The sequence below is a fragment of the Enterobacter sichuanensis genome (assembly GCF_002939185.1).
Classification (GTDB): domain Bacteria; phylum Pseudomonadota; class Gammaproteobacteria; order Enterobacterales; family Enterobacteriaceae; genus Enterobacter; species Enterobacter sichuanensis.
Window position 1 is genome coordinate 1 of sequence record NZ_POVL01000012.1, and the last position, 56,632, is coordinate 56,632.

The 56,632-nt window shown below is 54.1% G+C and carries 59 protein-coding genes, 2 tRNA genes and 1 pseudogene (1 of these 62 cut by a window edge); 44 read left to right on the plus strand and 18 right to left on the minus strand.

Annotation, left to right across the window (positions count from 1 at the left end; all coding sequences use genetic code 11):
• Positions 1-41 precede the first annotated feature (41 nt).
• Positions 42-116, plus strand: a tRNA-Gln gene (locus C5687_RS07540).
• Positions 117-152: 36 nt separating this feature from the next.
• Positions 153-227 (plus strand) — tRNA-Gln (locus C5687_RS07545).
• Positions 228-323: 96 nt separating this feature from the next.
• On the opposite strand, the gene ubiF is transcribed toward C5687_RS07545, so the two are convergent.
• Entirely contained in the window at positions 324-1,499 is a 1,176-nt protein-coding gene (gene ubiF / locus C5687_RS07550) for a 3-demethoxyubiquinol 3-hydroxylase (RefSeq protein WP_104556676.1), read from the minus strand.
• 135 nt (positions 1,500-1,634) lie between these two features.
• Here ubiF and miaB point away from each other — a divergent pair, with 135 nt between their 5' ends.
• The 10 genes from miaB to rihA all read left to right on the plus strand — a co-directional run bounded on the left by miaB (position 1,635) and on the right by rihA (position 11,908).
• Complete coding sequence (gene miaB / locus C5687_RS07555; protein ID WP_025756346.1) at positions 1,635-3,059, plus strand: tRNA (N6-isopentenyl adenosine(37)-C2)-methylthiotransferase MiaB; 1,425 nt, start codon at positions 1,635-1,637, stop codon at positions 3,057-3,059.
• A gap of 163 nt (positions 3,060-3,222) precedes the next feature.
• A complete protein-coding gene (locus C5687_RS07560; protein WP_025756345.1) occupies positions 3,223-4,269 on the plus strand; it encodes a PhoH family protein in 1,047 nt (348 codons plus the stop codon).
• Complete coding sequence (gene ybeY, locus C5687_RS07565) at positions 4,266-4,733, plus strand: rRNA maturation RNase YbeY (protein ID WP_008501052.1); 468 nt, start codon at positions 4,266-4,268, stop codon at positions 4,731-4,733. Before C5687_RS07560 ends, ybeY begins: the two co-directional genes overlap by 4 nt.
• 89 nt (positions 4,734-4,822) lie before the next feature.
• Positions 4,823-5,701, plus strand: coding sequence for a CNNM family magnesium/cobalt transport protein CorC (corC, locus tag C5687_RS07570; protein WP_025756344.1), 879 nt, complete (start codon positions 4,823-4,825; stop codon positions 5,699-5,701).
• A 5-nt stretch (positions 5,702-5,706) separates the two neighbouring features.
• Positions 5,707-7,245: an apolipoprotein N-acyltransferase gene (gene lnt / locus C5687_RS07575; protein WP_104556678.1), complete on the plus strand. Its 1,539-nt coding sequence runs from the start codon at positions 5,707-5,709 to the stop codon at positions 7,243-7,245.
• A gap of 399 nt (positions 7,246-7,644) precedes the next feature.
• On the plus strand, positions 7,645-8,550 hold the full coding sequence (locus C5687_RS07585) for an amino acid ABC transporter substrate-binding protein (RefSeq protein WP_008501049.1): 906 nt from the start codon (positions 7,645-7,647) through the stop codon (positions 8,548-8,550).
• Between the two features lie 155 nt (positions 8,551-8,705).
• Complete coding sequence (locus C5687_RS07590) at positions 8,706-9,446, plus strand: amino acid ABC transporter permease (RefSeq protein WP_104556680.1); 741 nt, start codon at positions 8,706-8,708, stop codon at positions 9,444-9,446.
• On the plus strand, positions 9,446-10,123 hold the full coding sequence (gene gltK / locus C5687_RS07595; RefSeq protein ID WP_025756342.1) for a glutamate/aspartate ABC transporter permease GltK: 678 nt from the start codon (positions 9,446-9,448) through the stop codon (positions 10,121-10,123). Before C5687_RS07590 ends, gltK begins: the two co-directional genes overlap by 1 nt.
• Positions 10,120-10,845, plus strand: coding sequence for an amino acid ABC transporter ATP-binding protein (locus tag C5687_RS07600; RefSeq protein ID WP_008501046.1), 726 nt, complete (start codon positions 10,120-10,122; stop codon positions 10,843-10,845). Before gltK ends, C5687_RS07600 begins: the two co-directional genes overlap by 4 nt.
• Positions 10,846-10,966: 121 nt before the next feature.
• Entirely contained in the window at positions 10,967-11,908 is a 942-nt protein-coding gene (gene rihA, locus C5687_RS07605) for a pyrimidine-specific ribonucleoside hydrolase RihA (RefSeq protein WP_104556681.1), read from the plus strand.
• A 172-nt stretch (positions 11,909-12,080) separates the two neighbouring features.
• On the opposite strand, the gene C5687_RS07610 is transcribed toward rihA, so the two are convergent.
• Entirely contained in the window at positions 12,081-12,563 is a 483-nt protein-coding gene (locus C5687_RS07610; protein ID WP_104556715.1) for a zinc ribbon-containing protein, read from the minus strand.
• Between the two features lie 214 nt (positions 12,564-12,777).
• Here C5687_RS07610 and leuS point away from each other — a divergent pair, with 214 nt between their 5' ends.
• The 14 genes from leuS (at position 12,778) to lipA (ending at position 27,771) form a co-directional block, all read left to right on the plus strand.
• A complete protein-coding gene (leuS, locus tag C5687_RS07615; RefSeq protein ID WP_148110461.1) occupies positions 12,778-15,360 on the plus strand; it encodes a leucine--tRNA ligase in 2,583 nt (860 codons plus the stop codon).
• A gap of 14 nt (positions 15,361-15,374) precedes the next feature.
• Complete coding sequence (lptE, locus tag C5687_RS07620; protein ID WP_025756339.1) at positions 15,375-15,944, plus strand: LPS assembly lipoprotein LptE; 570 nt, start codon at positions 15,375-15,377, stop codon at positions 15,942-15,944.
• Entirely contained in the window at positions 15,944-16,975 is a 1,032-nt protein-coding gene (gene holA / locus C5687_RS07625) for a DNA polymerase III subunit delta (RefSeq protein ID WP_104556682.1), read from the plus strand. The genes lptE and holA overlap by 1 nt, the downstream gene beginning before the upstream one ends.
• The gene (gene nadD, locus C5687_RS07630) at positions 16,968-17,633 is read left to right on the plus strand and encodes a nicotinate-nucleotide adenylyltransferase (RefSeq protein ID WP_025756337.1); all 666 of its coding nucleotides are present in this window, start codon (positions 16,968-16,970) and stop codon (positions 17,631-17,633) included. The genes holA and nadD overlap by 8 nt, the downstream gene beginning before the upstream one ends.
• A gap of 270 nt (positions 17,634-17,903) precedes the next feature.
• Positions 17,904-18,221, plus strand: a complete 318-nt coding sequence (rsfS, locus tag C5687_RS07635; RefSeq protein WP_003858696.1) for a ribosome silencing factor — start codon at positions 17,904-17,906, stop codon at positions 18,219-18,221.
• A 3-nt stretch (positions 18,222-18,224) separates the two neighbouring features.
• Positions 18,225-18,692 carry a 23S rRNA (pseudouridine(1915)-N(3))-methyltransferase RlmH gene (gene rlmH, locus C5687_RS07640; RefSeq protein ID WP_003858701.1) on the plus strand — a complete coding sequence of 156 codons (468 nt, stop codon included), beginning with the start codon at positions 18,225-18,227 and terminating at the stop codon, positions 18,690-18,692.
• A gap of 28 nt (positions 18,693-18,720) precedes the next feature.
• Complete coding sequence (gene mrdA / locus C5687_RS07645; protein ID WP_025756336.1) at positions 18,721-20,622, plus strand: peptidoglycan DD-transpeptidase MrdA; 1,902 nt, start codon at positions 18,721-18,723, stop codon at positions 20,620-20,622.
• Positions 20,623-20,624: 2 nt separating this feature from the next.
• A complete protein-coding gene (gene mrdB, locus C5687_RS07650; RefSeq protein WP_013097590.1) occupies positions 20,625-21,737 on the plus strand; it encodes a peptidoglycan glycosyltransferase MrdB in 1,113 nt (370 codons plus the stop codon).
• Positions 21,738-21,753: 16 nt separating this feature from the next.
• Complete coding sequence (gene rlpA / locus C5687_RS07655) at positions 21,754-22,896, plus strand: endolytic peptidoglycan transglycosylase RlpA (RefSeq protein ID WP_104556684.1); 1,143 nt, start codon at positions 21,754-21,756, stop codon at positions 22,894-22,896.
• Positions 22,897-23,035: 139 nt separating this feature from the next.
• Complete coding sequence (gene dacA / locus C5687_RS07660) at positions 23,036-24,247, plus strand: D-alanyl-D-alanine carboxypeptidase DacA (RefSeq protein WP_025756334.1); 1,212 nt, start codon at positions 23,036-23,038, stop codon at positions 24,245-24,247.
• Positions 24,248-24,352: 105 nt separating this feature from the next.
• Complete coding sequence (gene ybeD, locus C5687_RS07665; RefSeq protein WP_003858718.1) at positions 24,353-24,616, plus strand: DUF493 family protein YbeD; 264 nt, start codon at positions 24,353-24,355, stop codon at positions 24,614-24,616.
• A gap of 94 nt (positions 24,617-24,710) precedes the next feature.
• Complete coding sequence (gene lipB / locus C5687_RS07670) at positions 24,711-25,352, plus strand: lipoyl(octanoyl) transferase LipB (RefSeq protein WP_045286196.1); 642 nt, start codon at positions 24,711-24,713, stop codon at positions 25,350-25,352.
• A gap of 292 nt (positions 25,353-25,644) precedes the next feature.
• A complete protein-coding gene (locus C5687_RS07675) occupies positions 25,645-26,598 on the plus strand; it encodes a YbeF family transcriptional regulator (protein WP_104556685.1) in 954 nt (317 codons plus the stop codon).
• 207 nt (positions 26,599-26,805) lie between these two features.
• Positions 26,806-27,771 carry a lipoyl synthase gene (gene lipA / locus C5687_RS07680; protein ID WP_024907012.1) on the plus strand — a complete coding sequence of 322 codons (966 nt, stop codon included), beginning with the start codon at positions 26,806-26,808 and terminating at the stop codon, positions 27,769-27,771.
• An 81-nt stretch (positions 27,772-27,852) separates the two neighbouring features.
• Here the strand turns inward: lipA and tatE are convergent, their stop codons facing one another.
• Together tatE and C5687_RS07690 are read right to left on the minus strand one after the other, a co-directional pair.
• Entirely contained in the window at positions 27,853-28,056 is a 204-nt protein-coding gene (gene tatE, locus C5687_RS07685) for a twin-arginine translocase subunit TatE (RefSeq protein ID WP_059386037.1), read from the minus strand.
• A 125-nt stretch (positions 28,057-28,181) separates the two neighbouring features.
• Positions 28,182-28,972: pseudogene (locus C5687_RS07690) on the minus strand (deaminated glutathione amidase).
• 67 nt (positions 28,973-29,039) lie between these two features.
• Here C5687_RS07690 and crcB point away from each other — a divergent pair.
• Entirely contained in the window at positions 29,040-29,423 is a 384-nt protein-coding gene (gene crcB / locus C5687_RS07695) for a fluoride efflux transporter CrcB (protein WP_025756329.1), read from the plus strand.
• A gap of 219 nt (positions 29,424-29,642) precedes the next feature.
• Here crcB and cspE read toward each other — a convergent pair whose 3' ends face one another.
• Both cspE and pagP read right to left on the minus strand, forming a co-directional pair.
• On the minus strand, positions 29,643-29,852 hold the full coding sequence (gene cspE / locus C5687_RS07700; protein ID WP_002439184.1) for a transcription antiterminator/RNA stability regulator CspE: 210 nt from the start codon (positions 29,850-29,852) through the stop codon (positions 29,643-29,645).
• 190 nt (positions 29,853-30,042) lie between these two features.
• Positions 30,043-30,660, minus strand: coding sequence for a lipid IV(A) palmitoyltransferase PagP (gene pagP, locus C5687_RS07705; protein WP_047958016.1), 618 nt, complete (start codon positions 30,658-30,660; stop codon positions 30,043-30,045).
• Positions 30,661-31,053: 393 nt separating this feature from the next.
• Here pagP and dcuC point away from each other — a divergent pair, with 393 nt between their 5' ends.
• Positions 31,054-32,421 (plus strand): anaerobic C4-dicarboxylate transporter DcuC, encoded by a 1,368-nt coding sequence (gene dcuC, locus C5687_RS07710; protein ID WP_045286223.1) that lies wholly within the window; start codon positions 31,054-31,056, stop codon positions 32,419-32,421.
• Between the two features lie 94 nt (positions 32,422-32,515).
• A complete protein-coding gene (rna, locus tag C5687_RS07715; RefSeq protein ID WP_059386035.1) occupies positions 32,516-33,325 on the plus strand; it encodes a ribonuclease I in 810 nt (269 codons plus the stop codon).
• On the opposite strand, the gene C5687_RS07720 is transcribed toward rna, so the two are convergent.
• The gene (locus tag C5687_RS07720; RefSeq protein ID WP_025756325.1) at positions 33,319-33,936 is read right to left on the minus strand and encodes a flavin reductase family protein; all 618 of its coding nucleotides are present in this window, start codon (positions 33,934-33,936) and stop codon (positions 33,319-33,321) included. The two genes, rna and C5687_RS07720, sit on opposite strands and share 7 nt — an antisense overlap.
• A 259-nt stretch (positions 33,937-34,195) precedes the next feature.
• Here C5687_RS07720 and rnk point away from each other — a divergent pair, with 259 nt between their 5' ends.
• Both rnk and yldA read left to right on the plus strand, forming a co-directional pair.
• Entirely contained in the window at positions 34,196-34,606 is a 411-nt protein-coding gene (rnk, locus tag C5687_RS07725; RefSeq protein ID WP_059386034.1) for a nucleoside diphosphate kinase regulator, read from the plus strand.
• Positions 34,607-34,744: 138 nt separating this feature from the next.
• Positions 34,745-34,834: a small membrane protein YldA gene (yldA, locus tag C5687_RS25220; protein WP_274378541.1), complete on the plus strand. Its 90-nt coding sequence runs from the start codon at positions 34,745-34,747 to the stop codon at positions 34,832-34,834.
• 10 nt (positions 34,835-34,844) lie between these two features.
• Here yldA and C5687_RS07730 read toward each other — a convergent pair whose 3' ends face one another.
• Positions 34,845-36,083, minus strand: coding sequence for a zinc-dependent alcohol dehydrogenase (locus C5687_RS07730; RefSeq protein ID WP_104556686.1), 1,239 nt, complete (start codon positions 36,081-36,083; stop codon positions 34,845-34,847).
• A gap of 180 nt (positions 36,084-36,263) precedes the next feature.
• On the opposite strand from C5687_RS07730, the gene uspG reads away from it, so the two are divergent.
• Complete coding sequence (uspG, locus tag C5687_RS07735) at positions 36,264-36,692, plus strand: universal stress protein UspG (protein ID WP_025756322.1); 429 nt, start codon at positions 36,264-36,266, stop codon at positions 36,690-36,692.
• Between the two features lie 56 nt (positions 36,693-36,748).
• On the opposite strand, the gene ahpF is transcribed toward uspG, so the two are convergent.
• Positions 36,749-38,314, minus strand: a complete 1,566-nt coding sequence (ahpF, locus tag C5687_RS07740) for an alkyl hydroperoxide reductase subunit F (protein WP_104556687.1) — start codon at positions 38,312-38,314, stop codon at positions 36,749-36,751.
• Positions 38,315-38,502: 188 nt separating this feature from the next.
• Positions 38,503-39,066, minus strand: a complete 564-nt coding sequence (gene ahpC, locus C5687_RS07745; protein WP_008501015.1) for an alkyl hydroperoxide reductase subunit C — start codon at positions 39,064-39,066, stop codon at positions 38,503-38,505.
• A gap of 637 nt (positions 39,067-39,703) precedes the next feature.
• Between ahpC and citR the strand changes: the two genes are divergently transcribed.
• The 3 genes from citR (at position 39,704) to C5687_RS07760 (ending at position 42,612) form a co-directional block, all read left to right on the plus strand.
• Positions 39,704-40,603, plus strand: a complete 900-nt coding sequence (citR, locus tag C5687_RS07750; protein ID WP_095452212.1) for a DNA-binding transcriptional repressor CitR — start codon at positions 39,704-39,706, stop codon at positions 40,601-40,603.
• A 174-nt stretch (positions 40,604-40,777) separates the two neighbouring features.
• On the plus strand, positions 40,778-42,001 hold the full coding sequence (locus C5687_RS07755; RefSeq protein WP_104556688.1) for a phosphoadenosine phosphosulfate reductase: 1,224 nt from the start codon (positions 40,778-40,780) through the stop codon (positions 41,999-42,001).
• Entirely contained in the window at positions 41,986-42,612 is a 627-nt protein-coding gene (locus C5687_RS07760; protein ID WP_104556689.1) for an IbrB-like domain-containing protein, read from the plus strand. The genes C5687_RS07755 and C5687_RS07760 overlap by 16 nt, the downstream gene beginning before the upstream one ends.
• On the opposite strand, the gene C5687_RS07765 is transcribed toward C5687_RS07760, so the two are convergent.
• Positions 42,613-43,773, minus strand: a complete 1,161-nt coding sequence (locus C5687_RS07765) for a pyridoxal phosphate-dependent aminotransferase (RefSeq protein ID WP_104556690.1) — start codon at positions 43,771-43,773, stop codon at positions 42,613-42,615. It lies immediately after the preceding gene.
• Positions 43,774-43,895: 122 nt separating this feature from the next.
• On the opposite strand from C5687_RS07765, the gene C5687_RS07770 reads away from it, so the two are divergent.
• From C5687_RS07770 to C5687_RS25030, 6 genes are all read left to right on the plus strand, one after another.
• Positions 43,896-44,510, plus strand: coding sequence for a methylthioribulose 1-phosphate dehydratase (locus C5687_RS07770; protein WP_025756316.1), 615 nt, complete (start codon positions 43,896-43,898; stop codon positions 44,508-44,510).
• A complete protein-coding gene (gene mtnC / locus C5687_RS07775) occupies positions 44,507-45,196 on the plus strand; it encodes an acireductone synthase (RefSeq protein WP_047958008.1) in 690 nt (229 codons plus the stop codon). The genes C5687_RS07770 and mtnC overlap by 4 nt, the downstream gene beginning before the upstream one ends.
• Positions 45,193-45,735, plus strand: a complete 543-nt coding sequence (locus C5687_RS07780; RefSeq protein WP_047958007.1) for a 1,2-dihydroxy-3-keto-5-methylthiopentene dioxygenase — start codon at positions 45,193-45,195, stop codon at positions 45,733-45,735. The genes mtnC and C5687_RS07780 overlap by 4 nt, the downstream gene beginning before the upstream one ends.
• 175 nt (positions 45,736-45,910) lie before the next feature.
• The gene (locus tag C5687_RS25020) at positions 45,911-46,279 is read left to right on the plus strand and encodes a hypothetical protein (RefSeq protein ID WP_238380455.1); all 369 of its coding nucleotides are present in this window, start codon (positions 45,911-45,913) and stop codon (positions 46,277-46,279) included.
• Positions 46,231-47,073: a hypothetical protein gene (locus C5687_RS25025; RefSeq protein ID WP_238380456.1), complete on the plus strand. Its 843-nt coding sequence runs from the start codon at positions 46,231-46,233 to the stop codon at positions 47,071-47,073. Before C5687_RS25020 ends, C5687_RS25025 begins: the two co-directional genes overlap by 49 nt.
• Complete coding sequence (locus C5687_RS25030) at positions 46,983-47,579, plus strand: P-loop ATPase, Sll1717 family (RefSeq protein ID WP_238380457.1); 597 nt, start codon at positions 46,983-46,985, stop codon at positions 47,577-47,579. Before C5687_RS25025 ends, C5687_RS25030 begins: the two co-directional genes overlap by 91 nt.
• 55 nt (positions 47,580-47,634) lie before the next feature.
• On the opposite strand, the gene C5687_RS07790 is transcribed toward C5687_RS25030, so the two are convergent.
• Positions 47,635-47,868 carry a helix-turn-helix domain-containing protein gene (locus C5687_RS07790; RefSeq protein ID WP_104556691.1) on the minus strand — a complete coding sequence of 78 codons (234 nt, stop codon included), beginning with the start codon at positions 47,866-47,868 and terminating at the stop codon, positions 47,635-47,637.
• A 106-nt stretch (positions 47,869-47,974) separates the two neighbouring features.
• On the opposite strand from C5687_RS07790, the gene C5687_RS07795 reads away from it, so the two are divergent.
• On the plus strand, positions 47,975-48,247 hold the full coding sequence (locus tag C5687_RS07795; protein WP_104556692.1) for a helix-turn-helix domain-containing protein: 273 nt from the start codon (positions 47,975-47,977) through the stop codon (positions 48,245-48,247).
• Between the two features lie 61 nt (positions 48,248-48,308).
• Here the strand turns inward: C5687_RS07795 and C5687_RS07800 are convergent, their stop codons facing one another.
• A complete protein-coding gene (locus C5687_RS07800) occupies positions 48,309-48,779 on the minus strand; it encodes an SRPBCC family protein (protein ID WP_045286208.1) in 471 nt (156 codons plus the stop codon).
• 42 nt (positions 48,780-48,821) lie between these two features.
• The gene (mtnA, locus tag C5687_RS07805) at positions 48,822-49,838 is read right to left on the minus strand and encodes an S-methyl-5-thioribose-1-phosphate isomerase (protein WP_095452209.1); all 1,017 of its coding nucleotides are present in this window, start codon (positions 49,836-49,838) and stop codon (positions 48,822-48,824) included.
• 105 nt (positions 49,839-49,943) lie between these two features.
• Here mtnA and mtnK point away from each other — a divergent pair, with 105 nt between their 5' ends.
• Positions 49,944-51,143 (plus strand): S-methyl-5-thioribose kinase, encoded by a 1,200-nt coding sequence (gene mtnK, locus C5687_RS07810; protein ID WP_104556693.1) that lies wholly within the window; start codon positions 49,944-49,946, stop codon positions 51,141-51,143.
• An 87-nt stretch (positions 51,144-51,230) separates the two neighbouring features.
• Here mtnK and C5687_RS07815 read toward each other — a convergent pair whose 3' ends face one another.
• From C5687_RS07815 to C5687_RS07830, 4 genes are all read right to left on the minus strand, one after another.
• The gene (locus tag C5687_RS07815) at positions 51,231-52,472 is read right to left on the minus strand and encodes an LVIVD repeat-containing protein (protein ID WP_104556694.1); all 1,242 of its coding nucleotides are present in this window, start codon (positions 52,470-52,472) and stop codon (positions 51,231-51,233) included.
• Positions 52,473-52,564: 92 nt separating this feature from the next.
• A complete protein-coding gene (locus C5687_RS07820) occupies positions 52,565-53,629 on the minus strand; it encodes a sugar ABC transporter substrate-binding protein (RefSeq protein WP_104556695.1) in 1,065 nt (354 codons plus the stop codon).
• A 19-nt stretch (positions 53,630-53,648) separates the two neighbouring features.
• Positions 53,649-54,644 carry an ABC transporter permease gene (locus tag C5687_RS07825; protein ID WP_045286213.1) on the minus strand — a complete coding sequence of 332 codons (996 nt, stop codon included), beginning with the start codon at positions 54,642-54,644 and terminating at the stop codon, positions 53,649-53,651.
• Entirely contained in the window at positions 54,641-56,143 is a 1,503-nt protein-coding gene (locus C5687_RS07830) for a sugar ABC transporter ATP-binding protein (RefSeq protein WP_104556696.1), read from the minus strand. The genes C5687_RS07825 and C5687_RS07830 overlap by 4 nt, the downstream gene beginning before the upstream one ends.
• 159 nt (positions 56,144-56,302) lie before the next feature.
• Here C5687_RS07830 and C5687_RS07835 point away from each other — a divergent pair, with 159 nt between their 5' ends.
• A protein-coding gene (locus C5687_RS07835) for an oxidoreductase (RefSeq protein ID WP_104556697.1) crosses the window boundary here: on the plus strand, positions 56,303-56,632 show its beginning. 759 nt of this gene lie beyond the right edge of the window; 330 of the gene's 1,089 nt are visible here — the first part of the coding sequence; its start codon is at positions 56,303-56,305; its stop codon lies beyond the right edge, outside the window.

Below are 56,632 nucleotides of genomic sequence, written 5' to 3' on the forward strand. Positions count from 1 at the left end.
AATTTAGATTATCGATTGATTTCGGTAATGAAAAAAATTGTTGGGGTATCGCCAAGCGGTAAGGCACCGGATTCTGATTCCGGCATTCCGAGGTTCGAATCCTCGTACCCCAGCCAATTTAAAAAGTCGTTAAGCAGTCTGTTTAACGCAATTGGGGTGTCGCCAAGCGGTAAGGCTCTGGTTTCTGATACCAGCATTCCGGGGTTCGAATCCCTGCACCCCAGCCACTTAGTCACAAAAAAGCCCGCTCTGCGGGCTTTTTTGTTTTTGTTGCTCAGAATAGTGCGGTCTGATGCCCTCTCCCACGGGAGAGGGAAAAAAGATTAGAGTCCCAGGGCGTATTTGAGCGCCTGACGCTTCAAGCCGCCGGCGCGTTCCGCCGCCATCAAACCAATGTTACGCAAGATACGCACCGGCGCTATGTTATTGCTGAACCCGGCATAGAACAGATCCATTCCCGACTGCATGATAAAGTTATCCGCCATACGGCGCGTCTGATAACGCTTCAGGACCTGATGACTGGACCAGTTCTCCGCATGCCCGCGGGCGCTGCCCAGCACATCCAGTAACGCATCGACGTCGCGATACCCCAGATTTACCCCCTGCCCGGCCAGCGGATGAATGGTATGTGCCGCATCGCCCACCAGCGCCAGCCCTTCTCTGGCATACTGCAATGCGTGACGCCGCGTGAGCGGGAACGCCCCTGCGGCAACCGGCATAACATTGCCCAGACGGCTCGGGAAGTTCAGATGAATTTCCCGCTGCAATTGCTCCATTGAAAGCCCCTGCAGCTGGCGAATGCGCGCCGGTTTGTCGTACCACACCAGCGACGCCCAGTTATCGAACAGCGGTAAGAAGGCGTGCGGACCATTCGGGGTAAAGTGCTGCCAGGTGCTCTCTCCCGGCGCATTCTCACACTGAACGGTGATCAACATACAGGACTGCTCGTACTGCCAGGCGTGCCCCCCGATACCCGCCATCTGCCTGACCTGCGAGTTAGCACCATCGGCCCCGACGACCAGCTTCACGGCCAGTTCATCGCCGCTGTCGAGCGTCAGCACATAGCCACTCTCGTGAGGATGCAGCGCCTTCAGCGACGCAGGCACACGCAACGTCACCTTCGGGTGCGCCTCCAGCGCCTGCCAGAGTGCCCGCTGGAGCACGTTATTTTCCACCATATAACCCAGGCGCGGTAACTTCAGCTCAGCGGCATCAAACGCGACGTGGGCATTTTCCCACTCCCAGGTTTCAAGACGGCTGTAAGGATGGGCGCGCATCGCCAGCACCGACTCCCAGACGCCCAGCCCGCGCAGCAGATCAACGGACGCTGCGCTGATCGCGGAGATGCGTACATCCGGTTTGGCCGCCGGATCGTATTGCCCAGGCGCTGCCTGTTCAATTACCGTTACCTCAAATCCCTGCTGCGCCAGCCCCAGCGCCAGCGCGCCGCCGACCATACCGCCGCCGACAACGGCAACTTCGGTGTGTAGGAGTGTCATGGTCAATTTTCCTTATTGCAGAATCCCTTAAGTTTACCGGATTTTTTCGGTCATGAGACACATAACCTTCATACTGGTCACAACCCCACCAAAGCATTACAATACGCGGCTTGCAATCCTGAGCTGAGCAAGTCGATGACTAAAAAACTCCATATAAAAACCTGGGGCTGTCAGATGAACGAATACGATTCATCCAAGATGGCCGATCTGCTGGACACCACCCACGGATACCAGCTGACTGAAAATGCGAAAGAAGCCGATGTGCTGCTGCTAAATACCTGTTCAATTCGCGAAAAAGCGCAGGAAAAAGTCTTTCACGTGTTAGGCCGCTGGAAACTTCTTAAACGAAAAAATCCGGACCTGATCATCGGCGTGGGTGGCTGCGTTGCGTCGCAGGAAGGTAAGCTGATCCGCCAGAGAGCCCCGTATGTGGATATTGTCTTTGGCCCTCAGACCCTGCACCGCCTGCCTGAAATGATCAACAAGGTGCGCGGCGATCGTAGCCCGGTCGTTGACGTCAGCTTCCCGGAGATCGAAAAATTTGACCGTCTGCCAGAGCCGCGCGCCGATGGCCCGACCGCGTTCGTCTCTATCATGGAAGGCTGCAACAAATACTGTACTTACTGCGTGGTGCCGTATACCCGTGGTGAAGAGGTCAGCCGCCCGGCAGATGACATCCTGTTTGAAATTGCACAGCTTGCCGCCCAGGGCGTTCGCGAAGTCAACCTGCTGGGTCAGAACGTTAACGCCTGGCGTGGTGAGAACTACGACGGAACCACCGGCAGCTTTGCCGAACTGCTGCGTCTGGTGGCCGCGATTGACGGCATCGACCGTATTCGCTTTACCACCAGCCATCCGATGGAATTTACCGACGACATCATTGACGTTTACCGCGATACGCCGGAACTGGTGAGTTTCCTGCACCTGCCGATTCAGTGCGGTTCCGATCGCGTGCTGAACCTGATGGGCCGTCCGCATACGGTGCTGGAGTACAAATCCATCATCCGTAAGCTGCGTGAAGCCCGCCCGGATATCCAGATAAGCTCTGACTTTATTGTCGGCTTCCCTGGCGAAACCGCTGATGACTTCGAACGCACCATGAAGCTCATCGGCGAAGTGAATTTTGACGTCAGCTACAGCTTCATCTTCTCACCGCGTCCTGGCACCCCTGCGGCCGATATGGTTGACGATGTACCGGAAGAAGAGAAAAAACAGCGTCTGTACATTCTGCAGGAGCGCATTAACCAGCAGGCCAACGCCTGGAGCCGCCGCATGCTCGGCACCGTCCAGCGTATTCTGGTGGAAGGCACCTCGCGCAAGAGCATCATGGAACTCTCCGGACGTACCGAGAACAACCGCGTGGTCAACTTTGAAGGTACCCCGGACATGATCGGTAAATTTGTGGATGTCGAGATTGTTGAAGTGTTGACCAACTCGCTGCGTGCGAAAGTAGTACGTACCGAAGATGAGATGGGCCTGCGTATTGCAGAGTCACCAGAATCTGTGATTTCCCGTACCCGCAAAGAAAATGATTCTGGCGTGGGAATTTACCAGCCTTAATCCTTCAGGCCTGCCTCTTCGGCAGGCCTTGTATTTCCTCTCATCGTCCCCAATATCATCCGCAACGCTTGCGCCTTTATTCTGTGGCGTGAATAATTTCGGTAATGACCGTTTTATTACGTCCTGTCGCAACGGATCAGTTAACCAATCAATGAGGAACAGTTTGAACATAGATACGCGTGAAATTAGCCTGACGCCCGCAGACAACGCTCGCCTGCTGAGCCTGTGCGGGCCGTTTGATGACAACATCAAACAACTGGAGCGACGTCTGGGTATCGAAATCAATCGTCGCGATAATCATTTCAAACTTACCGGACGCCCTATCTGCGTCAACGCCGCCGCGGACATTCTGCGTAGCCTGTATGTCGATACCGCCCCGATGCGCGGCGAAATTCAGGATATCGAACCGGAACAGATCCACCTCGCCATTAAAGAGGCGCGCGTGCTTGAGCAGAGCGCGGAAAGCGTGCCGGACTACGGCAAGGCCATTAACATTAAGACCAAACGTGGCGTCATCAAGCCGCGGACACCAAACCAGGCGCAGTACATCGCCAACATTCTTGACCATGACATCACCTTCGGCGTTGGTCCGGCGGGTACGGGGAAAACCTATCTGGCCGTTGCCGCCGCGGTTGATGCGCTGGAGCGCCAGGAGATTCGCCGTATTCTGCTGACCCGTCCGGCTGTGGAAGCGGGCGAGAAACTGGGCTTCCTGCCCGGCGATCTAAGCCAGAAGGTTGATCCTTACCTGCGCCCGCTGTACGACGCGCTGTTCGAGATGCTGGGCTTTGAGAAAGTCGAGAAGCTCATTGAGCGTAACGTAATAGAAGTGGCCCCGCTCGCCTACATGCGCGGCCGTACGCTCAACGACGCGTTCATCATTCTTGATGAGAGCCAGAACACCACCATCGAACAGATGAAGATGTTCCTGACGCGTATCGGCTTCAACTCGAAGGCAGTCATTACCGGTGACGTGACGCAGATCGACCTGCCGCGCAGCACCAAATCGGGTCTGCGCCACGCCATCGAAGTGCTGGCCGAAGTCGACGAAATTAGCTTTAACTTCTTCCACAGTGAAGACGTGGTACGCCACCCGGTGGTCGCGCGTATCGTTAACGCCTATGAAGCCTGGGAAGAGGCAGATCAGAAGCGTAAGGCCGAACTGGCCGCAGAACGTAAGCGCGAAGCGCAGGAGCAAGAACAGAAATGAGTCAGGTGATCCTCGATTTACAGCTGGCCTGTGAAGATAATTCCGGCATGCCAGATGAGGCACAGTTTCAGAAATGGCTGGATGCCGTTATCCCCCAGTTTCAGGAAGAATCAGAAGTCACGATTCGTCTGGTGGATGAAGCAGAAAGCCACGAGCTTAACCTGACCTACCGCGGGAAAGATAAGCCAACCAACGTGCTCTCTTTCCCGTTCGAAGCTCCGCCGGGTATCGAGATGCCGCTGTTGGGCGATCTGATCATCTGCCGTCAGGTGGTTGAACAGGAAGCCAAAGAGCAACAAAAGCCGCTGGAAGCCCACTGGGCGCATATGGTGGTCCATGGCAGCCTGCATCTGCTCGGCTACGATCATATTGAAGACGACGAAGCGGAAGAGATGGAGTCCCTTGAGACAGAGATAATGCTTGCTCTGGGCTATGAGGATCCGTACATTGCCGAGAAAGAATAGTCCGTCATCTGACTGACTAACATGCCGCCACGAAAGGAGATTGCGTGGCGGTAAACGTTGAACTAACAAGAGAACCCTTAACAAACGCCATGAGCGACGACAATTCACACAGTAGCGACACGACAACCAGTAAAAAGGGATTTTTCTCCCTCATTCTGAACCAGCTTTTCCACGGCGAACCGAAAAACCGTGATGAACTGCTGGAGCTGATTCGTGATTCCGGGCAGAACGACCTTATCGACGAAGATACGCGCGAAATGCTCGAAGGGGTTATGGACATCGCCGACCAGCGCGTTCGCGATATCATGATCCCCCGGTCACAGATGATTACCCTGAAACGCAACCAGACGCTGGACGAGTGCCTCGATGTGATCATCGAATCCGCCCACTCGCGTTTCCCGGTCATCAGCGAAGACAAAGATCACATCGAAGGGATTTTGATGGCGAAAGATCTGCTGCCGTTTATGCGCAGCGATGCCGAAGCTTTCAGCATGGAAAAAGTGTTACGCCAGGCCGTGGTTGTGCCGGAAAGTAAACGTGTGGATCGGATGCTGAAAGAGTTCCGCTCTCAGCGTTACCACATGGCGATTGTTATTGATGAATTTGGTGGCGTTTCCGGTCTGGTCACGATCGAAGATATTCTTGAGCTGATTGTCGGCGAAATCGAAGATGAGTATGACGAAGAGGAAGATATCGACTTCCGTCAGCTCAGCCGCCACACCTGGACCGTGCGTGCGCTGGCCTCCATCGAAGACTTCAATGACGCCTTCGGGACCCACTTCAGCGATGAAGAGGTGGATACCATTGGCGGGCTGGTAATGCAGGCCTTTGGTCATCTTCCGGCGCGCGGTGAGACCGTTGACATCGACGGTTACCAGTTCAAAGTGGCCATGGCCGACAGCCGACGTATTATACAGGTTCACGTCAGAACGCCGGACGATTCACCGGTGCCAAAACTGGAAGAGTAATGTAAATGGCATTTGCCCCACTGTTTGAACGCCAGCGCGTCCTTTTGCTGCTGGCGCTGTTACTCGGAGCCAGCGGTACGCTGGCTTTTTCTCCTTACGATATCTGGCCTGCGGCCATCCTCTCCCTGATGGGACTACAGGGTTTAACCCTGAATCGTCGTCCCGTCCAGGCTGCCGCCATCGGCTACTTCTGGGGGCTGGGGCTGTTTGGCTCAGGCATCAACTGGGTCTATGTCAGCATCGCCCAGTTTGGCGGTATGCCAGGCCCTGTTAATGTCTTCCTGGTGGTACTGCTAGCCGCGTACCTCTCACTGTATACCGGTTTGTTCGCGGGCATCCTTTCTCGCCTGTGGCCAAAAACCAGCTGGCTACGCGTCGCCATTGCCGCGCCCGTGGTCTGGCAACTCACCGAGTTCCTGCGCGGTTGGGTACTGACGGGCTTCCCGTGGCTGCAGTTCGGCTACAGTCAAATTGACGGCCCGCTAAAAGGCCTGGCGCCGGTGATGGGCGTTGAAGCCATCAACTTCCTGCTGATGGTGATCAGCGGCCTGCTGGTACTGGCGCTGGTCACGCGCTGCTGGAAACCGCTGGTGGTGGCGCTCGTATTGTTCGCCCTGCCTTTCCCGCTGCGCTATATCCAGTGGTTCACGCCCGAGCCCGGGCGTGCCATGCAGGTTTCCATGGTGCAGGGAAATATCCCGCAGTCCATGAAGTGGGACGAGAAAGAGCTGCTGAATACGCTTAAGATTTACGCCAACGCCACCGAAGAGGTGATGGGAAAATCACAGCTGATTATCTGGCCGGAGTCGGCGATCCCCGATCTGGAACTCAACCAGCAGCCGTTTCTGAACATGATGAACGATCTGCTGCTCGCGCGCGGCAGTACGTTGATTACCGGCATTGTGGATGCGCGTCTGAACCAGCAGAACCGCTACGACACCTACAACACCATCATTACGCTCGGTAAAGACAGCGAATACAGTTACCACTCGACTGACCGGTATAACAAGAATCACCTGGTACCGTTTGGTGAGTTTGTTCCGCTGGAGTCGATTCTGCGTCCGCTGGCCCCCTTCTTTGACCTGCCGATGTCCTCTTTCAGCCGCGGGCCATACGTTCAGCCCCAGCTGCACGCGCACGGCTTTGCTCTGACGGCGGCCATTTGCTACGAAATCATTCTCGGCGAACAGGTGCGGGATAACTTCCGTCCGGACACGGACTTCCTGCTGACCATCTCTAACGATGCATGGTTCGGTAAGTCGATTGGCCCGTGGCAGCACTTCCAGATGGCGCGCATGCGCTCCCTGGAGCTGGCGCGTCCACTGCTGCGCAGCACCAATAACGGCATTACCGCCGTTATTGGACCGCAGGGTGAAATTCAGGCCATGATCCCTCAGTTCACCCGTGAAGTGCTGACCACGACAGTCACGCCAACGACCGGGTTAACGCCATATGCGCGTACCGGCAACTGGCCACTGTGGATCCTGACCGCGCTGTTTGGCTTTGGCGCCGTGTTGATGAGTCTGAGTCAGCGTCGTAAATAACCTTACCTTCTGTTGCCGGGTGGCGCTGATGCTTACCCGGCCTACATTTTTGCTCCCGTAGGTCGGGTAAGGCGTAGCCGCCACCCGACAATCCTCTCCGAATTCATTTCTGGCACGCCTATTGCTTTGTTTATTCAGGTAAACGCAGTTTGGCTTAATGTGCAACTTTGTCGCACCAGCGTAGATCACCGGTAGCACCGAAACGGTGCAACGGGAGATATTTGCCTCTGAATGGTGCGGCGCGCTTCGCAAAAATAAACAATAACGCAGCAAAATCTTTACATTAAGCCAGACTAAATGTTAACAAGCTTGCATAACACTGCACTCGCATCGCGCGAGATATAACAACATCACAATGGGTATCAATGCGTCACTGGCGCTGATAAGAAGGAGTTGGGTATGCAATTACGTAAACTGGCCACAGCAATGCTGGTGATGGGAATGTCTGCTGGCGTGGTCCACGCTGAAGATGCGCCGGCAGCCGGCAGCACTCTCGACAAGATTGCCAAAAACGGCGTGATCGTGGTCGGCCACCGTGAATCTTCTGTCCCGTTCTCTTACTACGACAACACGCAAAAAGTCGTAGGTTATTCACAGGATTACTCCAACGCCATCGTTGAAGCTGTGAAGAAAAAGCTGAACAAACCTGACCTGCAGGTGAAGCTGATCCCAATCACTTCACAGAACCGTATTCCACTGCTGCAAAACGGCACCTTTGATTTTGAGTGTGGCTCCACCACCAACAACCTCGAGCGTCAGAAACAGGCAGCCTTCTCGGACACCATCTTTGTTGTGGGCACCCGCCTGCTGACGAAGAAAGGCGGTGAGATCAAAGACTTCGCTGACCTGAAAGGGAAAGCGGTCGTGGTCACCTCCGGTACCACTTCAGAAGTGCTGCTGCACAAGCTGAATGACGAGAAGAAAATGGATATGCGCATCATCAGCGCTAAAGACCATGGCGACTCCTTCCGTACCCTGGAAAGTGGTCGTGCCGTCGCGTTTATGATGGACGACGCCCTGCTGGCGGGCGAGCGTGCAAAAGCGAAGAAACCGGACAACTGGGATATCGTCGGTACCGCGCAGTCGAAAGAAGCCTACGGCTGTATGCTGCGTAAAGACGATCCGCAGTTCAAAAAGCTGATCGATGACACCATCGCCCAGGTGCAAACCTCCGGTGAAGCGGAAAAATGGTTCGACAAATGGTTCAAGAACCCGATTCCACCAAAAAACCTGAACATGAACTTTGAACTGTCCGACGACATGAAGGCCCTGTTCAAATCACCCAATGACAAAGCTCTTAACTAATTAGAACAACAGGGGCGGGATCTCCTGCCCTCTCGATTGTCGGGAAGCACGGACAGACTATACGTTGAGTGGTCGTTCCCCACTCAGCACGAAAAATGAGCTTCTCACCAATCTTCGAGGGTAGCGCTGCTACCCTTTTTTTTCTGGAGTTTATTATGTCAATCGACTGGAACTGGGGCATATTCCTGCAACAAGCCCCGTTCGGCAACACCACCTATCTTGGCTGGCTGTGGAGCGGATTTCAGGTTACCGTGGCATTATCGATAACAGCGTGGATTATCGCGTTTCTTGTCGGTTCGCTGTTCGGTATTCTGCGTACCGTCCCTAACCGTTTCCTTTCAACACTGGGCACCATGTACGTGGAACTGTTCCGTAACGTTCCGCTCATCGTGCAATTCTTTACCTGGTATCTGGTTATCCCGGAACTGCTGCCTGAAAATATTGGCATGTGGTTCAAATCGGAACTGGATCCGAATGTACAGTTCTTTGTCTCCTCAATGATGTGTCTGGGGCTGTTTACCGCTGCGCGCGTTTGTGAGCAGGTGCGTGCCGCCATTCAGTCATTACCCCGTGGACAAAAAAATGCGGGCCTGGCGATGGGGTTAACCCTGCCGCAAACCTACCGTTACGTGCTGCTGCCTAACGCTTACCGCGTGATCGTCCCACCGATGACCTCTGAGATGATGAACCTGGTGAAAAACTCGGCCATCGCCTCAACCATCGGTCTGGTCGATATGGCGGCTCAGGCGGGCAAGCTGCTGGATTACTCCGCGCACGCGTGGGAATCCTTCACCGCAATCACGCTCGCGTATGTTCTGATTAACGCTTTCATCATGCTGGTGATGAACCTGGTTGAACGCAAAATTCGCCTGCCGGGCAATATGGGGGGCAAATAATGTACGAGTTTGACTGGAGTTCTATCGTTCCCTCTATGCCATACCTGCTTGATGGCCTGGTGATTACCTTAAAAATCACGCTTATTGCCATCATCGTCGGTATCGTCTGGGGTACCCTGCTGGCCGTCATGCGCCTGTCGAGCTTTAAGCCGCTCGCCTGGTTTGCAACCGCCTACGTCAACGTTTTCCGTTCCATCCCGCTGGTGATGGTGCTGCTGTGGTTTTATCTGATTGTGCCCGGCTTCCTGCAAAACGTGCTGGGGCTGTCACCGAAAACCGATATCCGCCTGATCTCCGCGATGGTGGCGTTCTCGATGTTTGAGGCCGCCTACTATTCAGAGATTATCCGTGCGGGCATTCAGAGTATCTCCCGTGGACAGTCCAGCGCCGCGCTGGCACTGGGGATGACGCACTGGCAGTCCATGCAGCTCATTATTCTGCCGCAGGCGTTTCGCGCCATGGTTCCACTCCTGCTGACCCAGGGTATCGTATTGTTCCAGGATACCTCCCTGGTCTACGTGCTGAGTCTGGCAGACTTCTTCCGTACCGCGTCCACCATCGGTGAACGTGATGGTACGCAGGTCGAGATGGTGCTCTTCGCGGGAGCGGTCTATTTTGTGATTAGTTTAAGCGCGTCGCTGTTGGTCAGCTGGCTGAAGAAAAGGACGGTACAATGATTTCCCTGAAAAATGTTTCTAAATGGTATGGGCACTTTCAGGTGCTGACCGACTGCTCCACCGAAGTGAAAAAAGGCGACGTGGTGGTGGTGTGCGGACCGTCCGGTTCCGGTAAATCGACGCTGATCAAAACCGTCAACGGACTGGAGCCGGTGCAGCAGGGTGAGATCGTGGTCAACGGCACCAAAGTTAACGACAAGAAAACCAACCTCGCTCAGCTTCGCTCTCACGTTGGGATGGTGTTCCAGCATTTTGAGCTGTTCCCTCACCTCTCCATTATTGAGAACCTGACCCTGGCGCAGGTGAAAGTGCTTAAGCGTGATAAAAAAGCATCGCGCGAGAAAGGCCTGAAACTGCTGGAACGCGTTGGGCTCGCGGCCCATGCCGATAAATTCCCGGCACAGCTTTCTGGCGGTCAGCAGCAGCGTGTGGCGATCGCCCGCGCGCTGTGCATGGATCCTGTGGCGATGCTGTTTGACGAACCTACGTCGGCCCTCGATCCGGAGATGATCAACGAAGTGCTGGACGTTATGGTTGAGCTGGCGCATGAAGGGATGACCATGATGGTGGTAACCCATGAGATGGGCTTCGCCCGTAAAGTGGCCAACCGCGTGATCTTTATGGATGAAGGGAAGATCGTAGAAGACTCACCGAAAGAGGAGTTCTTCGCTAACCCGAAATCAGAACGTGCGAAAGATTTCCTCGCGAAAATCCTGCACTAATCTTCTCAGTGCGCAATCTGCGGATTGCGCACTGCCTCACGCTTTCGCTCACTTCTTCTCGTCGTGTGTCCCATTGCAGCGTTAACCTTGTCACAAAATAACGCTATGAATGGAGAACGCTATGGCACAACCTATTATTTTCGATTGCGACCCGGGTCATGATGACGCGATCGCGCTCGTCCTTGCACTTGCCTCCCCTGAGCTCGACGTCAAAGCCGTCACCTCTTCTGCCGGAAACCAGACGCCGGATAAAACCCTGCGTAACGTTTTGCGCATGCTGACGCTGCTTAACCGCACGGATATTCCTGTCGCTGGCGGCGCTCTCAAGCCCCTGATGCGTGAATTAATTATTGCGGATAACGTGCACGGTGAAAGTGGCCTGGACGGTCCGGCGCTGCCGGAGCCGGGCTTCACGCCGCAAAACTGTACCGCCGTAGAGCTGATGGCAAAGGTGCTGCGTGAGAGCGCGGAACCCGTCACCCTGGTGGCAACGGGACCGCAAACTAACGTCGCGCTGCTGTTGAACAGCCATCCGGAACTGCACGGCAAAATTGCCCGTATCGTCATCATGGGCGGGGCGATGGGGCTTGGTAACTGGACGCCGTCCGCTGAGTTCAACATTTTTGTCGACCCGGAAGCGGCAGAGATCGTCTTCCAGTCCGGTTTACCGATTGTGATGGCAGGGCTGGACGTTACCCACCGCGCGCAGATTATGGCCGACGATATTGAACGATTCCGTTCCGTGGGTAACCCGGTCGCCACAACCGTGGCTGAGCTGCTCGACTTCTTTATGGAGTATCACAAAGCCGAGAAGTGGGGATTCCACGGCGCACCGCTGCATGACCCCTGCACGATCGCCTGGTTGTTAAAGCCGGAGATATTTACCACGGTGGACCGATGGGTAGGTGTTGAGACACAGGGGAAATATACCCAGGGCATGACGGTAGTGGACTACTACTCGCTGACGGGGAATAAACCGAATACAACGGTGATGGTGGATATTGACAGACAGGCGTTTGTGGATTTGCTGGCGGAGAGGCTGGCTTACTACAGTGAGCCCTGATGCCCTCACCCCAACCCTCTCCCACGGGAGAGGGGCGCAGGCACTAAAAACGGCAACATAGTTGCCGTTTTGCGTTTACCTTGTGCGGCCTGATGCCCTCACCCCAACCCTCTCCCACGGGGAGAGGGCGCAGACACTAAAAACGGCAACGTGGTTGCCGTTTTGCTTTTATTTATGGCTCAAACGGCCGACGCTGGAACTGGTCGTGTCCGCATTTCGGACACAGCGGCAGCACATCTGGCGTATACACCGCAATATGGTGATGGCATTTCTCGCACACCAGATTTCCCAGCCCAACCACTTCCCCACTCTGGTACACACCGTGGTGGTTCAAATCCTGAAACACCTCGCGCCACTCCAGCTGTGTTTTATCAGTAATATCGGCCAGCTCCTGCCACAGACTCTCTTTAATCACCCGCATAAAGACACTGTCGCCGATCTCATCCTGGCTCTCCTCGTAGCTGCGCGCAAACTCTTCCAGGTCACGGCGCACGGCACGGGTCACCTCTTCCACTTCGGTTCGCGTTAACTCACCCGTTTGCGTCACCCGGGCACGAGCCTGCTCCACCAGCGCGTCAATATCGCGCTCGCCGTTACGCAGCCGTTCCGTCAGTGTCGCCACCAGTTCGCGGTAAAATTGAGCAACCTTGTTCATCATTTTGCCTCCCGGGTAAGTAACTATTTCTAATAATAGACCTTATTTCATCGCCGCTTTGTCAGGTGAAGCACAGACCCGGTAAATTCCTGCAAAGCGCATTTGTGCGAAAGGCTGTTTTGACGCGGGCGTTTGGGCTATGCTATGCGGATCTGAATTACCACATCCATTGGCTACATTTGTAGCTGTATTGAAAACAGGACCACTGGCTGCCATGCAAGAGCAATACCGCCCGGAAGAGATAGAATCAAAAGTCCAGCAACACTGGGACGAGAAGCGCACCTTTGAAGTAACCGAAGACGAGAGCAAAGAGAAGTATTACTGCCTGTCGATGCTTCCCTATCCTTCTGGTCGATTACACATGGGCCACGTGCGTAACTACACCATCGGTGATGTGATTGCACGCTACCAGCGCATGCTGGGCAAGAACGTTCTGCAGCCAATCGGCTGGGATGCGTTCGGCCTGCCTGCGGAAGGCGCAGCGGTAAAAAACAATACGGCGCCAGCCCCGTGGACATACGACAATATCGCGTACATGAAAAACCAGCTCAAAATGCTGGGCTTTGGTTATGACTGGAGCCGCGAGCTGGCAACCTGTACCCCGGAATACTATCGCTGGGAACAGAAGTTCTTCACCGAGCTGTACAAAAAAGGCCTGGTGTACAAGAAGACGTCTGCCGTTAACTGGTGTCCGAATGACCAGACCGTTCTCGCAAACGAACAGGTTATCGACGGCTGCTGCTGGCGCTGTGACACCAAAGTTGAGCGTAAAGAGATCCCGCAGTGGTTTATCAAAATCACCGCTTACGCTGACGAACTGCTGAACGATCTGGATAATCTGGACCACTGGCCGGATACCGTTAAGACCATGCAGCGCAACTGGATCGGCCGTTCTGAAGGCGTGGAAATTACCTTCAACGTTGAGAACTACGACCAGACCCTGACCGTCTATACCACCCGTCCGGACACCTTCATGGGCGCGACCTACCTGGCCGTGGCCGCAGGTCACCCGCTGGCGCAGAAAGCGGCAGAAAATAATCCGGAACTGGCCACCTTCATCGACGAATGCCGCAACACCAAAGTGGCTGAAGCCGATATGGCAACGATGGAGAAAAAAGGCGTGGATACTGGCTTCAAAGCCATTCACCCACTGACCGGCGAAGCCATTCCTGTCTGGGCCGCCAACTTCGTGCTGATGGAGTATGGCACGGGTGCCGTAATGGCCGTTCCGGGTCACGACCAGCGCGACTACGAATTTGCCACCAAATACGGCCTGACCATCAAGCCTGTTATCCTGGCGGCTGACGGTTCTGAACCAGACCTGTCCGAACAAGCGCTGACCGAAAAAGGCACCCTGTTCAACTCCGGCGAGTTCAGCGGCCTGAGCTTCGAAGAGGGCTTTAACGCCATTGCCGACAAACTGGCTTCTCTGGGCGTAGGTGAGCGTAAGGTGAACTACCGTCTGCGCGACTGGGGCGTCTCCCGTCAGCGTTACTGGGGTGCGCCAATTCCAATGGTGACCCTGGAAGATGGCACCGTGATGCCAACGCCAGACGATCAGCTCCCGGTGATCCTGCCGGAAGACGTGGTCATGGACGGTATCACCAGCCCGATCAAAGCCGATCCCGAGTGGGCCAAAACCACCGTCAACGGCCAGCCTGCGCTGCGTGAAACTGACACCTTCGACACCTTTATGGAATCATCCTGGTATTACGCGCGTTACACCTGCCCGCAGTATCAGGACGGCATGCTGGACTCCAACGCGGCAAACTACTGGCTGCCGGTTGATATTTACATCGGCGGTATTGAACACGCCATCATGCACCTGCTCTACTTCCGCTTCTTCCATAAACTGATGCGCGACGCGGGCATGGTGAACTCTGACGAGCCTGCTAAACAGCTGCTGTGCCAGGGCATGGTGCTGGCAGATGCGTTCTACTACGTGGGTGCAAACGGCGAGCGTAACTGGGTTTCTCCGGTCGATGCGATCGTTGAGCGCGACGAGAAAGGCCGTATCGTGAAGGCGAAAGACGCCGAAGGTCATGAGCTGGTCTATACCGGCATGAGCAAGATGTCCAAGTCTAAAAACAACGGCATCGACCCGCAGGTGATGGTTGAGCGTTACGGTGCGGATACCGTGCGTCTGTTCATGATGTTTGCCTCTCCGGCAGACATGACCCTGGAATGGCAGGAGTCAGGCGTTGAAGGGGCGAACCGCTTCCTGAAGCGCGTCTGGAAACTGGTTTACGAACACACCTCACTGGGTGATGCTCCGGCCCTGAACGCCGCCGCCCTGACGGAAGATCAGCAGGCGCTGCGCCGTGATGTTCATAAAACGATTGCGAAAGTGACCGATGATATTGGTCGTCGTCAGACCTTCAATACCGCAATTGCGGCTATTATGGAACTGATGAACAAACTGGCGAAGGCGCCGCAAGAGGGCGAGCAGGATCGTGCCTTAATGCGTGAAGCGCTGCTGGCCGTCGTTCGCATGCTGAACCCGTTCACGCCTCACGTCAGCTTCACCCTGTGGCAGGAGCTGAAAGGCGAAGGCGATATCGACAACGCGCCGTGGCCAGAGGCTGATGAAGCCGCGATGGTGGAAAACACCACGCTGGTTGTGGTCCAGGTAAACGGTAAAGTCCGCGGTAAAATTACCGTGGCGGTCGACGCAACCGAAGAACAGGTTCGCGAGCGCGCGGGCCAGGAACCGCTGGTCGCAAAATATCTTGAGGGCGTTACCGTACGTAAAGTGATCTACGTACCAGGTAAATTGCTGAATCTGGTCGTTGGCTAAGCGCGGGAGGAAACGTGCGACAACTGGCAACAATACTCTTATCTCTGGCGGTGCTTGTCACCGCTGGCTGTGGCTGGCACCTGCGCAATACTACGGCGGTGCCTGCTGAGATGAAAACGATGATTTTCGACTCATCGGATCCTAACGGTCCACTCAGCCGCGCAATTCGTAATCAGTTGCGTCTGAACGGCGTTGAGCTGATCGAAAAAGGCACCCTGCGCCAGGATGTACCGTCTCTGCGTGTGCTGGGGATGACGCTCAGCAAAGATACGGCCTCTATCTTCCAGGACGGCCATACCGCAGAGTATCAGATGGTCATGGCGGTTAACGCGGCAGTTCTGATCCCGGGTAAAGACATCTACCCGATCAGCACGAAAGTGTACCGTTCGTTCTTCGATAACCCGCAGACGGCGCTGGCAAAAGATGCCGAACAGCAGATTATCATCAACGAAATGTACGACAAGGCAGCGGAACAGCTGATCCGTAAACTGCCAGCTATTGCAGCGTCAAAAAAACAAGGATCTGACATTGTTGAAAAACCGGATGCCGACGCGTCTCCTGTTTCTACCTCAATGGGTAACTGATGATCAGGCTGTATCCTGAACAACTCCGCGCGCAGCTCAATGAAGGGCTGCGCGCGGCGTATCTGCTCCTCGGTAACGATCCGCTATTACTACAGGAAAGCCTGGATGCCGTGCGACACGCGGCGGCCGCTCAGGGCTTCGATGAACACCACACCGTCCAGCTGGATAACAATACCGACTGGAATGCCCTCTTCTCGCTTTGCCAGGCGATGAGCCTGTTTGCCTCGCGTCAGACGATCCAGATCCTGCTGCCAGAGAATGGTCCGAACGCCGCCATTAATGAACAACTGGCCACGCTGGTCAGTCTGTTACACAGCGATCTGCTGTTGATCGTGCGTGGCAATAAGCTGACGAAAGCGCAGGAAAACGCGGCGTGGTTTACCCAACTCGCGACCCATGCGGTGCAGGTCACCTGTCAGACGCCTGAGCAGGCGCATCTGCCAAAATGGGTGGCAGCACGCGCAAAGCAGAACAACCTTCAGCTGGATGACGCGGCAAATCAACTGCTCTGCTACTGCTACGAAGGCAACCTGCTGGCCCTCGCGCAGGCGCTGGACCGGCTCGCCCTGCTCTGGCCGGATGGCAAGCTGACCCTGCCGCGCGTCGAGCAGGCCGTTAACGACGCGGCGCACTTCACGCCGTTCCACTGGGTTGATGCCCTGCTGTCGGCGAAGAGCAAACGCGCCCTGCATATTCTGCAGCAGCTGCGCCTTGAAGGCAGCGAGCCGGTCATTTTGCTGCGCACGCTCCAGCGCGAACTGCTGTTGCTGATCGCGCTCAAGCGCCAGTCTGCCCATACGCCCTTGCGCGCGCTGTTTGATAAACATCGGGTGTGGCAAAATCGCAGGACGTTAACCACCGAGGCCGTCAACCGCCTGAGCCATGAACAGCTGCGTCAGGCAGTACAGCTTCTGATGCGCGCTGAGCTCACATTAAAACAAGATTACGGTCAGTCGGTCTGGGCGGAGCTGGAAAGTCTTTCTCTGCTGCTCTGCCACAAGGCGCTGGCTGACGTTTTTATTGATGGATAGTATGCACTCTCTCCAGGCCCTGTATGGTGGCACCTTCGACCCGGTACATTACGGGCATCTGAAGCCGGTTGAAATTCTGGCGAATCTGATTGGTCTTCAGCGCGTTATCATTATGCCCAATAATGTCCCGCCTCATCGTCCGCAGCCCGAAGCAACCAGCGAGCAGCGAAAAGCGATGCTCGCCCTGGCCATCGCGGATAAACCGCTCTTCAGCCTTGATGAGCGCGAGTTGCGCCGCGACACGCCCTCCTGGACGTCGCAAACGCTGCAGGAGTGGCGCGCAGAACACGGACCAGACCAGCCGCTGGCCTTTATCATCGGTCAGGACTCTCTGCTTAATCTCCCCACCTGGCATCAGTACGAAACCATTCTGGAGAACAGCCACCTGCTCGTCTGCCGTCGTCCGGGCTATCCGCTGACCATGCGCGAAGCACAGTATCAGCAGTGGCTGGAAGATCATCTCACCGACAATATAGAAGATCTTCACACACAGCCGGCAGGGAAGATTTATCTGGCGGAGACGCCGTGGTTCGATATCTCTGCGACCCTCATTCGCGAGCGTTTACAGCACGGTTTAGCCTGTGACGATTTGCTACCGGCCCCGGTGCTGGCGTATATCCATACGCACGGTTTGTATCAGAAAAGCGCAGATGAATAGCCGAAGGGCATAATTAAGTGGCTTATTGTTTTTCCTGCCTTGACAGGGTAAGCCATACTGTTATCCTCCGCTGCCAGACTTTCCCGCCGATCATTGCTTTACAGAAATTGTTTTACAAAAATGGCGATGCAATCTCAGGCGGAGGGTGGGATGATACCCGCCTTCAAAAGCCGGGCAGGAGACATTTGTCCCGTTACAGGCCTGAGTTCAGGTATACTGTCTGGCTACGAATTCAACGTTATACAATCTCATTCACCCCAGGGGGAAAACTTGCAGGGTAAAGCACTCCAGGATTTTGTTATTGACAAAATTGATGACCTGAAAGGTCAGGACATCATCGCTATCGACGTTAAGGGTAAATCCAGTATTACCGACTGCATGATCATCTGCACCGGTACTTCTACGCGTCATGTTGTTTCAATTGCCGATCACGTGGTGCAGGAATCGCGTGCTGCAGGGCTGTTGCCGCTCGGCGTTGAAGGTGAAGCGACCGCTGACTGGGTGGTTGTCGATCTCGGCGATGTGATTGTCCACGTCATGCAGGAAGAGAGCCGTCGCCTGTATGAGCTGGAAAAACTCTGGGGTTAATGCGTGAAGTTGCAGCTGGTCGCCGTCGGCACCAAAATGCCGGACTGGGTACAAACCGGTTTTACTGAATATCTGCGTCGTTTTCCAAAAGACATGCCGTTCGAACTGGTGGAGATTCCCGCCGGAAAACGCGGCAAGAACGCCGATATCAAACGTATTCTCGATAAAGAGGGTGAACTGATGCTGGCAGCCGCAGGCAAAAACCGCATCGTCACTCTCGATATTCCAGGGAAGCCCTGGGATACGCCGCAGCTGGCGCACGAACTGGAGCGCTGGAAGCAGGATGGTCGTGACGTCAGTCTGTTGATTGGCGGGCCTGAAGGGTTGTCCCCTGCCTGCAAAGCGGCAGCAGAACAAAGTTGGTCTCTCTCCGCGCTGACGCTTCCCCACCCGCTCGTTCGGGTACTGGTGGCAGAAAGCCTGTATCGCGCGTGGAGCATTACTACCAACCACCCCTATCACCGCGAGTAATGACTGACCAGGGTAGATTAAGCAGCGGATGAAACTACAGAATTCTTTTCGCGACTATACGGCTGAGTCCGCGCTGTTTGTGCGCCGGGCGCTGGTCGCCTTTACCGGGATTTTGCTGCTTACCGGCGTGCTGATCGCCAACCTTTATAATCTGCAAATTGTCCGCTTTACCGATTACCAGACGCGTTCAAACGAAAACCGGATCAAGCTGGTGCCCATCGCGCCCAGCCGCGGCATTATTTACGATCGTAACGGCACCCCGCTGGCGTTAAACCGCACCATCTATCAAATCGAGATGATGCCGGAAAAGGTCGATAACGTTCAGGACACGCTGGAAGCATTGCGAAGCGTGGTCGATCTTAACGATGACGATATCGCGGCCTTCAAAAAAGAGCGCGCCCGTTCCCACCGTTTCACCTCCATTCCGGTTAAAACCAATCTGACGGAAGTCCAGGTGGCCCGCTTTGCGGTGAATCAGTACCGTTTCCCCGGCGTGGAAGTGAAAGGTTACAAGCGTCGTTACTACCCTTACGGCTCCGCGCTGACGCATGTCATTGGCTACGTCTCCAAGATTAACGATAAAGACGTCGAGCGCCTCGATAAAGACGGCAAGCTGGCGAACTACGCAGCAACGCACGATATCGGCAAGCTGGGCATTGAACGCTACTACGAAGATGTTCTGCATGGGCAGACCGGCTATGAAGAGGTTGAGGTGAACAACCGCGGCCGCGTCATTCGTCAGCTGAAAGAGGTGCCGCCTCAGGCGGGACATGACGTTTATCTGACCCTCGACCTTAAACTGCAGCAGTATATTGAAACCTTACTGGCGGGCAGCCGTGCGGCCGTGGTGGTCACCGATCCTCGTACCGGTGGCATCCTGGCGATGGTGTCAATGCCAAGCTATGACCCGAACCTCTTTGTTGACGGCATCTCCAGTAAAGACTATTCCGGCCTGCTGAATGACCCGAACACGCCGCTGGTGAACCGCGCTACGCAAGGGGTTTACCCGCCAGCGTCAACGGTTAAACCGTACGTGGCGGTCTCTGCGCTGAGTGCTGGTGTCATCAACCGTAATACCAGCCTGTTTGACCCCGGCTGGTGGCAACTTCCGGGGTCGGAAAAACGCTATCGCGACTGGAAAAAATGGGGCCACGGCCATCTGAACGTGACGAAATCGCTGGAAGAGTCCGCGGATACCTTCTTCTACCAGGTGGCGTACGATATGGGTATCGACCGTCTGTCAGAGTGGATGAGTAAGTTTGGCTACGGACATTACACCGGGGTGGACCTTGCCGAAGAACGCTCTGGCAACATGCCAACCCGTGAGTGGAAGCTGAAGCGCTTTAAGAAACCGTGGTATCAGGGTGACACCATTCCGGTGGGTATCGGCCAGGGCTACTGGACGGCAACGCCGCTTCAGATGAACAAAGCCATGATGATCCTCATCAATGACGGCGTGGTGAAAGTCCCTCACCTGCTGCAAAGTACCGTTGAAGACGGCAAAAAAGTGCCCTGGAACCAGCCGCACGAAGCGCCTGTGGGTGACATCCATTCAGGCTTCTGGGAAATCGCGAAAGACGGGATGTACGGCGTGGCAAACCGTCCTAACGGTACCGCGCATAAGTATTTCGCCGGTACGCCTTATAAAGTGGCCGCGAAATCCGGTACGGCGCAGGTATTTGGTCTGAAAGCCAACGAAACCTATAACGCCCACCGCATTGCCGAACGTCTGCGTGACCATAAGCTGATGACGGCGTTTGCCCCTTATGATAACCCGCAGGTCGCGGTGGCGATGATTCTGGAAAACGGCGGTGCCGGCCCTGCGGTCGGGACCATCATGCGCCAGATCCTTGACCACATTATGCTGGGTGATAACAACACCGAACTGCCGGCTGAAAACCCGGCCGCCGCTGCGGCGGAGGACCAATAATCATGACGGATAATCCAAATAAAAAATCGCTGTGGGATAAAATCCACATCGACCCAGCCATGCTGCTGATCCTGCTGGCTCTGCTGGTTTACAGTGCCCTGGTTATCTGGAGCGCCAGCGGCCAGGACATCGGCATGATGGAGCGTAAAATTGGCCAGATCGCGATGGGTCTGGTCATTATGGTGGTGATGGCGCAGATCCCGCCGCGCGTCTATGAAGGCTGGGCGCCCTATCTTTACATCTTCTGTATTATTTTGCTGGTTGCGGTAGACGCGTTTGGCGCCATCTCAAAAGGGGCGCAGCGCTGGCTGGATCTGGGCGTTGTCCGCTTCCAGCCCTCGGAAATCGCCAAAATCGCCGTACCCCTGATGGTGGCACGCTTTATCAACCGCGACGTCTGTCCGCCGTCTCTGAAAAATACCGCCATCGCGCTGGTGCTGATTTTCCTGCCAACGCTGCTGGTCGCGGCGCAGCCTGACCTGGGAACCTCAATCCTCATCGCCCTCTCCGGCCTGTTCGTTCTTTTCCTGTCGGGCCTGAGCTGGCGTCTGATTGGCATCGCGGTGGTGCTGGTTGCCGCGTTTATTCCGATTCTCTGGTTCTTCCTGATGCATGATTACCAGCGCCAGCGCGTCATGATGCTACTCGATCCGGAAACCGATCCGCTGGGCGCGGGCTATCATATTATTCAGTCTAAAATTGCGATTGGCTCCGGTGGCCTGCGCGGTAAAGGCTGGCTGCACGGTACACAGTCGCAGCTGGAGTTTTTACCGGAACGCCACACCGATTTTATTTTCGCCGTACTGGCAGAAGAGCTGGGGCTGGTGGGCATCTTAATTTTGCTGGCGCTATACGTCCTGCTGATCATGCGCGGATTGTGGATTGCAGCACGCGCGCAAACCACCTTTGGTCGCGTTATGGCAGGCGGGTTGATGCTGATTTTATTCGTTTATGTCTTCGTAAATATTGGTATGGTGAGTGGTATTCTGCCGGTGGTTGGCGTACCGCTGCCGCTGGTGAGTTACGGAGGCTCGGCACTGATTGTGTTGATGGCCGGGTTTGGTATCGTGATGTCGATCCATACCCACAGAAAAATGTTGTCAAAAAGCGTATAAAAATAAGGGGATCGGAATGCGTAAGCAGTGGCTGGGGATCTGCATTGCGGCAAGTTTACTTGCGGCCTGCACAAGTGATGATGGTCAGCAACAGGCAACCGTCGCGCCGCCGCAGCCTGCGGTGTGTAATGGCCCGATCGTTGAAATCAGCGGTGCCGATCCCGTTTATGAACCGCTGAATGCCAGTGCGAATCAGGATTACGAGCGCGACGGCAAAAGCTACAAAATTGTTCAGGATCCTTCCCGCTTCAGCCAGGCTGGCTTTGCCGCCATTTATGATGCCGAACCCGGCAGTAACCTGACGGCGTCCGGGGAAGCCTTCGACCCAATGCAGCTGACTGCAGCACACCCGACGCTGCCGATCCCGAGCTATGCTCGTATCACCAACCTGGCGAACGGCCGTATGATCGTTGTGCGCATCAACGACCGCGGCCCGTACGGCAATGACCGGGTGATCTCCCTGTCTCGCGCGTCCGCCGATCGCCTGAACACGTCGAATAACACCAAAGTCCGTATCGACCCGATTATCGTGGCGCAGGATGGTTCGCTCTCCGGACCGGGTACCGCCTGTACGACAGTGGCGAAACAGACCTATGCCCTTCCCGACCGTCCAAATCTTGACGGCGGAATGGGAAGCGTCTCTTCTCCGGCCGAACCTGCTCAGCCGGGGGGAGAAATCCGTCCAATCAGCAATGACACGCTGCAAAGTGATGATTCAACGGGCGCACCGGTAAAGAGTAGCGGCTTTCTTGGCGCACCAACGACCTTAGCCTCGGGCGTGCTTGAAGGCAGTGAGCCGACACCCGCCCCTGCTCCTGTGAGTGCACCAGCAGCTCAACCGGCGCCCGTAACGGCACCAGCAGCTCAACCGGCGCCCGTAACGGCACCAGCGGCCACGCAAAGTACGGCGGTGGCAGCTCCGGCAGCGGCCAGCGGCAGCTATGTGGTGCAGGTAGGCGCAGTGAGCGATCAGGCTCGGGCCGAGCAGTATCAACAGCGTCTGAGCCAGCAGTTTGGCGTCCCGGGACGTGTTGAGCAAAACGGTGCGGTCTGGCGTATTCAGATGGGGCCGTTTGCCAGCAAAGCGCAGGCAGCGTCCCTGCAGCAGCGTTTGCAAAATGAAGCTCAGCTTCAGTCATTTATCGCTGTGGCAAAGTAATTAATCGGCGGTGTCCGAAATGTCAGTTTGTGTAAAACACATTCACAAACTCATGCTTAAAGTCGGATGCCTGCCTGAATAGCATTTGCTATAGTAAGGCACTTTTTTTAATTCCATCACGGATGTCGTAGTTCTGACCATGAAGACCACTTTTTCTGCTCGTTTTGTGCAGCGCATGGCGCTGACCACGGCCCTTTGCGCTGCTGCACTTTCTGCAGCTCACGCCGATGACCTGAATATCAAGACCATGATCCCTGGCGTTCCGCAAATCGACGCGGAATCCTACATCCTGATCGATTACAACTCTGGCAAAGTGCTGGCAGAACAGAATGCTGATGCCCGCCGCGACCCGGCCAGCCTGACCAAAATGATGACCAGCTACGTTATCGGCCAGGCGATGAAAGCCGGTAAATTCAAGGAAACTGACCTGGTCACCATCGGTAACGATGCGTGGGCAACCGGAAACCCGGTGTTCAAAGGGTCGTCTCTGATGTTCCTGAAACCGGGTATGCAGGTTCCAGTTTCTCAGCTCATTCGCGGGATCAACCTGCAGTCGGGTAACGATGCCTGTGTGGCTATGGCCGATTTTGCTGCCGGTAGCCAGGACGCCTTCGTGGGCCTGATGAACAGCTACGTGAACGCGCTGGGTCTGAAAAACAGCCATTTCCAGACCGTACACGGTCTGGACGCCGACGGTCAGTACAGCTCCGCGCGTGATATGGCGCTCATTGGTCAGGCGCTGATCCGCGACGTACCTAACGAATACGCTATCTATAAAGAGAAAGAGTTCACCTTCAACGGTATTCGTCAGACCAACCGTAACGGCCTGCTGTGGGATAACAGCCTGAACGTTGATGGCATCAAAACGGGCCATACTGACAAAGCGGGTTACAACCTGGTGGCCTCTGCCACTGAAGGTCAGATGCGCCTGATCTCAGCCGTGATGGGCGGCCGTACCTTTAAAGGACGTGAAACAGAAAGCAAGAAACTGCTGACCTGGGGCTTCCGTTTCTTCGAAACCGTAAACCCACTGAAAGCAGGTAAAGAGTTTGCTTCCGAACCCGTCTGGTTCGGCGACAACGACCGTGCCTCCCTTGGCGTGGATAAAGATTTGTACCTGACCATTCCACGCGGTCGTATGAAGGATCTCAAAGCCAGCTACGTCCTGAACAGCACCGAGCTGCATGCGCCACTGCAGAAAAACCAGGTTGTAGGCACCATCAATTTCCAGCTGGATGGCAAGACGATCGATCAGCGTCCGCTGGTTGTCCTGCAAGAAATTCCTGAAGGTAATTTCTTCGGCAAAATCATTGATTACATTAAATTGATGTTCCATCACTGGTTTGGTTAAAAATTGAACACTTGAAAGTGTGATTTTGATCCCCATATACTAAGTATCCTGATAACTCCCACCTGACGTGGGAGTTATTCTTTTTGACGTTACGCCGGAGCTGACATGAAAACCAAACTTAACGAACTGCTTGAATTCCCTACCCCATTTACCTACAAAGTAATGGGTCTGGCGAAGCCTGAGCTGGTTGATCAGGTGGTTGAAGTGGTACAGCGCCATGCGCCGGGTGACTACTCTCCGTCAGTAAAACCAAGCAGCAAGGGCAACTACCACTCGGTTTCTATTACCATCACCGCTACACACATTGAGCAGGTTGAGACGCTGTACGAAGAGCTCGGCAATATCGAAATTGTTCGTATGGTGCTGTAGTCCCTTTGCGGTTACCCGGTTTGCCGGGTAACCCCTCTCCCCGCTGTGATATACTCCCCCGCATCTTTTGTCCCTCGTCTTCGGAGACGCTGTTTTGTATCAGGATAAAATTCTGGTCCGACACCTCGGGCTGCAACCTTATGAGCCTGTCTCCCAGGCTATGCATGACTTCACCGATTCACGCGATGAGAGCACCCCGGACGAGATCTGGCTGGTCGAACACCTGCCAGTCTTTACGCAGGGTCAGGCAGGAAAAGCGGAACATTTATTGATGACGGGAGACATCCCGGTAATTCAGAGCGATCGCGGCGGGCAGGTCACTTACCACGGACCCGGACAGCAGGTAATGTACGTCCTGCTTAATCTGAAGCGCAGAAAACTGGGCGTGCGTGAACTGGTTACTCTACTGGAACAAACTGTCGTCAATACGCTGGCGGAATATGGTATCGATGCGCATCCACGCGCCGATGCACCAGGCGTTTACGTCGGGGAAATGAAGATCTGCTCTCTGGGGCTGCGAATTCGTAAAGGCTGCTCCTTCCACGGCCTGGCATTGAATATTAATATGGATCTCACCCCTTTCCAGCGCATAAACCCCTGCGGCTACGCCGGCATGGAGATGACGCAAATGCGCCAGTGGGTCGATACCGCTACGCCAGACACTATTCGTCCTGTGCTTTTGAAGAACGTGTTAGCACTACTTAACAATCCCCCGCACGAATATATCCCTGCTTAATATATCATACAACATGGCTCGCTAATTTGACGGGCCACTGTTTATTTACCGCTTTTGCGCTTTACAATAAACCACAGATTCTATATTTTCGAAGCGCCCGAATATTGCCGTTACATATTATTTAGCTTCCCTCAAACGTGACAAACAGGGTCTAGGTAACGTGAGTGATAATCACACAACTGTTTTATTTTTGATAAAGAAGTGAAACAAAACCAACACTTTACGAATCTCTACAAGCATAATAAATAAATTCAACTATCATTCATATTGTGAATGTATACGGAGTAAAAGCGTGGAGTATAATAATTTACCAGCCAAACGCCTGAATGACCCTGGTGGCGAAGACAAGCCGCAAATTTTTCGGACTTTACGTAATATTGATCTCAATTTACTGACTATTTTTGAGGCAGTATATGTCCATAAGGGTATCGTTAACGCTGCGAAAATTCTTAATCTCACGCCATCAGCAATAAGCCAGTCCATTCAAAAGCTGCGCGCTATATTTCCCGACCCGTTATTTATCCATAAGGGCCAGGGAGTGACGCCGACGGCCTACGCCACGCACCTCCATGAGTTCATCAGCCAGGGGCTGGAATCCATTCTGGGCGCGCTGGATTTAACCGGCAGCTACGATAAGCAGCGCACCATTACCATCGGCTGTTCCCCTTCCGTGGGCGTTCTGGTAATGCCTGCAATTTATCAGGCCGTGAAAGAGCATGCTCCGCAGCTTCTGCTGCGCAATGTGCCTCTTAGTGAGCCTGATATTCAGCTTGCCCAGTTCCAGACGGACCTGATTATTGAAAGCGGCAGTTTCAGTGCCAGAGCGCTGGGGCAAAATGTGCTCTATGCGGATAATCTGGTTCTGGTGTGTCGCCAGCAGCATCCCGCGCTCAGCGAACCGCTGACCCTTGAAAACCTGCGCAACTATGACCACTCGTCTTTCATGACCGAAGGACAGGCGAATCATGCTCTGCGCCAGCGTATTGATGAAATTTTCCCGGAACGCCAGATCAGTTTCAGCAGTTACAATATGTTCACTACCGCATCCCTGATCGGCAGCAGCGATATGCTGTGCATTATGCCGGCACGTCTGTACAACCTGCTGCGCAAATGCTGGCCGCTGGAAAGTATCCCACTCAGCCAGCTTAATGCGGAATCTGTCGAGATTTCACTGCATTACAATAAACTGAGTTTGCGCGATCCGGTCCTGGAAAACGTTATCCGCATTATCCGTCAGGCCTTCTGACCGCTTCATACAGCACAAGTCCCTGCTGCAGGCAGGGCAAAAGGCACAAAACAACAACTATTTTACAAATTGGCGACCTGGCAGGCTGCTTTAACGCCCCTTTCAATGATATACTGCCTGTCGTTCGTTCAAAAATAGTTGATAAATACAACATTCCCTTGAATTGAAACGCTTTCCTTCGATATTCGCAACTGGAACACGCACGCTATGAGTAAACCCATTGTGATGGAACGCGGTGTTAAATACCGCGATGCCGATAAAATGGCCCTTATCCCGGTTAAAAACGTGGCTACAGAGCGCGAGGCGCTGTTAAGAAAACCGGAATGGATGAAAATCAAACTTCCGGCCGACTCTTCGCGTATCCAGGGGATCAAAGCGGCGATGCGCAAAAATGGCCTTCACTCCGTCTGTGAAGAAGCCTCTTGCCCGAACCTTGCTGAATGTTTCAATCACGGTACCGCGACGTTTATGATTCTGGGTGCTATCTGTACCCGCCGCTGCCCGTTCTGCGACGTAGCCCATGGCCGTCCAGTTGCACCTGATGCTAACGAACCCCAAAAACTGGCGCAGACCATCGCTGACATGGCGCTGCGTTATGTGGTCATCACTTCCGTAGACCGTGACGATCTGCGCGATGGTGGTGCACAGCACTTCGCTGATTGTATTACGGCCATTCGCGAGAAAAGCCCGAACATCAAAATCGAGACGCTGGTGCCTGACTTCCGCGGCCGTATGGATCGTGCGCTGGATATTCTGACCGCCACGCCGCCAGACGTGTTTAACCACAACCTGGAGAACGTGCCGCGTCTTTACCGCCAGGTTCGTCCGGGTGCGGATTATAACTGGTCCCTGAAGCTGCTGGAGCGTTTTAAAGAAGCACATCCGCACATTCCGACCAAATCAGGTCTGATGGTAGGGTTGGGTGAAACCAATGAGGAAATCATCGAGGTAATGCGCGATCTTCGCCGCCACGGTGTAACCATGCTCACCCTGGGCCAGTATCTGCAGCCAAGCCGTCACCACCTGCCGGTACAGCGCTACGTCAGCCCGGACGAGTTTGATGAGATGAAAGCCGAAGCGATGGCGATGGGCTTTACCCACGCGGCGTGCGGCCCGTTTGTTCGATCTTCATACCATGCGGACATGCAGGCGAAAGGCGAAGAAGTAAAATAATGCTGTAATATTCATTTACAGTAATACAAAAAAACCGGCCTCATGAGCCGGTTTTTTTTCGCATGCCCTCAGGCATGGCTGTCACTCTTTGTGAGAAAGCTTGTCTGCCTGGATGTCGTCCTCGGCGCTTTTCTTCGCAGCCGCGTCATCGTCGTTCATCGCTTTCTTAAAGCCTTTGATGGCAGCCCCCAGGTCACCACCCAGCGTGCGTAACTTCTTGGTACCAAACAGCAGGACGACCAGTGCGGCAACCACCAGCAGTTTGGTAATACTAATCTCACCCATAGATACCTTCTTTACTTAAAACAGGCTGCATACAGCGCCAAAACCTGAATCTATTAACGGTCATTTAGCGCGTGCACACAATAGCAATCTGTAACAAGGTGAATCAAGCGTTGTTGAAAAAAACATCACAATAATTGCGGTGGCGCAAACCGACGATTGCGAAGAACAGGTAATTGCTGACGTGCAAGCGCGATTCTGTCTACGTTTATCTCCGCCACCAGCAACTCGGGGGTTTCAGCGGCGGCGGCGATCGTCACCCCCAGCGGATCCACCACCCTGCTTTGCCCGATATTTTTCGTGCCGCATTCGCCTGCTGCAACCACATAGCAGGTCGTATCCAGCGCGCGCGCAGCAAGCAGCGTCGCCCAGTGATGCTCTTTTAACGGCCCTTTGACCCACGCGGCAGGCAATACCAGAACGTCAGCGCCCTGTAACGCCAGATGGAGCGCCAGCTCCGGAAAACGCAGGTCGTAGCAGGTCATCAACCCAATCTTTACTCCGTCAATCTCCAGCAGCGGGGGAATATACGGTCTCCCCGGTCAACCCGCCGGGACTCCTGAACGCTGAAGGCATCATAGAGATGCAGCTTGGCGTAATGTGCGACAATCTTCCCGTCACGAATCGCCACCAGCGTATTCACCGCCCGACCCGGCATAGAGGGAACATGGATTGTTAAGATCGTCGTCATCGTATTGCCCACGCTCTGAGCGAGCAATTGCTGTAAGAATTCACCGTCCAGCGGCTGCGCGGACTTCACGGATAAATCCGGGTCATTATCATCCCTGGCCAGCAGCGCCTCAGGAAGCACCAGCAGCGACGCGCCTTTCTGTTGGGCCTGCAACATCAGGTCGACGCATTTTTTCGCGTTCGCCTGCCAGTCAGGCGTGACCGCAAATTGTCCTACCGCAACATACATATTTGTCCCCTCATCATAAACGGCGTTAAACTCGCTTCTCTTACACATCAAATAGCAGGTATTAAGCGTGTTACAACTACTTTTAGCCGTTTTTATTGGTGGGGGAACGGGTAGCGTTGCGCGATGGTTTCTGAGTATGCGGTTTAACCCGCTGCATCAGGCGATTCCTATGGGGACGCTTGCCGCGAACCTGATTGGCGCCTTTATCATAGGCATGGGACTGGCCTGGTTTAACCGCATGACGCACATCGACCCAATGTGGAAGGTATTGATTACGACAGGTTTCTGCGGCGGCTTAACCACCTTCTCCACCTTCTCTGCAGAAGTGGTGTTTCTCTTTCAGGAAGGTCGTATCGGCTGGGCGCTGGTGAACATCGCCATTAACATGCTGGGCTCCTTTGCGATGACGGGGATCGCATTTTGGCTATTTTCCACTGCAAGTCAGCACTAACAGCCGGCGCGTTAATGTTGGCTTAATTTTTCTCTGTCACTCTGAGTGCAATACTGAACGAGGGTGACAGAATGAAACAGAGTCTGATGAGCGCAGGAATGGTGTTGTTGAGCGTGCTGATCGTGGCCAGCTTCCTGAAAATGTATCTGCTTGGCTGATTCAAAACGAAAAAAACCCGCTCAGTGAGCGGGTTTTGAAATTCTTGCTGACGCGTCTGAATTACAGAGCGATTACGTTAGCAGCAGAAGGGCCTTTGGCACCGTTAGTGATTTCGAACTCTACACGCTGACCTTCAGCCAGAGTTTTGAAACCATTAGACTGGATTGCAGAGAAGTGTACGAACACGTCTTTGCTGCCATCTTCAGGAGTAATGAAACCGAATCCTTTGGACTCATTAAACCACTTAACGTTACCTTTAATCTTAGACATCAAAATTACCTTTACATTAAAAAACGACACAAATGCTGTGTCGGTTACCAGTACATCAATTGTGGGACCTTTTGTCCAGCGGATCTTTGATAAAAAGTGACTAAAGTCGCGTTAATTTTCACTGGCAGATTTTTATCGTTTATGAATCAACGCCTGCGCGTTTTTTCACCAACATGTAAAGTTTTTTCAGTTAAAACTGAAAACGCATCCAGGCGAAGTAAACGTTACCGTTGTTGTACGTACCGGGAATGTAGGTCATCTGGAACGTTGCCGGCCCATAGCCAATAGAGGCCAGCGGCAGCAGCACCGGGATCGGAATGTAGTTCCAGTTGTCACGCGCAGTGACCCCGGCGGTATAGCCCAAACCGACGTGGAAGTTCTCGTCTGCTAACGGGCGCCAGGTTTTCTCCCAGCCATAACCGCCAATCGGTTCCCATTTATTAAACGAGTCCTTAAAGGCCATCAGGTAGATGCCGTGCCAGTTGCCCTTTTCATCCCAGCGCGACTGACCAAAACCCGCCCCCCAGGGACGCTCGTTGTATTTATCGGTTTTCTCTTTGTCATAAGCAAAGCGCGCATGCCACGTTATTGCCGGAACATAGAGATCATAATGTTCTGGTGCCGACCATGTCTGGGAAACATTATCTGTAAAGGTTGAGAACCAGCCTTTATCCGTCGCGTTGTCCGCTGCCTGTGCAACAGAAGAAAACGTTAACTGCCCAAAAATAAACAACAAAATAGAGAAAAAAGTATTACGTACGATCACAATGCAATTACCATTCTTAGTATTCGAGGCAAAGTTTACCATAAAATAGTTGAACAAGAACTTAACGGCATCGCTGTTATTCCTAATTATCCGGCCTTTTTTCGGGAATATTCTTAATTAAACCTGTCGGGACGTTCGAATAAGCCCATATTACGTAGGCTTTTTACCTCTTTAACTTCTTAATCAATAACATACTAAACTACACAGATTATTAACATTTTGTTATCATTATAAAGACATCCTGCGCGATGTCTGACGGTCAAGCCTCTCATGACATAAATGTATGGGCCATGGCAAAAATGCGGTTGTTCCGTTCTCTAGTCGTCTGTTTATTGATTTTAATCAGCAAGAACGGGCCATTTATTCGGCACATTTTCATCCTTCTTATTTTATTGATTTTTTGTGCTCCAGTGCAGCAAAGATACAGGGGAAATCATGCTTACGTTTATCGAACTCCTTATTGGGGTCGTCGTCATTGTCGGTGTCGCACGCTACATCATTAAAGGCTACTCGGCCACGGGCGTATTATTTGTTGGCGGTTTAACACTGCTGATTATCAGCGCCATAATGGGGCATCAGGTATTACCAGCCAGCGCAACCAGTACGGGTTACACCGCCACTGATATTGTTGAATACATTAAGATATTACTCATGAGCCGCGGCGGCGACCTGGGTATGATGATCATGATGCTGTGCGGCTTTGCCGCCTACATGACCCATATCGGTGCCAACGACATGGTAGTTAAACTTGCCTCAAAACCCCTGCAGTACATCAACTCGCCCTATCTGCTGATGGTCGCCGCCTATTTCCTCGCCTGCCTGATGTCGCTGGCCGTGTCGTCGGCTACCGGACTTGGCGTACTGCTGATGGCCACACTGTTCCCGGTCATGGTCAACGTCGGTATCAGCCGTGGCGCGGCAGCGGCAATTTGCGCGTCACCGGCAGCGATAATTCTCTCCCCGACTTCAGGTGATGTTGTGCTGGCAGCAAAGGCAGCGGAAATGTCACTCATCGACTTCGCTTTTAAAACCACGTTGCCGATCTCTATTGTCGCCATTGTGGGAATGGGTATCGCGCATTTCTTCTGGCAGCGCTATCTGGATAAGAAAGAGAACATCAGCCACGAAATGATGGATGTGAGTGAAATCACCACCACCGCACCCGCGTTTTATGCCATTCTGCCCTTCACGCCGATTATCGGGGTACTGATTTTTGACGGCAAATGGGGTCCGCAGCTGCACATCATCACCATTCTGGTGATCTGTATGCTGCTGGCCGCCATGCTGGAATTTGTGCGCGGTTTTAACACGCAAAACGTCTTCTCCGGTCTGGAAGTGGCGTATCGCGGTATGGCGGATGCCTTTGCCGGGGTGGTGATGCTGCTGGTTGCGGCAGGCGTCTTTGCCCAGGGCCTGAGCACCATTGGCTTTATCCAGAGCCTGATCTCCATTGCCACCTCGTTCGGCTCGGCCAGTATTATCCTGATGCTGGTTCTGGTGGTGCTCACCATGCTGGCGGCCATGACCACCGGCTCCGGTAACGCGCCCTTCTACGCTTTTGTGGAGATGATCCCCAAACTGGCTCACTCCTCCGGTATTAACCCGGCGTACCTCTCCATTCCCATGCTGCAGGCGTCAAACCTGGGCCGTACTATCTCTCCGGTGTCGGGCGTGGTCGTCGCCGTAGCCGGGATGGCAAAAATTTCGCCATTCGAAGTGGTTAAACGCACCTCAGTGCCCGTGATTGTTGGGCTGATTATTGTGATTATCGCCACCGAAGTGCTGGTTCCCGGCGCGGCCTAAGCTAAATTACGGCTATCCAGAAAGCGCCTGCGGGCGCTTTTTGTGCTTTAATAACTTCCAGAAATTTATTGTGCTCATTCGATCAGGAAATCATATGTTCAGGAAGGATATCGTTATCCCGTCTGGCGCAATCGCGCTTGCTCTTTGTGTTTTCTCCGCACAGGCCGAACCGCTCAAGGCAACGCAGTATGGCGATTTCGATCGCTATGTGCTGGCGCTGTCCTGGCAAACCGGGTTTTGTCAGAGCATGGTCGAGCGCAACCGTAATGAACCAGACGAGTGTCGCCTGCAAAAAGAGACCGACAATAAAGTCGATTTTCTGACCGTTCACGGACTCTGGCCAGGCCTGCCGAAATCGATTGCCGCCCGCGGCGTGGATGAACGTCGGTGGATGCGCTTTGGCTGCGCCACGCGCCCGATCCCGAACCTGCCGGAAGCGAAGGCCAGCCGCAAATGTGCCGCCGCCGAAACCGGACTGTCGCTGTCCGGTGCCGCAAAGCTTAACAGCGTGATGCCGGGCGCGGGCGGTAATTCCTGCCTGGAGCGTTACGAGTATGCCAAACATGGCGTCTGCTTTGGTTTTGATCCCGATGCCTATTTCGGCACGATGGTGCGGATGAATCAGGAAGTAAAAAGCAGTGCTGTCGGTCAATTCCTCGCCGATAACTACGGGAAAACCGTCAACCGTAGCGACTTTGACCGCGCCGTTGCCAAAAGCTGGGGCAAGGAAAACGTCAAAGCGTTCAAGCTCACCTGCAATGGCAATCCGGCGTATCTGACCGAAATGCAGATTTCACTCAAGGCAGACACCATCAATAACCCGCTGTCTGCGACGTCATTTGCCCCGCAGCCACATCCGGGTAACTGCGGTAAACAATTCGTGGTAGATAAGGCCGGTTACTGACCCGCACCCGGGCGAACCATATCAAACCGGTTTTCATCACTGATGCCATAGTACGCCGTCGGCCCACCCGCACGCAGGATGGGCTGCGCTTTCGCCGTCTGGTAGATCCCCTCTTCCAGCAGCGATTCGGCAATATGGATACCGACCACTTCCCCCAGCACCAGCCAGGTATCAACCGGCGTACCGTCGGCGCCGGTCAGCTGAATGCACTGCGACAGGCGGCACTCAAAGTTCACCGGGCTCTCCGCCACGCGCGGCGCCTTAACAAGCTGGCTCGCCGCCGGCGTCAATCCGGAAAAGGTAAACTCATCCCTATCGTGCGGAAGCATCGCGGACGTTTGGTTCATCGCTTCAGCCAGATCGCGCGTGGCCAGGTTCCAGACAAACTCTCCCGTTTCGGTAATATTACGCACGCTGTCCTTCCAGCCGTTGCTGGAAAAACCAATGATGGGTGGACGATAGTTAAAGCAGTTAAAGAAGCTGTACGGTGCGAGGTTCAACTGACCGGCCTTATCAGATGAGGAGATCCAGCCGATAGGACGTGGGCCAATAATGGCATTCAGCGGGTCATGCGGCAGGCCGTGCCCCTGAGACGGTTGATAGAAGTACATAGTGCTCTCTCGTTGGTGGGCATGGCGCTTCGCACCAGACCCCGGTTCAGAACGCTCAGCGTAACGCAATCCAGCGGAAAGGAAGACTGAATAAATTTCAACGAAAATTCATATGGACCATGAATGTGACCTTCATCACTTCAAACTTACGCGCTCAGCCAGTATCATCGGGAGAGTTAAACCCTCGCTGCCAGACGGCGAGGGTTTTCTTTTGGATCAGTTTCTGCGTAACACGCAGCATTAACGACATGGAGTAAAAATGTCCAGACCAACCATTATCATTAACGAGCTCGACGCAGAACGTATCGACAGACTGCTGGAAAAAGCAGAATTTGCCTCACTGCCAGTGGCAGACGCCCTGAATGAGGAGCTCGACCGGGCGCAAATGTGCACGCCTGAGTCAATGCCCCATGACGTGGTCACCATGAACAGCCAGGTAAAATTCCGCAACCTGACCACCGGTGAAGAGCTGACCCGCACGCTGGTTTACCCGGCGCAGATGACGGACAGCAGCACTCAGCTTTCTGTCCTTGCACCTGTAGGGGCCGCACTGCTGGGGCTGCGCGCGGGGGATACCATCCACTGGGAATTACCGGGCGGCGCCTCAACCCATCTGGAAGTCCTTGCGTTACTCTACCAGCCAGAAGCGGCGGGCGATTATCTGCGTTAACCCCTTCTGAACAAGCGCGCCCCGCGTTGCACAGAGGATGCTGTCGCATCCTCTTTCCGCCAATTCACCCTAATTTCCTATATCGCGCAAAATGGCCTTAATCCACGCTTAATCTGTTTTGGTACCGCGGGGACGGTCATGAGTGAGATAGGAGCTATCACGCTTATTTTTCTCATTTTTGTGGCGATAATCGTCACGGCGGTGCTTTATCTGGAGCGCCACTGGTAGATGAGTCACCTCACACCACCCCACCCGGAAAGGCATTTACCAACCCTTTAACCTGCTGTTCCGCCGCCTCGGGCGTTTCGGCGCCAGGAACCAGGATCACCTTCCGGCACTCCTCCTCCCGTTTTTCGAAAATCTTATAGGCGCGTTCCGCATCCGCAAGGGGGAGATAATGGGTGACGATCTCTTCCGGCGTAAGCAGCCCTTTTTCGATCAGCGGTAACAGTTCGCCCAGCCAGGCGTGAACGTGCGTCTGGCCCATCTTAAACGTCAGCCCCTTATCGAAGGCATCGCCAAACAGGAAGCCATGAATAAACCCGGCGTACACGCCGGGTACGCTGACCACCCCGCCACGGCGAACGGCCGCAATACACTGACGCAATGCTTTCCCGCTGCTGCCTTCAATTTTAAGATTGCTGAGGATCGTTTCCGTGGTGCTGCCTTTCGCTTCGAATCCTACCGCATCAATCACGGCATCAACCCCACGCTGGCCAGCGGTCTGCTCGATGATTTTTTCCGCGGCGTCATTATCTTCATCAAAGTTGATGGGGATGGCACCGTAACGCGCCTCGGCAAACTGCAACCGATACGGGTGGTGATCGATAACAAATATTTGCTCAGCCCCTAACAGCCGCGCGCAGGCAATGGTCAGTAGCCCCACCGGCCCGGCACCGTAAACCGCCACGCTTGAGCCTTTTTCAATCTGCGCATTTTTTGCCGCCTGCCAGGCCGTGGGCAAAATATCCGACAGGAACAGCGCCTTATCATCAGAAAGAAGCTGCGGGACTTTAAACGGCCCGACGTTACCTTTCGGCACGCGCACGTATTCCGCCTGTCCCCCCGGCACGCCGCCGTAGAGATGGCTATAGCCAAACAGCGCCGCCGGCGCGGGGATTTGCTTTTTGTTCAGGGCCGCACCCTGTCCGGCATTGGTATTCTCACAGGCCGCGTACTGCTGCAGACGACAAAAGAAACAGTCCCCGCAGGCGATAACAAAAGGGATGACCACGCGATCGCCCTTCTGCAGCTGCTTCACCTCTGAGCCGCACTCAACAATTTCGCCCATGAATTCGTGACCAAAAATATCGCCGTGCTGCACCTTCGGGATTTTTCCGCGGTAGAGATGCAAATCGGAGCCGCAGATCGCCGTGGCCGTAACGCGCAGAATGATATCGTCGGGCTGTTCAATGATGGGGTCAGGGACATTCTCGACGCGAACATGGTGCGGACCGTGATACGTAAGTGCTTTCATGCGACCTCCGAAAGGTTCCTGGTAAGTGTATAAGGGTAGCTACCCCTGAAGGTCTGCCCGGGAATACGGGCCTTTTGAGATTTATCCTGGCGAGATGAGAAAACTGCCGGGGCGCTTACAGAAACCATGTCTATTTTGTGGTTGAATGAGTTCAGCGTTTATAAACAAGGAGAAACGGGTATGTATCAGAGAATCATTATGCCGGTTGATGTTTTTGAGATGGAGCTGAGCGACAAGGCCGTACGCCATGCCGAGTTCCTGGCGCAGCAGGACGGTGTCATCCATCTGTTGCACGTGCTGCCAGGCTCCGCCAGCCTGAGCCTTCACCGCTTCGCCGCCGATGTGCGTCGCTTCGAGGAGCACTTGCAGCACGAGGCGGAAACTCGCCTGCAAACCATGGTTGGCCATTTCAGCATCGACCCTTCACGCATCAAAACGCACGTCCGGTTTGGCAGCGTGCGTGATGCGGTAAACGAACTGGCAAACGAACTAAAAGCTGACGTGGTGGTCATCGGTTCGCGTAACCCGTCCATCACCACGCATCTGCTCGGGTCGAACGCCTCCAGCGTGATCCGCCACACGCACATTCCGGTGATGGTTGTCAGATAAAAAAAGAGGCCACCTTCCGGTGGCCTCTTGCTATTGCAGGTGTCGTCTTACTTTTTTTATGCGGTTTTGGTGCGAATCAGGTAGTCGAATGAACTCAGGGACGCCTTCGCACCTTCGCCAGTGGCGATGATGATCTGTTTGTAAGGCACGGTGGTGCAGTCGCCGGCCGCAAATACGCCCTTCACGCTGGTCTCACACTTCGCATCAATGATGATTTCGCCCATACGGTTGCGCTCAATCGCCCCTTCCAGCCAGGTGGTGTTTGGCAGCAGGCCAATCTGCACGAAGATCCCCGAAAGCGCTACGCTGTGGACATCGCCACTCACGCGGTCGCGGTATTCCAGACCGGTCACCTTGCTGCCGTCGCCCTTCACTTCCGTGGTCTGCGCGTTCAGGATGATGTCGACGTTTTTCAGGCTGCGTACTTTGTCCTGCAGAACCTGGTCGGCTTTCATCTCTGGGGCAAACTCCAGCAGGGTAACGTGTTCCACAATACCCGCCAGGTCGATAGCCGCTTCCACGCCGGAGTTACCGCCGCCGATCACCGCCACGCGTTTCCCTTTGAACAGCGGACCATCGCAGTGCGGGCAGTAGGTCACGCCCTTAGTGCGATACTGATCTTCGCCCGGGACGTTCATGTTGCGCCATTTCGCGCCGGTAGCAATGATAATGCTGCGCGCTTTCAGCACAGCGCCGGAGGCGGTTTCAATCTGATGCAAGCCACCTTCAACCGCGGCCGGAACCAGCTTGCTGGCGCTCTGGCTGTCGATCACATCCACGGCGTAATCACTGACGTGCGCCTTCAGTGCCCCGGCCAGTTTCTGACCTTCGGTTTTCGGTACAGAGATATAGTTTTCAATGTCCACGGTATCCAGTACCTGACCACCAAAACGTTCGCCCATCAGGCCGGTACGGATCCCTTTACGTGCGGAGTACACCGCCGCCGCCGCGCCCGCCGGGCCAGAACCGACAATCAGGACATCATACGCATCACGCGTGTTCAGCTCTTCGGCAGCCCGTTTTTCGGCACCGGTATCCACTTTGGCAACAATTTCCGTCAGGGTCATACGGCCCTGGCCAAACTCCTGCCCATTCAGGAACACTGCCGGAACGCCCATCACGTTGCGATCGGTGATTTCGTTTTGGAAAGTACCCCCGTCAATAGCCGTGTGTTTGATGCGCGGGTTCAGAACCGACATCAGGTTCAGCGCCTGCACCACGTCCGGGCAGTTGTGGCAGGAGAGTGAGTAATAGGTCTCAAACTCAAAATCGCCGTCGATATCGCGGATCTGCTCCAGCAGCGCCTGTGCTTCTTTCGACGGATGGCCGCCGGTCCACAGCAGGGCCAGCACCAGCGAGGTAAATTCATGCCCCAGCGGAGAACCGGCAAAGCGCGGCCCCCGATCAGAGCCTGGGTTGGTTATCAGGAAAGAAGGCTTACGGACTGCCAGGGTATTGTCTTCTTTGAACGTCACTTTTGGCGACAGTTCAGCGATCTCTGCCAGCAGTTCCTTGATTTCTGCCGATTTCGCGCTGTCGTCCAGCGTGGCAATCAGCTCAACAGGTTTGGTCAGTTTCTCAAGGTAGGCCTTGAGCTGGGTTTTCATCGTAGTGTCGAGCATTATTCTTCCCTCTCTTAAAACGTCATCATGCAAGCAGCCTTTCTGCGGGCGGCCTGAATGCAACTTGCATCATGGTGCTGGAATGAAATGGGCGCGGGTGCGCCCATTGATTGCCGGGTGGCACTTCGTTTACCCGGCCTACGATACTGCAGGCCTGTGCAAGCGCAGCGCCGCCAGGCTGTACAGACTTAGATCTTACCGACCAGGTCCAGAGATGGCGCCAGAGTCGCTTCGCCTTCTTTCCATTTCGCCGGGCAGACTTCGCCTGGGTGAGAAGCAACATACTGAGCCGCTTTCACTTTACGCAGCAGGTCAGAAGCATCACGGCCGATACCTTCAGCGGTAACTTCGATAGCCTGGATAATGCCCTGCGGGTCAACAACGAAGGTCGCGCGGTCAGCCAGGCCTTCATCTTCACGCATGTTGTCGAAGTTACGGGTCAGGGCGCCAGTCGGGTCACCGATCATCGCGTATTTGATTTTGGCGATGGTTTCAGAGCTGCTGTGCCATGCTTTGTGGGTGAAGTGGGTGTCGGTAGACACAGAGTAAACGTCTACGCCCAGCTTCTGCAGTTCGTCGTAGTGATCTGCCACGTCACCCAGTTCAGTCGGGCAAACGAAGGTGAAGTCAGCAGGATAGAAGAAGAACACGCTCCAGCGGCCTTCGGTATCTTTCTCAGTGACTTCAATGAACTCACCGTTTTTGAACGCCTGGTTTTTGAAAGGTTTAATTTTGGTATTAATCAAAGACATCTGTACTTCCTCCGTGTTTTCGTTGAGATGTAAGGTAACCAACTTTATCCATCGGGGCTAATGCGTATGCTTTATCAAATCAATCAGCCAAACCTAACAACCCAATCAAGACAACGTTAAGAACTGAATAAACAAAAGCCCGAAAGTAAAAAGGCCGCCCTGGTGGGCGGCCCTGATACCTGAACTTTCCACAGGAACTTTCAGTGCCAGTAACACTGGCGTTGCGTTGCGCTCTACTTACCTTTATATCAGGATCGTAACAGCCTCCTGATTACAGCACCCGTACTGCCCCAGAGCAATGCGCGAAAGGGGTAATCGTATCTATGGCTGTGATAGGTTTTACCAAACGGTCCTTTTCACGCACGCCCCTCTTATCCGGCATGAAAAATAGAAATGAGTGATATTTACTTGTCGATATATAAACGACACTATTTTTATTCAATTTTATCTGCGTTTTTAAAGATAAAAATATCTTCATCATAATTGAAGCTCTATTTCATTAATCTACGTTCGTGATATATTAAGTTCGCATTCAATAACAATTAAGTTAGTTAACTATCACGGATGGTAAATAGTTAACTTAGTTCTATAGTTATCAGTGATGTGATAACGCAACGCAGCTCACTCAGGATGAAACATGGCAAACCTTTACGACCTTAAAAAATTCGATCTCAACCTGCTGGTCATTTTCGAATGTATCTACCAGCACCTGAGCATCAGCAAGGCAGCAGAAACGCTGTACATTACTCCGTCAGCCGTCAGTCAATCGCTGCAGCGACTGCGTAACCAGCTCAACGATCCGCTGTTTATCCGTTCGGGGAAAGGAATTACGCCCACCACGGTGGGTGTCAATCTTCACCATCATCTTGAGCAAAACCTCAATCAGCTTGAGCAGACAATCAACATTATGAATGCGTCTGCACTTAAAAAGAATTTTATCGTCTACAGTCCACAAATCCTGACGACGGAAAACCTGATTACTCCGCTTAAACTCTTGATGAGACATCATAATTACGAGATAGAGCTTCACGATATGCTGCTGACTGCTGATTCCGCAGAAGACTTGCTGGCGTACCGTAAAGCGGATCTTATTTTTTCTATGGCGCCGGTTAACAACCGTTCAATGGTATGCGTCCCTTATGCAAGCTATCCAGTCATTATGGCCTGCAGTCAGGATCACCCGCGGCTGAAAGACGTTGTCACGATGGAAGCGCTTCAGGAAGAAAAATTTACGGTATTCCTGAGCGATGAACCCGGCATGAAGCACTACCAGTCACAGATTGATAAGTTGCACGCTGAGAAAAACATTGGTTTCCGTTGCGATTCCGTATACACGATCCTCGCCATGATCAGCGCCTCACATCTCATCGGCAATATACCCGAAGCATTATATGAAAAATACAAAGAGGTGATGCGGCTCAAAAAACTGGACACCCCCTTCACCCTTCCCCCTCTGGATGTGTTCATGATTTATAACCGCTCTGCCCTTAACAGCTCGATTTTCTCGACCTTTATTGAACAAGTTGCGGAAATTTAAACACCTCGGGCTGGGGTTCACACAGCCCTTTTTCTTTTATAAACAGATAATCCTCATTTATAGATAATAAAAACTTTTCTCTTTTTCATTTACCTGCTCCTGTTTTTCACTACTATTATCCTCACACCTTAATTGACACCCATCCGGTATTTATATCCAGGGAGAAGATTGGTTATGTCAATGTATAAGTATCCGCTCAATAAAAATGTCCTGGAGGCTGCGGAGGACCGCATAACATGGACGCTTGAGAATCTATCCAGAGTTTGTGTTTCATTTTCAGGTGGGAAAGATTCCACCATTATGCTGCATTTAACGGCCCGCCAGGCCCGCAAAATGGGGAGAAAAATTCATCTGCTTTTTATCGACTGGGAAGCGCAGTTTACCTATACCATTCAGCATGTAAATAATATGCTCGCGCAATACGCCGACGTCATTGAACAATACTGGTGGGTTGCGCTCCCACTCACCACCCAAAATGCCCTGACACAATTCGAGCCAGAATGGCAATGCTGGGAGCCAGGGAAACAGTGGGTGCGCCAGCCGCCTGCAGAGGCGATTACCGATCCGGCTTACTTCGATTTCTACCAGCCAGGCATGACGTTTGAAGCCTTTGTCCGCGCCTTTTCCGACTGGTATGCCCAACGACGCCCGGCGGCAATGATGGTCGGTATTCGCGCCGATGAATCCTACAACCGTTTTTTGACCATCGCCAATGCGCGAAAGCAGCGTTTTGCCGATGACAAACCCTGGACCACCGTCGCCCCTGGCGGCCACGCCTGGTATATCTATCCGCTTTATGACTGGAAAACCGCTGATATCTGGACATGGTTTGCCAAAACGGGCGGATGCTATAACCCGCTTTACGACCTGATGTTCCAGGCGGGCGTCCCCCCGCGCTATATGCGCATCTGTGAACCCTTTGGCCCCGAGCAGCGCCAGGGGTTGTGGCTCTATCACGTCGTGGAGCCCGAGCGCTGGGTGGCGATGTGCGAGCGGGTGGCGGGCGTTCACTGCGGTGGCGTCTATGCCGGGCAGGACAATCATTTTTATGGCCACCGAAAAATTCTGAAACCCGACGCGCTCAGCTGGCGTGAATACGCCCTGCTGCTGCTCGACAGCATGCCGCAAATGACGGCGGAACATTACCGCAATAAAATCGCGATTTATTTGCACTGGTATCAGAAGAGAGGCATGGCCGATATTCCCGACAGGCAGGAAGGCGATATCGGGGCGAAAGATATTCCGTCCTGGCGACGCGTGTGCAAGGTATTACTCAATAATGACTACTGGTGTCGGGCGCTTTCATTCAGTCCTAATAAACCAAAGCATTATCAGCGTTACAGCGAACGGATAAAGTCAAAACGCAAGGAGTGGGGAATATTATGCAGCAACGATTGATTCAGGAAATTAAACGTTATCTTCAGTCTCTTCCCGAAGACCAACGCATTGAAGCCATCAACGCCTTTCGTCAGGCCATTCATGAAAATAGCCCTTTCCGTGAGCAGCCTGTCGACTGCGTGCTGTGGATTAAACAGGACGATATCACCGCGAACGATTACAACCCCAATAACGTCGCGCCGCCGGAAAAACGGCTGCTCTGCAAATCACTGGAGCTGGACGGTTTCACCCAGCCCATTGTGGTAACGGAAAGCGGTACTCAACATTATGAAATCGTCGACGGCTTTCACCGCCACGAAATGGGTTCGAACCGGGCGGTGTTAAAGCGCCAGCTTAAAGGCTACCTGCCCGTCACCTTTCTGCGTAAAGAACGGCAGAAAAAGTTCGACCGGATGGCGGCCACCATTCGCCATAATCGTGCCCGGGGTCGTCACCAGATTAACGCGATGTCCGACATCGTCCGCGAGCTGGCCCAGCTTGGCTGGGATGACGAGAAAATCAGTCAGGAACTGGGGATGGACAACGACGAGGTCCTGCGCCTCAGGCAAATCAACGGTCTGCTGGAACTCTTTGCAGACCGTCGATACTCCGAAGCCTGGACGGTAAAATAATCAGAGCGCGTTTAGACGTTCTGCCGCCGCCAGCAGCGTCGATTCCTGTTTCGCAAAGCAGAGACGGATCAGCTTATGCGGGAAGGGATCGGCGCAAAATACCGATAACGGGATCGCCGCCACACCCACCTCTTTGGTCAGCCACTGGCAGAAGCTGACGTCATCCAGATCGGAAACCGCGCTGTAGTCAGCCAGCAGGAAGTAAGTCCCTTCCGAAGGCAAAATCTCCAGACGGCTTTTACTGAGCGCTGAGACAAACAGATCCCGACGTTCGCGGTAAAAATGCGGTAATTCGCGATAATGTCCAGGTTCAGCGCGCAGCATATCGGCCAGCGCCAGCTGGGCTGGCGTATTCACGGCAAACGTCAGGTACTGGTGCACTTTGCGCAGCTCCGCGCTAATGGCGGCCGGCGCGATGCAGTAGCCCACTTTCCAGCCGGTCATATGATAGGTTTTACCGAATGACGACACGGCGATAGCCCGCTCGCGAAGCTGCGGATGGGCCAGCACGCTGGCGTGCCCTTCCTCTGCAAAGCAGATGTGCTCGTACACTTCATCGCTCAGAACATAAATCTCGCGTTCGGCGATAGCCTGCCACAGCGCGGCGAAATCGGCCTTCTGCCACACGGTCGCCGAGGGATTATGCGGCGTATTCAGGATCACCAGGCGGGTTTTGTCACTCAGCAGCGCAGCGAATGCCTGCCAGTCAGGACGGAAATGCGGTGGCTGTAACGCCACCCGTTTTACCACGCCGCCGGAGAGTTCAACCGCCGGCGCGTAGCTGTCGTAGCTTGGGTCAAAGCAGATCACCTCATCGCCGGTGCGGACCAGCGCCGTGATCGCCGCATACAGCGCTTCGGTAGCCCCTGCCGTCACCGTGATGTCAGTATTTGCATCAGGCTTATGGCCATATAGCTCAGCCGTTTTGTCCGCAATGGCCTCCCGCAGCGCCTGCACGCCGGTCATCGGCGCGTACTGATTCGCCCCCTGTGCGACGTGGTACGCCAGGCGCGACTGCAAATATGACGGTCCGTCAAAATCCGGGAACCCCTGCGAAAGGTTAATCGCATTGTGCTGCTGCGCCAGGGCGCTCATCTGCGTAAAGATGGTTGTCCCCAGTTGAGGAAGCTTACTCTGCGGAATCAATGCGTTAGTGCTCATTGTGTTATGCCTGCTTGTAATACTTATGTTGCCGCCACTATAACACGATGTTAGTCTTTGGCAATCAAGACGCTTAGACGTCTATATGCTATTCATATTCCTGTCCGGGAGGATACAAGGCAATGACAGACAACCCGCAACTCACCTCTCTGGTCGACGCCTGCCGCTGGATCGGGGCCAAAGGCTGGGCGCCTGCCACCGGCGGCAATATGTCGGTGCGTCAGGACGAACATCTGTGCTGGCTCAGTGAATCCGGAAAAGACAAAGGCAGCCTCACAACAGAGGATTTTTTGCAGGTGGAGATCGCCACCAACCGCGCGCCATCTGGCCGCAAGCCCTCGGCGGAGACCGGGCTGCACACCCTGATCTATCGTCTGTTCCCGGAAGCCAACGCCGTGTTGCATGTTCACACGGTTAACGCCACGGTGCTGTCGCGTCTGGTGAAAGAAGCTGAGCTCAACATCAGCGGCTTCGAGATGCAAAAATCCCTCACCGGGCAAACCAGCCATCTGGATACGGTGGCCATTCCGGTGTTTGACAACGATCAGGATATCGACGCCCTCGCCTCGCGAATCGCCCATTACGCACAGGAACGCCCGCTTAATTATGGTTTTCTTCTGCGCGGTCATGGCTTAACCTGCTGGGGACGCGATGTGGCCGAGGCCCGCCGTCATCTTGAAGGGTTAGAATTCTTATTTGAATGCGAAATGCGTTTACGACAACTGGAGAAGGTATGATTCGCGCAATTGTGACGGATATTGAAGGCACCACCAGCGATATCCGTTTTGTCCATGATGTTTTGTTCCCCTACGCGCGTGAGCGTCTGGCGGCCTTCGTCACCGCTCAGCAGTACGCCGAGCCGGTCAAATCCATTCTGGACAACCTGCGCGATGAAATTGACGCGCCGCACGCCAGCGTCAGCACGCTTATCGACACCCTGTTTACCTTTATGGATGAAGACCGCAAATCGACGGCGCTGAAGGCACTGCAGGGGATTATCTGGCACGACGGATACGTCAATGGCGACTTTACCGGCCATCTCTACCCGGACGTGCTCCCTGCGCTGGAAAAATGGAAAGCGCAAGGGATTGATCTCTATGTTTATTCCTCTGGCTCCGTCGCAGCGCAAAAACTGTTATTTGGCTACAGCGACGAAGGTGATATTACTCATCTGTTCAGCGGCTATTTTGATACCCATATCGGCGCCAAGCGTGAAGTGCAGTCTTATCAGAACATTGCGGCGCAAACGGGCATCTCCCCGTCGCAGATCCTGTTCCTGTCAGATATTCATCAGGAGCTGGACGCGGCTGAACAGGCAGGTTTTCGCACCCTGCAGCTGATTCGCGGTGATGATGACGGCGCAAGCCACCATCATCAGGTTCACCAGTTTGACGAGATTAACCCGGAGCAGATCCCTTCATGAGCGCATTAACGATTTACTCTGATAAAGACGCCAGTAAGCATCAGTGGCACAGCACCGACGCGGACGAAATTGCCCAACAGCTCAACGCCAAAGGCGTGCGCTTTGAACGCTGGGCGGCCGATCGGGATTTAGGACAGGACCCCACGCCTGAAGCCGTGATCGAAGCTTATCAGCATGCGATCGATAAGCTGGTGGCGGAGAAGGGTTACCAGAGCTGGGATGTGATCAGCCTGCGCGCCGACAACCCGCAGAAAGAGGCGCTGCGCGCGAAGTTCCTGAACGAGCACACCCACGGCGAAGATGAAGTGCGCTTCTTTGTAGAAGGTGCCGGGCTGTTCTGCCTGCACATTGGTGATGAGGTGTATCAGGTGCTGTGCGAGAAAAACGACCTGATTTCCGTGCCGGCGGGCACGCCGCACTGGTTTGATATGGGTTCAGAGCCGAATTTTACCGCGATCCGTATTTTTGACAACCCGGAAGGCTGGGTGGCCCGGTTTACCGGTGATGCGATTGCGGATGCGTATCCGCGACTGGCATAAAACTAAAATATGAATATTAGTTCCTTCAAAATGAAGGAACTTTTTTAAGCCTTATTTGATAAATGTTTTTTGAGATTCAACTCACAAATACTTTATTTTAGTATAACAAAAAAAACAATCTTCCTCTATAAGAATTGAATATCATAATATTTCTAAACTTCTAACAGAGATAATCATGGCAAGAAACCCAATAATTATAAGGCAGAATTTAAGAATAGGCGAACTGGATGCTGAATCCGATACTCAATTGCTTGACGAATGTTTTATAGACAGCGGATACCTTTCCAAATTACTTGATACTAATGATACATCATCTATCGTTGTTGGAAGAACGGGTGCGGGAAAAAGCGCATTACTTCACAAAGTGATGAGTAAAGCATATAGATTTAAGAAACTTGATCCTAATGATATATCTATAAGATTCTTAGAGCATTCTGATATTATTTCTTTTTTTGAAGAGCTAGAAGTAAATCTTGATTTGTTCTATAAGATATTATGGCGACACATACTTATAATGGAATTTTTAAAATCCGTCATGATATAAATAGTGAAAATGACACGAGAAATTTCTTTACAAGCCTCACGAGTTTTTTAAGAAAAGATGATATTAGAAAGCGCGCATTAGAATATTTTAGAGAATGGGGAGATAAATTTTGGATTGATACAGACACGCACCTGAGAGAAATAACTAAGAAGCTAGAAAATGATACTAAAGCAAAAATAGGTTCAACTCTCTATGGTGTCGAATTAAATGCCGAAACAGCAAAAAAAATCTCTGAAGAGGACAAGCATGAAATAAGAAAAAGAGCGTCCGAAGTCGTTAGTGGAATGCAAATCCAAAAATTAAATGAAGTTCTTGATATGCTCGCTGAACATTCATTTTCTGATTTACAGAAAAAACACTATATTGTAATCGATCAACTTGATGAAAACTGGGCCGAAAATAATACCAGATATAAATTTATAAGAGCATTAATTGAAGAAATTAAAGTATTCAGACGAATAAAAAATGTCAAAGTAATAGCGGCTCTCAGATACGACCTTCTAAAATCAGTTTTCAATCTGACAAGAGGTTCAGGATTCCAAGAAGAGAAATATGAATCTTATATTCTTGATCTTCAATGGACTGCCAATCAGCTAAATGAATTAGTATCAAAGAGGATTCAAGAAGTATTAAAAAACAATACACAAGAGAAAATGTTGACATTAATGACTTATTTCCATCCCCTAAAGGAGGAAGTAAAGGAATGTTACCTATTGAGTATATTATCGAGAGAACATTATATCGTCCCAGGGACGTTTTACAATTCGTCAACGAATGTTTTAAAATCGCACTAAATAGAGAGCGAATATCTTGGGATTCTATTCACAAAGCTGAAAGTGTTTATTCTGAGAAAAGGCTTCGTTCCTTAAAAGAAGAATGGGGTGATATATACCCTTCATTTGAAGAAACTATAGAAATACTTCGAGAGGTGCCAGAAAAATTCACTCGAACTCTTATACCTAAGCATAATTTAGAGTATGTCGTGGCGGAATTATCTGTACAAAACAGCGGTGATCCCTGCGCAATTATAGCATCAAAAATGTTGAACAACGAAGCAAGGGAATCTGATGTTATTAACGAGATCTTCTTATGCTTATATAACATAAGTGCTATTGGTTTCAAGGTAAGCTCTTTAACACCCTATAAATGGTCATTCAGAGATAGTAGCCCTGTAAATAAAGCCGAGATTAAAAGGGCAAGTCACATCAAGATACACAAAATGTTGCATAAAGCTTTAGACATAAAAATTACCGCATCAGATATTTATAATAAAGATGAGGGGGATGAAGATCAAATTTAGAGCATACGTTTATATCTATGGACACTTTAATTAATAAAGTGTCCATTATTTTTATCTATAGGGCATTGAAAATATCGAGGACTTCTTCATGGCTAAAACCAAGTAACCTCGCCAAATGCACGAACTCCACCACGTCCAATCTGCGCTCGCCGTTTTCCACTTTAGCTATAAAGGACTGCGGTTTTCCCAATGCATCTGCAAGCTGTGCCTGAGTAATCCCCTTTTCTTTGCGAGCTTTCTTCAACGCATTGATAACACGCTGGTATTCATCCGAGTAAACTGAGGCCATTGTTCCGATTCCATACAAATATCCTGAAATCGAATATCCTCCCATTGCATTTTTATCCCAAAACAGGATAATTGAGCACGTAACGAACACACGTAAGGAGGACAAAATGCGTCATCAGAACTGGCACCCGGCCGATATCATTGCCGCACTAAAGAAACATGGAACAAGCCTGGCAGCCCTGTCCCGAAGAGCTGGGCTTTCATCATCCACACTGGCAAACGCGCTTACGCGCCCATGGCCTAAAGGTGAATTGCTTATCGCACAGGAGCTGGATATTCCGCCGTATGTGATATGGCCGGAAAGATACTTTGATGAAAAGGGAGCGCCAGTATTTCGTCAGATGAGGAATACCAAAAAGAGAAATCTTTCTTCAACATGATCAATAATTCCTCCCCCTCACCCCAACCCTCTCCCTCAAGGGAGAGGGGGGTCTAAGAGCACTACGCGTTAAGCCCCTTCACATACCCCACCAGTTGATCCAGCACAATCCCCCACCCTTCGTGGAAGCCCATCTGCTCATGCTGCTCGCGGATCGCCTTCGTTGGATGACGCGCAATGGCCGTGTAGCGGGTTTTGCCCTCCCCGACATCTTCCAGCAACAGGATCGCCGTCATAAACGGCTTTTCGGCCGGTTTCCAGCCCTCGGTATAACCGTCGGTAAAGACCAGCTTTTTGCCAGGATCGATTTCCAGAAAGACGCCGCGGTTATCCATCCGCTGACCGTCCACCTCAAACACGGTGTTGAACCGCCCGCCCACGCGGAGATCGAGATCGCATTCGGTCACCTTATGAGGTGCAGGAATGAAGAAGTTTTTGATGTGCTCGGGCGTAGTCCAGCACAGCCATAGCAGGTCGCGCGGTGCATCCACCACGCGCTCCAGTTTTAAATCTGTCTCAGGGTCGAGCGTCACGATGTTGTCCTCTCAGGGGAACCCCTTAAAGGATAGCCGGAGTCAGGCGAATTTCCCGTTTGCCACCGCTTCCGGCGTGACCACGCCCGTATCCAGTACCCAGCCGCTAATCAACGAGGCAGGCGTAACGTCAAAGGCCGGGTTATAGACCCGTGCATTTTCCGGCGCCCACTGCACCGCGCCAAAGCTTCCCGCCACGCCCGTCACTTCGCTGGCGGCACGCTGCTCGATGGGAATCGCGTCCCCGTTCGGGCAGTCTGGGTCGAGCGTGGTCTGCGGCGCAGCAACGTAGAACGGAATACCGTGGAATTTCGCCAGCACCGCCAGAGAGTAGGTGCCAATTTTATTCGCCACATCACCGTTGGCGGCAATGCGGTCGGCCCCTACCCACACGGCGTCGACCTGCCCTTTCGCCATCAGGCTGGCGGCCATGGAATCGGTGATAAGCTGATACGGCACACCCAGCTCGCCAAGCTCCCATGCGGTCAGCCTGCCGCCCTGCAGCAGCGGCCGGGTTTCATCCACCCAGACGTTGCTGACGTTGCCTTCCTGATGCGCACGGGCAATAACGCCGAGCGCGGTTCCCACGCCCGCGGTTGCGAGACCGCCAGTGTTGCAGTGGGTCAGCAGACGGCTACCGGGCTTCACCAGCGCACTGCCCGCACGCGCGATGGCGTCGCAGAGCTGTTTATCCTCATCAATCAGACGCAACGCTTCCGCCGTCAGCGCCGGCACAAAATCTTCCTGCCAGAGCGCCAGCTTCATGCGGTCGAGGTTGTTCATCAGGTTAACCGCCGTCGGCCGGGAGGCGCGCAGCGTTTCCAGCGCCAGCGCCAGTTCATCACGGCTTTTGCCGTTTTCGGCCAACAGCGCCAGCAGCAGGCTTGCAGAGAGACCAATCAGCGGCGCGCCGCGCACGCGAAGGGCATGAATATGCCCCACCAGCGCCTCTACCGCTGTCGCGTCCAGCCAGCGTTTCTCCTGCGGAAGCGCCTGCTGGTCGAGAATAAAGAGCTGATTATCCGTCACCCGCAGGCTGGTCGTCTGTATTGTCTGCATGTCGTTAATTCCCTGTTGCGTTGTTGTAGCACATTGTGTCAGGATGAAATCCAGATGTATAGACGTCTACATGTCTTTATTCGCAAAATCAGTGAGGAGCAGGCAATGTCGCAATACCGTACCTTTACCGCCCAGGACGCCGTGGAGTATGCCAGGCAGTTTGGCGGCCTTGATAATCCCTCATCGCTGGTAGAGGCGCAGGAAGTGGGCGACGGTAACCTTAATCTGGTTTTCAAAATTTACGATGCCCAGGGCGTGAGCCGTATCATCGTTAAGCAGGCACTCCCTTACGTGCGCTGCGTTGGCGAGTCCTGGCCGCTGACGCTGGACCGTGCGCGCCTGGAGGCGCAAACGCTGGTCGAGCACTACCGGCACAGCCCGCAGCACACCGTGAAAATCCACCATTACGACCCGGAGCTGGCGGTGATGGTGATGGAAGATCTCTCCAGCCATCGCATCTGGCGCGGCGAGCTGATTAAAAATCATCACTACCCGCAGGCCGCACGTCAGCTGGGGGAATACCTGGCGCACACGCTGTTTCACACCAGCGATTTCTACCTGCACCCGCACGAGAAAAAAGCGCAGGTGGCAAAATTCATTAACCCTGAGATGTGCGAAATCACGGAAGATCTGTTCTTCAACGATCCGTACCAGATCCACGCGCGCAACAGCTACCCGGCCGAGCTGGAAAGCGACGTCGCCGCCCTGCGCGACGACGCTCAGTTGAAAATTGCCGTGGCCTCACTCAAGCATCGCTTCTTTTCGCATGCCGAAGCGCTGCTGCACGGCGATATTCACAGCGGATCGATATTCGTGGCGGAAGACAGCCTGAAGGCCATCGACGCTGAGTTCGGCTACGTGGGCCCGATTGGCTTTGACGTGGGCACCGCTATCGGCAACCTGCTGCTCAATTTCTGCGGCCTGCCGGGGCATCTGGGCATTCGCGATGCCGCCGCCGCGCGCGAGCAGCGGCTGACCGATATTCAGGAACTCTGGAATACCTTCGCGGAACGCTTCCAGGCGCTGGCACATGAGAAAACGCGCGATGCCGCGCTGAGCGTACCGGGCTATGCCTCCGCGTTTCTGAAAAAAGTCTGGCACGATGCCATCGGCTTCAGTGGCACCGAGCTGATCCGCCGCAGCGTAGGGCTTTCACACGTGGCAGATATCGACACCATCGCGGATGACGCCATGCGCCACGAATGCCTGCGCCACGCGATTACGCTCGGCAAGGCGTTGATTGTGATTGCGGACCGTATCGACAGCGTGGAAGAGCTGGTGGCACGGGTTCGGCAGTACAGCTGAGACCGTTTGCCCGGTGACGCTGCGCTTACCGGGCCTATGGGTGCAAAATGCAGGCCGGGTAAGGCGTAGCCGCCACCCGGCAAACACTCACCCCAGATACTCAATCACCGACAGCCCGCCGTTATAATCCGTGCTGTAGATAATTCCCTGCGCATCCACAAACACATCGCATGACTGGATCACCTGCGGGCGATTCGGCCGCGTGTCCATCATCCTCTCAGGTGCGGCAGGCACCAGCGCACCGGTTTCCACCGGACGATACGGATTGGAAATGTCATACGCGCGTATGCCAGCATTCTGGTAAGTGGCAAAAATCAGCGTTGAGCTGACAAAGCTCCCCGGCCGGTTTTCATGCAGATTATGCGGTCCGAAGTGTGCCCCTTTCGTCACGTAGTCTCTCTCATCCGGCTGCGGGAATGTCGAGATACTGACCGGGTTTGCCGGCTCGCGGATATCAAACAGCCAGATCAGCTTCTCGCCGTCTTCCTGATTGTCGAGCACCGCTTCGTCGAGTACCACCAGCAGATCGCGGTCGGGCAGCGGCAGCGCGGTATGCGTCCCACCGCCAAACGGCGGACTCCAGTTGCGATGGCTAATTAATGTCGGCTGGGTGCGGTCTTTCACGTCCAGCAGCGTCAGACCGCCGTCGCGCCAGCTGCCGTAGGCGGTATCGCCTGCGACGATCGCATGATGCAGCGCATAGCGTTTGCCTTCCGGCCAGTCAGGCTTTTCCCCTGCCGCCTGATTCATCCCCGGCAGCCACCAGCGCCCTGCCACTTCGGGCTTACGCGGATCGGCCAGATCGATGGTCAGGAAGATGTAGTCGGTAAAACCGTCGATCAGCGCGGACACATAGGCCCAACGCCCGCCGACGTACCAGATGCGGTGAATGCCGATGCCGTTCAGTGACAGAAAGCCGATCTCACGCGGCTTGTCCGGCGTGGAAATATCAAACACGCGCAGCCCGGCGCTCCAGCCTTTGTCCTGCACATCGCTGACGGTCTCCCCCACCTGACGGGTGTAGTAAACCTTCTCATCGGCAAAACGGGCATCGGCAAACAGATCCCGGGCGTTGATCACCAGCAGCAGATCGTCATGCGCCTGGAGGTGCACATTCCAGGTGCCGGGCGGCGCGGGAACATAGCCTGCGGGTTTTGGGTTTTTCGGGTCGCGCACGTCCACTATCGAAAAGCCCTGCGACACCATATGGCCGATCCAGGCGAAACCGCGGTGCACCATCAGCTGCACGCCGTCAGGGCGACCGCCCTGGTCGCTATGGCCAATCAGTCGCATATTGCGGCTGTATTCGGGGGTGGGTAATGCTGACATAGTGGATTCCTTTCGCCCGGTGGCGCTGCGCTTACCGGGCCTACGGGTGCAAAATGTAGGCCGGGTAAGGCGCAGCCGCCACCCGGCTTGTTTTATTTATTTTTCGCTTCCAGCGTCGCAAACCACGGGGCGATAAAATCTTCCGTCTGGCCCCAGCCTGGAATGATTTTCCCCAGCGACGCTACGTTCACCGCGCCCGGCTGGGCGGTCAGCAGGGCCTGCGGGATGGCCGCGGCTTTAAAATCGTAGGTGGCCGGGGTCGGTTCACCGGCAATTTTATTGGCCACCAGACGCACGTTGGTGGCCCCAATCAGCTTCGGATCCACCGCCACGCTCACCTTCCACGGGCTGCCCGGCTCGCGCATCAGTTGCAGATCCTGGTTGGAGATGTCGATGCTGTAGAGCTTGATCTCGGTGCGGCCGTTCTCTTTCAGCGCCTTATACGCGCCCTGGCTGAAGGCGTCCCAGGTGCCCCAGATGGCGTCGATTTTACCTTTCGGGTATTTCGCCAGGATCGCGCCCACCTTGTTGGCGGTGTCACCCTGCACGTCAGACGAGACCGCGCCAATAGACTCCAGCTCTTTGATCTCCGGATACTGCTTTTGCAGCGCTTTATAGGCCGCCTGACGACGCTCCATCGGCGGGAAACCTGCCACCCACAGCTTGACGATATTGGCTTTGCCGTTGAAATCTTTCGCCAACTGGCCGAAGGAGAGATTGGTCAGGGAGGCATCATCCTGCTGGGTAACGGTCACGCCCGGGATCTCGCCGTTCACCGCGGTGTCAAATACCGCGACTTTGATCCCGGCATCCACCGCTTTCTTCACCAGCGCGGTCGCATACGGATCGCGCCCCTGGGAGAGAATAATCCCGTCATATTTCTGGCTGATGGCCTGGTTCACAAAGTCCTGGAATTTGGCATCGTCCCCGTTGCTTAAAAAGGTGCTGACCTTAAAGCCGAGCTTCTTGCCTTCCTGAATCGCTCCGGCAATAAACTGCGTGGTGTTGTCGTCTGAGCCGAGGTTACGGATCACCGCGATGCGGATCGGGCCGTCGTGGTTAGCAATGGCTGGTGGAAGCGGTGCCGGCGTGGCCGCAAAGCCAGGCAGAGCAGTGAATAACCCTAATGCCACCAAAGAGCGTGCAATCTTTTTCATTTTTTATCCCGTTGTGTTGTCAGCGTTTTTGTATGTAGGTAATCGCCAGCGCTACCGCGAGCACCAGACCTTTTATAATGTCCATGGCGTAATACGGCACCGAGAGCATCACCAGCCCGTTCGACAGCACGCCAAGAATGATTGCTCCGACCAGGGTTCCCAGCGCGTTCGGCTTGCCGGAGCCGGCCAGCGAGAAGCCGATCCACGCCGCCGCCACCGCATCCATCAGGTAGCCGCCGCCCGCATTGACCTGCGACGAACCGATGCGCGAGGCCAGCAAAATCCCACCCAGGCCCGCCAGCAGAGAGGCAATCACGTAGGCCGCGACCTTGTAACGGGTAGTGCGGATGCCGGAAAGGCGAGCCGCTTCCGGGTTACCGCCGATGGCGTACATCCGACGGCCGTGGGTGGTCAATGACAGGCCCAGCTGCGCCAGAATGGTCACCGCCAGCATGATGATCACGATGGTTGGCACCTGCCCCAGCAGGCTGAACGCCGCCGGAATGGTCCCTTCCGCCATGTCACCGCTCGGCAGCACCATGTTCTCGGTGATCGACCCGCCGTAGCTGTAAGTCATCGCCACGCCCTGGATCACAAAAAGGCTGGCAAGCGTCGCGAGCATATCCGGAATACGCAGGATGACGATCAGAAAGGCGTTAAACAGCCCCACCAGCGTGCAGAGCGCGAGGGTGATCAGAATCGACTCGGTGGTGCCGAAGCCGTGCCAGACGAAGAGTGAAATCACCAGCGCGTTCGCCAGCGACGCGGTAGATCCCACGGAGAGATCGAACCCGCCAATGGTCAGCGAAATCGACACGCCAATGGCAATCACCGTCACGATGGCAATCGAACGCAGAATATTGATGATGTTATTCGGGTCGAGGAAGCTGTCCGACGCCAGGCCAAAAACGGCCACCAGCGCGACGACGGTCAGCAACATGCCCCACTTATAGAGAAAATCGAAAATCTGCTGACGGCCAGACGCCGCCGCGTTCACTGAAAGGGCCTTACTCACGACGCCGTTCCTCCGGTTGAATAATAAAGCAGGGTTTCTTCACGGGCCTCGGCCCCGGCGATTTCCGCCACGATACGTCCGTCCCACAGCACACAGATGCGGTCGCACAGCCCCACCAGCTCGGCAAACTCGCCGGAGGCGTAAATGACCCCTTTGCCCTCGCGCGCCAGGCCGTCAATCAGCTGGAACAGGTCGGTTTTGGCCTTCACATCCACGCCTTTGGTCGGTTCGTCGAATATCAGTACGCTGGCGTCATTGCGCAGCCATTTGCCGATGGCGACTTTCTGCTGGTTACCGCCGGACAGACGGCGCAACACCTGCCCCGGCCCGCGCGCCCGCACGCCGACGCGGGCGATAACCTCTTCCGCCCAGCGCCACGCCTGACGTTGGCCGAACAGGGTCCAGCGCGAGAAGCTGTTATCCGCCGTCACCGCCAGATTCATGCTCACCGGCTCGTCGATAAAAATGCCCTCTTTGCGCCGCTCCTCCGGCACCAGCGCCAGGCCGCGCAGCACCGAATCCGCCGGGTCGCGCGGTTTCCAGGGCTGATGATTCAGCTCACCGCGCGCCACGCGGCTTTTGCTGGCACCAAACAACGCCTTGCAGAGTTCGGTTTTGCCTGCGCCCGCCAGCCCGGCAATGCCGAGAATTTCGCCTTTGCGCAGGTGCAGGGAGATATCTTTCAGCAGCGCGTCGTCGTGCAGCCCCTCCACGCGTAGCAGCGTTTCGTCGCCGTGCGCAGGGCGCGCGGGCGGGTAGATATCGCTCAGCACGTGGCCAAGCATCTTCTCGACAATCGCCTCGCCGCTAAGATCCGCCATTGGACCGGACTCAATCAGCTTGCCGTCGCGCAGCACCGTCAGGGTGTCGCAAATGGCTTTCAGCTCGTGAATGCGGTGTGAGATAAACACCACGCCGATGCCCTGCTGCTGTAAACGTCTGACCACAGCAAACAGGCGCTCGCTTTCGTGGGCGTCCAGCGGCGCAGTGGGCTCATCAAGAATTAAAAAACGGCAGTGATGGGACAACGCCCGCGCCAGCAAAATCTGCTGCTTTTCCGCAAGCGAACAGCTGTCAATAACGCGGCGTACGTCAAGAGAGACGTCCAGCTGCGCCAGGGCCTGTCTCGCCTGCTGGCGCAGCGTACGCCAGCTGAAACGATGTCCCGGCTGCGCCAGCGTATCGAGCATGATGTTCTCGGCAATGGTTAATCCCGGGATCAGCGCCACATCCACTTCCTGCTGTACCAGATGGATCCCCAGCCGTTTGGCGTCCAGCGGCTCGCGGATCGTCACCGGCTGGTTATTAATGCAGATCTCACCTTCATAACGTTCGTGCGTTCCGCACAGCACCGCCATCAGCGTTGATTTCCCCGCGCCATTGGCGCCGGTCAGGGCATGCACCGATCCGCCGGTTAGGGTGAAATTCACGCGCGACAGGGCCTGAAAGCCGGAAAAGGCCAGGCTGATACCGCGCATCTCAAGGCGACTGGAAACCATCCGCGTAAATCCTTCATTACTCTTCTGATTTAGCGAATTTTTCACAGCTCCGGTTGACTGACAACGACGGAAAAGGCATAAGTTAAAGCGAAATATTATTAGCCATCCGGATGTCCAGACATAACATCGGGTTAGCGCTTGCTAAAAAAGGACACCTTCATGAGCACCACCGATATCCGCGTCGTACCTGGCCCGGCGAACTACTTTTCCCATTCCGGAAGCCTTGCGCGTCTGAATGACTTCTTTACCCCGGAACAGCTTTCCCGCGCGGTGTGGATTTACGGCGAGCGCGCCATCGAAGGTGCGCGCCCTTTCCTGCCGGAGAGCTTTAACGCGCCGGGGGCGAAACACCTGCTGTTTAAAAGCCACTGCAGCGAGCGTGACGTCACCCACCTGGTGCATGAAGCCGGCAGCGAGGCGAGCGTGGTGATTGGCGTTGGCGGCGGTGCGCTGCTCGATACCGCCAAAGCGGTGGCTCGCCGTCTGGGT

Excerpts from the sequence above, each read along its gene's own strand:
- C5687_RS07830 (WP_104556696.1), bottom strand. The coding sequence starts at position 56,143 with ATGGTTTCCAGTCGCCTTGAGATGCGCGGTATCAGCCTGGCCTTTTCC.
- ahpF (WP_104556687.1), bottom strand. The coding sequence starts at position 38,314 with ATGCTCGACACTACGATGAAAACCCAGCTCAAGGCCTACCTTGAGAAA.
- cspE (WP_002439184.1), bottom strand. The coding sequence starts at position 29,852 with ATGTCTAAGATTAAAGGTAACGTTAAGTGGTTTAATGAGTCCAAAGGA.
- C5687_RS07730 (WP_104556686.1), bottom strand. The coding sequence starts at position 36,083 with ATGAAAGCACTTACGTATCACGGTCCGCACCATGTTCGCGTCGAGAAT.
- C5687_RS07820 (WP_104556695.1), bottom strand. The coding sequence starts at position 53,629 with ATGAAAAAGATTGCACGCTCTTTGGTGGCATTAGGGTTATTCACTGCT.
- uspG (WP_025756322.1), top strand. The coding sequence starts at position 36,264 with ATGTATCAGAGAATCATTATGCCGGTTGATGTTTTTGAGATGGAGCTG.
- miaB (WP_025756346.1), top strand. The coding sequence starts at position 1,635 with ATGACTAAAAAACTCCATATAAAAACCTGGGGCTGTCAGATGAACGAA.
- ubiF (WP_104556676.1), bottom strand. The coding sequence starts at position 1,499 with ATGACACTCCTACACACCGAAGTTGCCGTTGTCGGCGGCGGTATGGTC.
- mtnK (WP_104556693.1), top strand. The coding sequence starts at position 49,944 with ATGTCGCAATACCGTACCTTTACCGCCCAGGACGCCGTGGAGTATGCC.
- nadD (WP_025756337.1), top strand. The coding sequence starts at position 16,968 with ATGGATAGTATGCACTCTCTCCAGGCCCTGTATGGTGGCACCTTCGAC.
- gltK (WP_025756342.1), top strand. The coding sequence starts at position 9,446 with ATGTACGAGTTTGACTGGAGTTCTATCGTTCCCTCTATGCCATACCTG.
- holA (WP_104556682.1), top strand. The coding sequence starts at position 15,944 with ATGATCAGGCTGTATCCTGAACAACTCCGCGCGCAGCTCAATGAAGGG.
- mtnC (WP_047958008.1), top strand. The coding sequence starts at position 44,507 with ATGATTCGCGCAATTGTGACGGATATTGAAGGCACCACCAGCGATATC.
- dcuC (WP_045286223.1), top strand. The coding sequence starts at position 31,054 with ATGCTTACGTTTATCGAACTCCTTATTGGGGTCGTCGTCATTGTCGGT.
- C5687_RS25025 (WP_238380456.1), top strand. The coding sequence starts at position 46,231 with ATGGCGACACATACTTATAATGGAATTTTTAAAATCCGTCATGATATA.
- rna (WP_059386035.1), top strand. The coding sequence starts at position 32,516 with ATGTTCAGGAAGGATATCGTTATCCCGTCTGGCGCAATCGCGCTTGCT.
- rihA (WP_104556681.1), top strand. The coding sequence starts at position 10,967 with ATGGCACAACCTATTATTTTCGATTGCGACCCGGGTCATGATGACGCG.
- tatE (WP_059386037.1), bottom strand. The coding sequence starts at position 28,056 with ATGGGTGAGATTAGTATTACCAAACTGCTGGTGGTTGCCGCACTGGTC.
- ybeY (WP_008501052.1), top strand. The coding sequence starts at position 4,266 with ATGAGTCAGGTGATCCTCGATTTACAGCTGGCCTGTGAAGATAATTCC.
- C5687_RS07765 (WP_104556690.1), bottom strand. The coding sequence starts at position 43,773 with ATGAGCACTAACGCATTGATTCCGCAGAGTAAGCTTCCTCAACTGGGG.
- C5687_RS25020 (WP_238380455.1), top strand. The coding sequence starts at position 45,911 with ATGGCAAGAAACCCAATAATTATAAGGCAGAATTTAAGAATAGGCGAA.
- leuS (WP_148110461.1), top strand. The coding sequence starts at position 12,778 with ATGCAAGAGCAATACCGCCCGGAAGAGATAGAATCAAAAGTCCAGCAA.
- C5687_RS07585 (WP_008501049.1), top strand. The coding sequence starts at position 7,645 with ATGCAATTACGTAAACTGGCCACAGCAATGCTGGTGATGGGAATGTCT.
- rlpA (WP_104556684.1), top strand. The coding sequence starts at position 21,754 with ATGCGTAAGCAGTGGCTGGGGATCTGCATTGCGGCAAGTTTACTTGCG.
- mtnA (WP_095452209.1), bottom strand. The coding sequence starts at position 49,838 with ATGCAGACAATACAGACGACCAGCCTGCGGGTGACGGATAATCAGCTC.
- yldA (WP_274378541.1), top strand. The coding sequence starts at position 34,745 with ATGAGTGAGATAGGAGCTATCACGCTTATTTTTCTCATTTTTGTGGCG.
- citR (WP_095452212.1), top strand. The coding sequence starts at position 39,704 with ATGGCAAACCTTTACGACCTTAAAAAATTCGATCTCAACCTGCTGGTC.
- ahpC (WP_008501015.1), bottom strand. The coding sequence starts at position 39,066 with ATGTCTTTGATTAATACCAAAATTAAACCTTTCAAAAACCAGGCGTTC.
- C5687_RS07720 (WP_025756325.1), bottom strand. The coding sequence starts at position 33,936 with ATGTACTTCTATCAACCGTCTCAGGGGCACGGCCTGCCGCATGACCCG.
- C5687_RS07790 (WP_104556691.1), bottom strand. The coding sequence starts at position 47,868 with ATGGCCTCAGTTTACTCGGATGAATACCAGCGTGTTATCAATGCGTTG.
- C5687_RS07780 (WP_047958007.1), top strand. The coding sequence starts at position 45,193 with ATGAGCGCATTAACGATTTACTCTGATAAAGACGCCAGTAAGCATCAG.
- lnt (WP_104556678.1), top strand. The coding sequence starts at position 5,707 with ATGGCATTTGCCCCACTGTTTGAACGCCAGCGCGTCCTTTTGCTGCTG.
- mrdA (WP_025756336.1), top strand. The coding sequence starts at position 18,721 with ATGAAACTACAGAATTCTTTTCGCGACTATACGGCTGAGTCCGCGCTG.
- corC (WP_025756344.1), top strand. The coding sequence starts at position 4,823 with ATGAGCGACGACAATTCACACAGTAGCGACACGACAACCAGTAAAAAG.
- C5687_RS07755 (WP_104556688.1), top strand. The coding sequence starts at position 40,778 with ATGTCAATGTATAAGTATCCGCTCAATAAAAATGTCCTGGAGGCTGCG.
- rnk (WP_059386034.1), top strand. The coding sequence starts at position 34,196 with ATGTCCAGACCAACCATTATCATTAACGAGCTCGACGCAGAACGTATC.
- C5687_RS07795 (WP_104556692.1), top strand. The coding sequence starts at position 47,975 with ATGCGTCATCAGAACTGGCACCCGGCCGATATCATTGCCGCACTAAAG.
- C5687_RS07600 (WP_008501046.1), top strand. The coding sequence starts at position 10,120 with ATGATTTCCCTGAAAAATGTTTCTAAATGGTATGGGCACTTTCAGGTG.
- C5687_RS07760 (WP_104556689.1), top strand. The coding sequence starts at position 41,986 with ATGCAGCAACGATTGATTCAGGAAATTAAACGTTATCTTCAGTCTCTT.
- pagP (WP_047958016.1), bottom strand. The coding sequence starts at position 30,660 with ATGGTAAACTTTGCCTCGAATACTAAGAATGGTAATTGCATTGTGATC.
- C5687_RS07590 (WP_104556680.1), top strand. The coding sequence starts at position 8,706 with ATGTCAATCGACTGGAACTGGGGCATATTCCTGCAACAAGCCCCGTTC.
- C5687_RS07610 (WP_104556715.1), bottom strand. The coding sequence starts at position 12,563 with ATGAACAAGGTTGCTCAATTTTACCGCGAACTGGTGGCGACACTGACG.
- C5687_RS25030 (WP_238380457.1), top strand. The coding sequence starts at position 46,983 with ATGTTACCTATTGAGTATATTATCGAGAGAACATTATATCGTCCCAGG.
- lipA (WP_024907012.1), top strand. The coding sequence starts at position 26,806 with ATGAGTAAACCCATTGTGATGGAACGCGGTGTTAAATACCGCGATGCC.
- ybeD (WP_003858718.1), top strand. The coding sequence starts at position 24,353 with ATGAAAACCAAACTTAACGAACTGCTTGAATTCCCTACCCCATTTACC.
- dacA (WP_025756334.1), top strand. The coding sequence starts at position 23,036 with ATGAAGACCACTTTTTCTGCTCGTTTTGTGCAGCGCATGGCGCTGACC.
- mrdB (WP_013097590.1), top strand. The coding sequence starts at position 20,625 with ATGACGGATAATCCAAATAAAAAATCGCTGTGGGATAAAATCCACATC.
- C5687_RS07770 (WP_025756316.1), top strand. The coding sequence starts at position 43,896 with ATGACAGACAACCCGCAACTCACCTCTCTGGTCGACGCCTGCCGCTGG.
- C5687_RS07815 (WP_104556694.1), bottom strand. The coding sequence starts at position 52,472 with ATGTCAGCATTACCCACCCCCGAATACAGCCGCAATATGCGACTGATT.